At 73.4% G+C, this 56145-nt stretch carries 53 protein-coding genes and 1 pseudogene (1 of these 54 only partly in view); 29 read left to right on the top strand and 25 right to left on the bottom strand.

Annotated features, from left to right (window positions below):
• Positions 1–299, bottom strand: the beginning of a protein-coding gene (locus IEZ20_RS20285) for an MFS transporter (protein WP_189300700.1). The gene continues 1192 nt to the left of window position 1, outside the view; 299 of the gene's 1491 nt are visible here — the first part of the coding sequence; its start codon is at positions 297–299; its stop codon lies beyond the left edge, outside the window.
• A gap of 85 nt (positions 300–384) precedes the next feature.
• On the opposite strand from IEZ20_RS20285, the gene IEZ20_RS20280 reads away from it, so the two are divergent.
• Positions 385–786 carry a MarR family winged helix-turn-helix transcriptional regulator gene (locus IEZ20_RS20280; RefSeq protein WP_189300698.1) on the top strand — a complete coding sequence of 134 codons (402 nt, stop codon included), beginning with the start codon at positions 385–387 and terminating at the stop codon, positions 784–786.
• Between the two features lie 7 nt (positions 787–793).
• On the opposite strand, the gene IEZ20_RS20275 is transcribed toward IEZ20_RS20280, so the two are convergent.
• Complete coding sequence (locus IEZ20_RS20275; RefSeq protein WP_189300696.1) at positions 794–1534, bottom strand: maleylpyruvate isomerase family mycothiol-dependent enzyme; 741 nt, start codon at positions 1532–1534, stop codon at positions 794–796.
• Positions 1535–1670: 136 nt separating this feature from the next.
• Here IEZ20_RS20275 and IEZ20_RS20270 point away from each other — a divergent pair, with 136 nt between their 5' ends.
• Positions 1671–2537: an AraC family transcriptional regulator gene (locus tag IEZ20_RS20270; RefSeq protein WP_189300693.1), complete on the top strand. Its 867-nt coding sequence runs from the start codon at positions 1671–1673 to the stop codon at positions 2535–2537.
• Positions 2538–2612: 75 nt separating this feature from the next.
• On the opposite strand, the gene IEZ20_RS20265 is transcribed toward IEZ20_RS20270, so the two are convergent.
• From IEZ20_RS20265 to IEZ20_RS20240, 6 genes are all read right to left on the bottom strand, one after another.
• A complete protein-coding gene (locus IEZ20_RS20265) occupies positions 2613–3797 on the bottom strand; it encodes a S8 family peptidase (RefSeq protein ID WP_189300691.1) in 1185 nt (394 codons plus the stop codon).
• Between the two features lie 8 nt (positions 3798–3805).
• Positions 3806–4555, bottom strand: a complete 750-nt coding sequence (locus tag IEZ20_RS20260; protein ID WP_189300689.1) for a hypothetical protein — start codon at positions 4553–4555, stop codon at positions 3806–3808.
• 451 nt (positions 4556–5006) lie between these two features.
• Entirely contained in the window at positions 5007–6368 is a 1362-nt protein-coding gene (locus IEZ20_RS20255) for a C1 family peptidase (RefSeq protein WP_229896151.1), read from the bottom strand.
• A 106-nt stretch (positions 6369–6474) separates the two neighbouring features.
• Positions 6475–7647, bottom strand: a complete 1173-nt coding sequence (locus IEZ20_RS20250; RefSeq protein ID WP_189300687.1) for an MFS transporter — start codon at positions 7645–7647, stop codon at positions 6475–6477.
• 771 nt (positions 7648–8418) lie between these two features.
• Entirely contained in the window at positions 8419–8910 is a 492-nt protein-coding gene (locus IEZ20_RS20245) for an SLOG family protein (protein ID WP_189300685.1), read from the bottom strand.
• Between the two features lie 9 nt (positions 8911–8919).
• Positions 8920–10371: an NsdA family TPR-like regulatory protein gene (locus tag IEZ20_RS20240; RefSeq protein ID WP_189300683.1), complete on the bottom strand. Its 1452-nt coding sequence runs from the start codon at positions 10369–10371 to the stop codon at positions 8920–8922.
• A 201-nt stretch (positions 10372–10572) separates the two neighbouring features.
• On the opposite strand from IEZ20_RS20240, the gene IEZ20_RS20235 reads away from it, so the two are divergent.
• The 6 genes from IEZ20_RS20235 to IEZ20_RS20210 all read left to right on the top strand — a co-directional run bounded on the left by IEZ20_RS20235 (position 10573) and on the right by IEZ20_RS20210 (position 14951).
• On the top strand, positions 10573–10782 hold the full coding sequence (locus IEZ20_RS20235) for a hypothetical protein (protein ID WP_189300682.1): 210 nt from the start codon (positions 10573–10575) through the stop codon (positions 10780–10782).
• Between the two features lie 8 nt (positions 10783–10790).
• Positions 10791–11159, top strand: a complete 369-nt coding sequence (locus IEZ20_RS20230; RefSeq protein ID WP_189300680.1) for a DUF6415 family natural product biosynthesis protein — start codon at positions 10791–10793, stop codon at positions 11157–11159.
• Positions 11160–11708: 549 nt separating this feature from the next.
• The gene (locus IEZ20_RS20225) at positions 11709–12002 is read left to right on the top strand and encodes a hypothetical protein (RefSeq protein WP_189300678.1); all 294 of its coding nucleotides are present in this window, start codon (positions 11709–11711) and stop codon (positions 12000–12002) included.
• Between the two features lie 7 nt (positions 12003–12009).
• A complete protein-coding gene (tgmB, locus tag IEZ20_RS20220) occupies positions 12010–12975 on the top strand; it encodes an ATP-grasp ribosomal peptide maturase (protein WP_229896150.1) in 966 nt (321 codons plus the stop codon).
• Positions 12972–14147, top strand: coding sequence for a methyltransferase domain-containing protein (locus IEZ20_RS20215; protein ID WP_189300674.1), 1176 nt, complete (start codon positions 12972–12974; stop codon positions 14145–14147). Before tgmB ends, IEZ20_RS20215 begins: the two co-directional genes overlap by 4 nt.
• 408 nt (positions 14148–14555) lie before the next feature.
• Positions 14556–14951: a luciferase domain-containing protein gene (locus IEZ20_RS20210; protein WP_189300672.1), complete on the top strand. Its 396-nt coding sequence runs from the start codon at positions 14556–14558 to the stop codon at positions 14949–14951.
• Positions 14952–15039: 88 nt separating this feature from the next.
• Here IEZ20_RS20210 and IEZ20_RS20205 read toward each other — a convergent pair whose 3' ends face one another.
• Positions 15040–15819, bottom strand: a complete 780-nt coding sequence (locus tag IEZ20_RS20205) for a DeoR/GlpR family DNA-binding transcription regulator (protein ID WP_189300670.1) — start codon at positions 15817–15819, stop codon at positions 15040–15042.
• Between the two features lie 252 nt (positions 15820–16071).
• Here IEZ20_RS20205 and IEZ20_RS20200 point away from each other — a divergent pair, with 252 nt between their 5' ends.
• Together IEZ20_RS20200 and IEZ20_RS20195 are read left to right on the top strand one after the other, a co-directional pair.
• The gene (locus tag IEZ20_RS20200; RefSeq protein ID WP_189300667.1) at positions 16072–16953 is read left to right on the top strand and encodes an SIS domain-containing protein; all 882 of its coding nucleotides are present in this window, start codon (positions 16072–16074) and stop codon (positions 16951–16953) included.
• A 33-nt stretch (positions 16954–16986) separates the two neighbouring features.
• The gene (locus IEZ20_RS20195; protein WP_189300665.1) at positions 16987–17886 is read left to right on the top strand and encodes a class II fructose-bisphosphate aldolase; all 900 of its coding nucleotides are present in this window, start codon (positions 16987–16989) and stop codon (positions 17884–17886) included.
• A gap of 49 nt (positions 17887–17935) precedes the next feature.
• On the opposite strand, the gene IEZ20_RS20190 is transcribed toward IEZ20_RS20195, so the two are convergent.
• Positions 17936–19069 carry a methyltransferase gene (locus IEZ20_RS20190; protein ID WP_189300663.1) on the bottom strand — a complete coding sequence of 378 codons (1134 nt, stop codon included), beginning with the start codon at positions 19067–19069 and terminating at the stop codon, positions 17936–17938.
• A 67-nt stretch (positions 19070–19136) separates the two neighbouring features.
• On the opposite strand from IEZ20_RS20190, the gene IEZ20_RS20185 reads away from it, so the two are divergent.
• Both IEZ20_RS20185 and IEZ20_RS20180 read left to right on the top strand, forming a co-directional pair.
• The gene (locus IEZ20_RS20185) at positions 19137–19787 is read left to right on the top strand and encodes an alpha-ketoglutarate-dependent dioxygenase AlkB family protein (protein ID WP_189300661.1); all 651 of its coding nucleotides are present in this window, start codon (positions 19137–19139) and stop codon (positions 19785–19787) included.
• A 48-nt stretch (positions 19788–19835) separates the two neighbouring features.
• On the top strand, positions 19836–21083 hold the full coding sequence (locus IEZ20_RS20180) for an ROK family protein (protein WP_189300660.1): 1248 nt from the start codon (positions 19836–19838) through the stop codon (positions 21081–21083).
• Positions 21084–21573: 490 nt separating this feature from the next.
• Here IEZ20_RS20180 and IEZ20_RS20175 read toward each other — a convergent pair whose 3' ends face one another.
• From IEZ20_RS20175 to IEZ20_RS20160, 4 genes are read right to left on the bottom strand one after another with little or no spacing between them, the layout of a single operon-like run.
• Positions 21574–22482, bottom strand: coding sequence for a phosphotriesterase family protein (locus IEZ20_RS20175; protein ID WP_189300658.1), 909 nt, complete (start codon positions 22480–22482; stop codon positions 21574–21576).
• Complete coding sequence (locus IEZ20_RS20170) at positions 22479–23063, bottom strand: DUF4865 family protein (protein WP_189300656.1); 585 nt, start codon at positions 23061–23063, stop codon at positions 22479–22481. Before IEZ20_RS20170 ends, IEZ20_RS20175 begins: the two co-directional genes overlap by 4 nt.
• A gap of 15 nt (positions 23064–23078) precedes the next feature.
• Positions 23079–23468, bottom strand: coding sequence for a (R)-mandelonitrile lyase (locus IEZ20_RS20165; protein ID WP_189300654.1), 390 nt, complete (start codon positions 23466–23468; stop codon positions 23079–23081).
• 5 nt (positions 23469–23473) lie between these two features.
• The gene (locus IEZ20_RS20160) at positions 23474–24064 is read right to left on the bottom strand and encodes a TetR/AcrR family transcriptional regulator (protein WP_189300652.1); all 591 of its coding nucleotides are present in this window, start codon (positions 24062–24064) and stop codon (positions 23474–23476) included.
• 211 nt (positions 24065–24275) lie between these two features.
• On the opposite strand from IEZ20_RS20160, the gene IEZ20_RS20155 reads away from it, so the two are divergent.
• Positions 24276–24575 (top strand): SHOCT domain-containing protein, encoded by a 300-nt coding sequence (locus tag IEZ20_RS20155; RefSeq protein WP_189300650.1) that lies wholly within the window; start codon positions 24276–24278, stop codon positions 24573–24575.
• 496 nt (positions 24576–25071) lie between these two features.
• Here IEZ20_RS20155 and IEZ20_RS39765 read toward each other — a convergent pair.
• Positions 25072–25483, bottom strand: a pseudogene (locus IEZ20_RS39765) (ATP-binding protein); the annotation flags it as partial.
• Positions 25484–25959: 476 nt separating this feature from the next.
• Positions 25960–26283, bottom strand: a complete 324-nt coding sequence (locus IEZ20_RS20145) for a hypothetical protein (RefSeq protein WP_189300648.1) — start codon at positions 26281–26283, stop codon at positions 25960–25962.
• A gap of 304 nt (positions 26284–26587) precedes the next feature.
• On the opposite strand from IEZ20_RS20145, the gene cds1 reads away from it, so the two are divergent.
• The 8 genes from cds1 (at position 26588) to IEZ20_RS20105 (ending at position 34535) form a co-directional block, all read left to right on the top strand.
• The gene (gene cds1 / locus IEZ20_RS20140) at positions 26588–27712 is read left to right on the top strand and encodes an L-cysteine desulfhydrase Cds1 (protein ID WP_189300646.1); all 1125 of its coding nucleotides are present in this window, start codon (positions 26588–26590) and stop codon (positions 27710–27712) included.
• A 519-nt stretch (positions 27713–28231) separates the two neighbouring features.
• Positions 28232–29434, top strand: coding sequence for an ATP-binding protein (locus IEZ20_RS20135; protein WP_189300644.1), 1203 nt, complete (start codon positions 28232–28234; stop codon positions 29432–29434).
• Positions 29431–29832, top strand: coding sequence for a roadblock/LC7 domain-containing protein (locus IEZ20_RS20130; protein WP_189300641.1), 402 nt, complete (start codon positions 29431–29433; stop codon positions 29830–29832). Before IEZ20_RS20135 ends, IEZ20_RS20130 begins: the two co-directional genes overlap by 4 nt.
• Complete coding sequence (locus IEZ20_RS20125; protein WP_189300639.1) at positions 29829–30203, top strand: DUF742 domain-containing protein; 375 nt, start codon at positions 29829–29831, stop codon at positions 30201–30203. The genes IEZ20_RS20130 and IEZ20_RS20125 overlap by 4 nt, the downstream gene beginning before the upstream one ends.
• Positions 30178–30780: a GTP-binding protein gene (locus tag IEZ20_RS20120; protein WP_189300637.1), complete on the top strand. Its 603-nt coding sequence runs from the start codon at positions 30178–30180 to the stop codon at positions 30778–30780. Before IEZ20_RS20125 ends, IEZ20_RS20120 begins: the two co-directional genes overlap by 26 nt.
• 228 nt (positions 30781–31008) lie before the next feature.
• Complete coding sequence (locus IEZ20_RS20115; RefSeq protein ID WP_189301163.1) at positions 31009–32310, top strand: cytochrome P450 family protein; 1302 nt, start codon at positions 31009–31011, stop codon at positions 32308–32310.
• 105 nt (positions 32311–32415) lie between these two features.
• Complete coding sequence (locus IEZ20_RS20110) at positions 32416–33678, top strand: cytochrome P450 (RefSeq protein WP_189300635.1); 1263 nt, start codon at positions 32416–32418, stop codon at positions 33676–33678.
• A 65-nt stretch (positions 33679–33743) separates the two neighbouring features.
• Positions 33744–34535 (top strand): enoyl-CoA hydratase/isomerase family protein, encoded by a 792-nt coding sequence (locus tag IEZ20_RS20105; protein ID WP_189300633.1) that lies wholly within the window; start codon positions 33744–33746, stop codon positions 34533–34535.
• On the opposite strand, the gene IEZ20_RS20100 is transcribed toward IEZ20_RS20105, so the two are convergent.
• The gene (locus IEZ20_RS20100) at positions 34536–35009 is read right to left on the bottom strand and encodes an SRPBCC family protein (RefSeq protein WP_189300631.1); all 474 of its coding nucleotides are present in this window, start codon (positions 35007–35009) and stop codon (positions 34536–34538) included.
• A gap of 69 nt (positions 35010–35078) precedes the next feature.
• The gene (locus IEZ20_RS20095) at positions 35079–35912 is read right to left on the bottom strand and encodes a DeoR/GlpR family DNA-binding transcription regulator (RefSeq protein ID WP_189300629.1); all 834 of its coding nucleotides are present in this window, start codon (positions 35910–35912) and stop codon (positions 35079–35081) included.
• Between the two features lie 260 nt (positions 35913–36172).
• On the opposite strand from IEZ20_RS20095, the gene IEZ20_RS20090 reads away from it, so the two are divergent.
• Entirely contained in the window at positions 36173–38620 is a 2448-nt protein-coding gene (locus IEZ20_RS20090; RefSeq protein WP_189300627.1) for a hypothetical protein, read from the top strand.
• A gap of 14 nt (positions 38621–38634) precedes the next feature.
• Here IEZ20_RS20090 and IEZ20_RS20085 read toward each other — a convergent pair whose 3' ends face one another.
• The 4 genes from IEZ20_RS20085 to IEZ20_RS20070 all read right to left on the bottom strand — a co-directional run bounded on the left by IEZ20_RS20085 (position 38635) and on the right by IEZ20_RS20070 (position 43360).
• Positions 38635–41070: a right-handed parallel beta-helix repeat-containing protein gene (locus IEZ20_RS20085; protein WP_189300625.1), complete on the bottom strand. Its 2436-nt coding sequence runs from the start codon at positions 41068–41070 to the stop codon at positions 38635–38637.
• 229 nt (positions 41071–41299) lie between these two features.
• The gene (locus IEZ20_RS20080; protein WP_189300623.1) at positions 41300–41905 is read right to left on the bottom strand and encodes an Rv1733c family protein; all 606 of its coding nucleotides are present in this window, start codon (positions 41903–41905) and stop codon (positions 41300–41302) included.
• A 140-nt stretch (positions 41906–42045) separates the two neighbouring features.
• Entirely contained in the window at positions 42046–42870 is an 825-nt protein-coding gene (locus IEZ20_RS20075) for an MOSC domain-containing protein (protein ID WP_189300621.1), read from the bottom strand.
• 43 nt (positions 42871–42913) lie between these two features.
• On the bottom strand, positions 42914–43360 hold the full coding sequence (locus IEZ20_RS20070; RefSeq protein WP_189300619.1) for a DUF6643 family protein: 447 nt from the start codon (positions 43358–43360) through the stop codon (positions 42914–42916).
• Between the two features lie 323 nt (positions 43361–43683).
• On the opposite strand from IEZ20_RS20070, the gene IEZ20_RS20065 reads away from it, so the two are divergent.
• Positions 43684–45006: a TerD family protein gene (locus IEZ20_RS20065; RefSeq protein ID WP_189300617.1), complete on the top strand. Its 1323-nt coding sequence runs from the start codon at positions 43684–43686 to the stop codon at positions 45004–45006.
• Between the two features lie 7 nt (positions 45007–45013).
• Here the strand turns inward: IEZ20_RS20065 and IEZ20_RS20060 are convergent, their stop codons facing one another.
• Positions 45014–46207, bottom strand: a complete 1194-nt coding sequence (locus tag IEZ20_RS20060; RefSeq protein WP_373303951.1) for a glycosyltransferase — start codon at positions 46205–46207, stop codon at positions 45014–45016.
• A gap of 39 nt (positions 46208–46246) precedes the next feature.
• Here IEZ20_RS20060 and IEZ20_RS20055 point away from each other — a divergent pair, with 39 nt between their 5' ends.
• Together IEZ20_RS20055 and IEZ20_RS20050 are read left to right on the top strand one after the other, a co-directional pair.
• A complete protein-coding gene (locus IEZ20_RS20055; protein ID WP_373303950.1) occupies positions 46247–47041 on the top strand; it encodes a glutamate racemase in 795 nt (264 codons plus the stop codon).
• 116 nt (positions 47042–47157) lie between these two features.
• Entirely contained in the window at positions 47158–47703 is a 546-nt protein-coding gene (locus IEZ20_RS20050) for a hypothetical protein (protein ID WP_189300613.1), read from the top strand.
• A 227-nt stretch (positions 47704–47930) separates the two neighbouring features.
• Here the strand turns inward: IEZ20_RS20050 and IEZ20_RS20045 are convergent, their stop codons facing one another.
• Positions 47931–48893 carry an O-antigen ligase family protein gene (locus IEZ20_RS20045; RefSeq protein ID WP_189300611.1) on the bottom strand — a complete coding sequence of 321 codons (963 nt, stop codon included), beginning with the start codon at positions 48891–48893 and terminating at the stop codon, positions 47931–47933.
• A 403-nt stretch (positions 48894–49296) separates the two neighbouring features.
• On the opposite strand from IEZ20_RS20045, the gene lnt reads away from it, so the two are divergent.
• The 4 genes from lnt (at position 49297) to IEZ20_RS20025 (ending at position 54632) form a co-directional block, all read left to right on the top strand.
• Entirely contained in the window at positions 49297–50907 is a 1611-nt protein-coding gene (lnt, locus tag IEZ20_RS20040; protein WP_189300609.1) for an apolipoprotein N-acyltransferase, read from the top strand.
• A 67-nt stretch (positions 50908–50974) separates the two neighbouring features.
• Positions 50975–51454 (top strand): NUDIX hydrolase, encoded by a 480-nt coding sequence (locus IEZ20_RS20035; protein WP_189300607.1) that lies wholly within the window; start codon positions 50975–50977, stop codon positions 51452–51454.
• 54 nt (positions 51455–51508) lie between these two features.
• On the top strand, positions 51509–52330 hold the full coding sequence (locus IEZ20_RS20030; protein ID WP_189300605.1) for a 3-hydroxybutyrate dehydrogenase: 822 nt from the start codon (positions 51509–51511) through the stop codon (positions 52328–52330).
• Between the two features lie 382 nt (positions 52331–52712).
• The gene (locus IEZ20_RS20025) at positions 52713–54632 is read left to right on the top strand and encodes a helix-turn-helix domain-containing protein (RefSeq protein WP_189300602.1); all 1920 of its coding nucleotides are present in this window, start codon (positions 52713–52715) and stop codon (positions 54630–54632) included.
• Positions 54633–54755: 123 nt separating this feature from the next.
• Here the strand turns inward: IEZ20_RS20025 and IEZ20_RS20020 are convergent, their stop codons facing one another.
• Positions 54756–56132, bottom strand: coding sequence for an MFS transporter (locus IEZ20_RS20020; protein WP_189300600.1), 1377 nt, complete (start codon positions 56130–56132; stop codon positions 54756–54758).
• Between the last annotated feature and the right edge of the window lie 13 nt (positions 56133–56145).

Genomic DNA, 56145 nt, shown 5'->3' with positions numbered 1-56145 from the left:
AGCGCGAAGACGCCGAGCGCCACCAGGAACACCTGGCGGCGGCCGAGCAGGTCGGCGGTGCGGCCACCGAGGAGGAGCAGGCCGCCGTAGCCCAGGATGTAGCCGCTGACGACCCACTGCAGGGCCGACGTCGACATGCCGAGGTCGGCGCCGATGGACGGCAGAGCGACGCCGACCATCGACACGTCCAGCGCGTCCAGGAACATCGCGGCGCACAGCACCAGCAGGGTGCCCCACAGCCGGGCGGTCCAGCGGACCGCCGGGGACGGGGCCGTGGAAAGGGGGAGCGGAGAGGTCATGCCGAGGAGACTACATGCACATGCATGAGATGCAAGCGCATTTAATGACGGTGCAATGAAACGGCTTCTCTGCTACGGTGCGGTCATGGCGGCCAAGAAGCAGCCCGAACAGGCACTCGCGGAGCAGTGGCGGGACATCCTGGCCCTGCACGCCCGCACCCAGTGCGAACTCGACCGGGAACTGCACGGGCACGGCCTGTGCGCGAGCGACTTCGAGGTCCTCGACCTGCTGGCCGAGGGCGCGGCGGCGGACGGCGGCTGCGCCTACCGGGTGCAGGAGATCTCCGACCGCGTCCATCTCAGCCAGAGCGCGCTGTCCCGGCTCATCGGCCGGCTGGAGAAGGACGGTCTGGTCGAGCGGGCGATGTGCCCCGAGGACCGGCGCGGCGTGCGGGTGGCGCTCACCGCGAAGGGGCGCGCGCTGCACGGCGAGGTACGGCCGGTGCAGCGCGCGGTGCTGGCCCGGATGCTGTCCGAGACCGGCTGACCGGGCGTCAGATCCCGGCGCGCTCCCGCCACAGCTCCGCGAGGGCGGGGTCCCCGGTCACCCGTGGCGGCGCCGTCCGGTTCCACAGCGCCAGGTACAACAGATCGGCGGGACCGGACAGTTCGGCCTCGGCCGGTCCGTCCTCCGCCCGCACGGTCACCGGCGGCTCGGCCGTGAGCCGTACCGTCCACACCGCATCGGGCCCCGCGTCCACCGCGCGCACCCGCAGCACGCGCGGCTCCTCGCTGCGCAGCCGGCTCCGGGAGCGGGCGTGGAAGCCGCGCAGCAGTTCGTCGATGCCGTCCACCGCGAAGTCCCGCTCGATGGGGGACGGCGTACCGCCGCGCGCCGCCTCGGCGTCGAAGCGGTGCACGGTCGTCTCGTGCGCCTGCCGCCGGGTCCAGAACGCCAGCGGCGACGGGCTGGGCGCGGGGTGGAAGGTCCAGCAGTCGACGTCGGCGGGTGCGGCGGCCAGCGTGTCCACCAGCAGCCGGTGGCTGTCCCGGTACCAGTCCACCAGCTCGGCGCCGTCCAGCTCCGGCGGGTCGCCGAGGGGCCGGGGCGCGGCAAGCCCGTCGGCGACGAAGGCGGCGGCCCACCGGTGCACCGAACCGGTGTGCCGGACCAGGTCCCGCACCTGCCACTCCGGGCACGTCGGCACCTTGGCGTCCGTCCCCGCCGCACCGGCCGCGGCCGCCAGCAACCGGCCCTCGCGGTCCAGGATCTCAAGGAACTCGGCAGTCTCCATGGGGTGAGTGTGCCGGATGGAGTGCGCTCCAGTCGGCGCGGTCGACCGGACCCGACCTGATCGGGCACAGGATGTCGGGTCGGGCCGGGGGACCGCTGCCTAGCGTGGTGATCACGAAAGAGGAAGGAGACCGGGAGTGCTGGAGCGTCTCAACCAGACCCTGGAGCACATCGAGGGCCGCCTCGACCGGGAGATCGACGTCACCGAACTGGCCCGTATCGCGGCCACCTCGGAGTACCACCTGCGCCGTATGTTCTCCGCGCTCGCGGGGATGCCGCTGTCGGAGTACATACGGCGCCGTCGGCTCACGGTCGCGGGTGCCGAGGTGCTCACGGGGCGTGAGCCGCTCCTGGACATCGCGGTGCGCTACGGCTACGGCTCGGGCGAGGCGTTCGCCCGGGCGTTCCGCGCCGTGCACGGGGTCGGACCGGGCGAGGCCCGGCGCACCGGTGCCGCGCTCGTCTCCCAGGCCCGGCTGGCCTTCCGCCTCACCATCGAAGGGAGCAGCAGCATGCGCTATCGCGTCGTGGACAAGCCGGACTTCACCGTCGTCGGCCTCAAGACCCGGGTACCCCTGGTGCACACGGGCCCGAACCAGGCGATCATCGACTTCGTCAGCGGGATCGACCGGGAGATCCTGGGGAGCCTGGAGAAGCTGGCGGACCAGGAGCCCCAGGGCATCGTCTCGGTCTGCGACGACCTGGACCCGAGCCGTGCCGAGGGCACCGAACTCGACTACTACCAGGCGGTGATCACCTCCGCGCCCGCCCCCGAAGGCACCGCGGTCCTGCCGGTCCCGGCCGGCACCTGGGCGGTCTTCACCACGTCCGGGCCGGTCCCGCAGGCCATCCAGGAGCTGTGGCGGGACGTGTTCACGGAGTGGTTCCCGGCCAACCCCTACCGCAGCCGCCCCGGCCCCGAGATCCTGCGCACCCGCCTGTCGCAGGACAAGACCGAGGCCGAGGCCGAGCTGTGGCTCCCGGTGGAGCGGGAACAGGGCTGACCTCCGGACGCGGGAGTGCTCCGGCCGGCCGCTCCGGCCGGCCGGAACACCCGCACCAGGGCGGCGTCCCGGCACTCAGCCGCGGGGCTGCGCCATGCCCGGTGGCGGCACCGGCGTCCTGCGGCGGCCCGAGCGGGCGAGGAGCACGCCGCCGGCCAGGAGGACGACTCCGACGCCGGCGGAGACCAGGCCGGTCAGCCACAGGGACTGTTCCATCGGCGCGTTCCTGGTCTTCGGGGTGCCGTCCGGAGTTCCCAGGTACGTCTTGCCCCGGTAGGTCACCGCCCCCGTCGTGTCCTTGGGCGGTGAGGCGGCGGCCGTCACCGCGGCGTCCGCGTTGATCAGGCCGTAGCCGAGCAGGGCACTGCCGCCGCCGGCGGGACGGTGGGTGGTGGCGATCAGGACGTCGTTCGCCTGGTCCGGCGTCAGCTTCGGGTTCTTCGCGTACATGAGGGCCACGACCCCGGCGGCCAGCGCACAGGCCGGCGACGTGCCGTTGACCGGCTCGTAGCCGCCGGTGTTCTTCGCGCTGACGATGCCGACGCCGGGCGCGGCCACGTCGTTGTACGTGTGCACCGTGGAGAACCCGGCCCGCGTGCCGCCCTGTTGCGTGGCGGCCACCGCGATGACGCCCGGGTAGCCGGCGGGGTACTGGCTGTCGTTCAGCTCGTCGCCCGAGTTGCCGGCCGAGGCCAGCAGCGTCACGCCCGCGCGCAGGGCAGAGGCCACGGCCTCGGTCTCCTCCTTGTCGTAGCTGGCGAACCCGTCACCGCTGCCGAACGACATGGAGATCACGTCGGCGCCGTGGTCGACGGCGTAGCGGATGCCGTCGGCGACCGGGCTGTTGCCCGCCTGGCGGCGCTCCTCCAGCTCCTTCTCGGTGACTTCCTTGTCGTCCTTGTCGGAGGTGACGCGTATCGAGAGGATTCTGGCCTTCGGGGCCACCTTGAGGACGTCCGAGGCCATGGCGGTCCCGTGTCCTCCCCAGTCCGGGTCGCCGGGCTTCAGCCCGTCCTGGCGGTAGTCGGGGCCGGTGGTCACCCTGCCCTTCAGGGCCGGGTGGCTGACCACCACACCGCTGTCGAGAACGGCGACCGTCACTCCCTCGCCCTGGCTCTGCCGCTGCGCCGCGGACAGGCTGAGGGCGTTCCCCTCCCAGCCGACCGGTGTGGCCGCCTGGGCGGGCGCGGTGGCCAGGGTGCACAGCAGACCGGTGAGGGCGGCGGCGGTGCAGGTCGCGCGTAGGGTCCGGTACTTCACCGCGGGTCTCACCTTTCCAGGTTCTGGATGTGGGTGTGGAACGTGTCGCTGAGGGCCTTGGCCGCGTCCATCCAGGGCTGCCGGTCCTCCTCGTTCCCGCCGTAGTCGCCGAAGTCGCCCGGCAGGTTGGAGGTGCGGCGGCCGTCGACCGCGCCCGTGGTGACGGCGATCGCGTAGGGGAGGTCGCCGCCCAGGCCGGTACCGCCCATTCCGTTGCGCCGGTCCGACTGCCACTTCGCCGCGAGGGTCCCCGGGACCTGCAGCGGGACCACCGCGGCGTCGGGCACGTCCGCGGTCGACTGGCCGTCGAGGTACTCGCCCAGCTCCTGTGCCGGGGTTCCCTTGGGCAGCACGACGATCGCGACCGTGGCGACCATCTCGCCGGTGAGATCGACGTAAGTGGCGCGCAGTACGGCCTTGCAGCCGAGCTTCTGCGCGGTCTCCCTGGTCTTGCCGCTGAGACCCTTGTCGCACGAGGTGTCCTCGGAGATGCCCATCCGGCTCCACTGCGCGACCTTCCGGTCCGACGCCTGGAACCTGTAGTCGGGCGGCTCACCGATGGTCGCCGGGAAGAGCGACGCGGCGCCCTCGTTCTGCCAGAGCACCGGACCGTAGGCGTCGTTGGGCACCTGCTGCCGGCTGTTGGCGTACGCGTGTTGTGCCAGCGCTCCGCCGCCCAGCACGCCGAGCGCGCCGAACACGGCGAGGACGGTCCCGAAGACCTTCCGGGCGGTGCGTCCTCCGCCCGGGCCGGGCACGGGGGGTACCACCGCTCCGGGAACAGGGGGTGCGGCCGGTGGGTACGCACCGTACGGCGAGTGCCCCGGCTGGGGCGGGTACGGCTGCATGTGCGGCGGTTGCGGTTGCACTTGCTGGTGTACGTGCTGCTGCTGCGGTTGCCAGCCACCGGGCGGCGCCGGCTGTCCGTAGGGATTGCCGCCTCCCGGCGGGGTGGGGTAAGACAAGGGTTCCCTCTCACAGGTCAAGCTGCGAGGGAGCACGATGGGTGGTCCGGTCTCACCTGCACTGCCCGCATCTCGACTGACCCGCACCCAGGGTGCAGCGAGGCACAACTTTCGGCCACTCGCGCACCTTTCGGCGCCCCCGCGAATCTCCCGCAATCCTAGGGGCTTCGCAGACGCAAGGCGTGTGCTGTTCGTGGAGCTCGGATAACGATCTCGGTCGGACGCCCCGGCCGGGCGGGCGTCCTCAGTGCGCGAGGGCGCCCATCGGGTCCCAGGCGGGGAGGACGATCGGGGGTCCGTCGAGGGCGCTCGCCAGCTCCGGCGGCAGCGCGGAGCGCCGGACCGCGATCTCGAAGACGTGCTCGCCGAACCACGAGTCGTTCATCGTCCAGAAGCCCTTGTCGGCCTTGTCCTCGCCCCAGCTGTTCTCCACCCGCCAGCGGCGCGGGCTCCCGTCCACCACGTCGACGCCGGTGAACAGCATCGCGTGGGTCATCTGCGTGTCGTGGTGGAGCAGCCGGTCGGCCTTGTCCAGGGTGAACGGGGCGTCGTAGACGGCCGCGTAGTCGAAGAGCGCGGCGTCCCAGACGCCGGCGTCCGCGCGCATCATCTTGGCCACGTCACAGCCGAACCACACCGGCTCGCCGCCGACGATCGCCTCCATGGCCAGCCGCTTCAGCAGCTCCATCGGCGCGTTGAGATAGACCACCGGCGGCGCGTCCACGACGTTGCCCAGGTACTCGACCGTGAAGGTACGGCCCATGGGGCTGGACTCCCGGGGGTCGTGCACCAGGCAGACGTACTCCTCCAGCGGGAGCTGGACGTAGGAGGCGGCGAACTCCGCCGGGGTGAGCCACCCGTCGCGGTGGAACTCCCGGTTCTTGTCCTCCCACTGCCACAGGAACCGCCGTGGAGGGGTGCCGAGGTGGATGCCGAGCACCCGGTGGACGGCGGCCAGCACCTGCTGCTTGTGCCCCCGCTGCGCCTCGGCCCCCTCGGGGGCCAGCCGGCGCAGGTCGCGGGCGCCCTGGCGGAGCAGGGTCTTCAGGGCGCGGTTCATCGCCCGGGTCGCGGAGGAGCTGTCGGTCTCCGGCATGGCCGACTTCGGGACCAGGCCGTGCTTGGCGACCAGGGCCACGAACATGTTCCACTGCCCGCCGTCACCGATCGGATCCGCCAGCAGGTGCGCCACCGTGCGGTCGTCCACGTCCCGGTCCGAGGTCTCGACGATCGCCTCGAGGAAGTGGTTGGCCCGCTCGAACTTGTCCCACCACAGCAGGTAGTTCTGCGAGAACTCGAAGTCCTTCACACCCAGCTTCCGCGCCGCCCCGACCCGCAGCAGGTTGAGCCCGGCGAACATCCAGCAACGCCCGCTCTGGCGCTGGTTGGTGACCTTCCAGTCGTCCAGGTGGTGGGAGACCGAGTGGTCGATTCCGGTGAGCACCCGCCGGTCCAGCGCCACGTCGTCCACGGGCGTCTGGGTGACCGCGTTCTGCATCAGCCGGTTGGCCGGCCGGGCGGCGAACTCCTTCTCGAACCACTCGATCCGGTCGGGCGTCAGGCTTCGCTCCATCGCCTGGCGGGAGTCCTCGTCTCCGAAGGTCACAGCGGTCCGCCTCCCGTTCCCAGGGCTTCACGAAAGCAGCGCGCCCTCACCGTCGCACGGCCGTTCGCCGCAGTCAACGGAGCGTCGGGGGCGCAGAGTCGACGGCTCAGCGGCCCAGCGCCCGTCGCGTCGTCACCCCGATCACGGCGGCCACGGCGGCCAGCGCGGCCACGCTGGTGAGGGCGGCGGGCAGGGAGAACCAGTCGGCCATGAACCCGATCGCGGGCGGCCCCAGGAGCATGCCGCCGTAGCCGAGGGTGGAGGCGACGGCGACACCGGACGGACCGGCCAGCGCGCCCGCCCGCTCCACGGCGACCGGGAAGAGGTTGGCGAGTCCGAGCCCGGTGACCGCGAAGCCGGCCAGTGCCGCCCCCACGGAGGGCGCCAGCGAGCCGAGCAGCATGCCGGCCGCGGCGACGGTGCCGCCGGCGATCACGGTGCGGGCCCGGCCGAGGCGGCCCAGCAGCGCCGACCCGGTCAGCCGGCCCACGGTCATGGCGAGCGCGAAGCACGCGTAGCCGGCGGCTGCTGTGCCGGGGGAGGCCGCGAGGTCCTGCTGGAGGTGGAGCGCGCCCCAGTCGGCCATCGCGCCCTCGCCGTAGGCCGTGCACAGCGCGACGAGCCCGAGCACGACGACCAGTCCGCGCCCGCCCGGGCTTCCCGCCGCCCCGCCACCCTGCTCCGCCCCCGGCGCGGGTGTCCGCTCCGGGGGCACCGGCGGTTCGTGGCGCAGCAGGATCCGCCCGGCGACGGCGGTGACGAGCAGTCCGATCACGGACAGAGCCAGCAGATGGCGGGCCGGGGAGAGGACGCCGGCGACCAGCCCGCCGAGTCCCGCGCCGACCATGCCGCCCAGGCTGAACGCCGCGTGGAAACTCGGCATGATCGGCTTGCGCAGCGCCGCGACCAGGTCGACGGCGGCGCTGTTGAAGGCGACGTTGACGCCGCCGTAGGCCGCGCCGAACAACAGCAGCACGGCTCCCAGTACCGGAGCCGAGCGGGTCAGCGGAGGCAGCGCGACGCTGAGCGCGAGTACCACCATGCAGACCACGGTCACCGGGTGACTGCCGTAGCGCCGGCACAGCCGGCCGGTCAGCGTCATGGTGAGTACGGCCCCTGCGGAGACCCCGAGTAACGCGAGCCCGAGGGCTCCGGCGGAGGCGTGCGTCTGGTGCTTGATGTCGGGGATGCGCACGACCCACCCCGCGAAGAGGAAACCGTCGAGGGTGAAGAAGGCGGTGATCGCCGCCCGCAGGGTGACGAGGCTCCGACCCGGCACGGCGCTGTGCGAACGGGTTTTGTTTATTTGCGGCACAAATTCAGGGTAGGGGTGGGTGGGGAGGCCTGCAAGGGCTGGCGCGCTGCGGCCGGCCGGTCGGCCGGTCGGTTGGTCGGTTGGGCCGAGGTGGGTGGGGAGGGGGCGGTGGTCGCCGCTGTTGTGGCCGGCGCCGGAAGCGGCGGCGGAGGGAAGGACGGCGCGACCGGGGCCACCGGCGCGACCGTTACGGGTGCCCCCGGTGCTGTCGGCCCTACCGGTCCGCCCGGTCCGCCCGGTCCGCCAGGACCCGCCGGCCCGGCAGGGCAAGACGGGGCGGACGGCAGGGACGGCCGCGACGGACAGACCTGCCCTGCCGGGTACAGCCTTCAGCCGCCCCCGGACGACCCAGACGCCCTGATCTGCCGGAAGGACGCCGCACCGCAGCCCAGCGACAGCGACTCTCCCAGCGCGCCGCAGGCGCTCGGCCTCGACCCGCAACGCCGCCAGCACCTCTGAGCGATCTGATCCCACCGCCCGCCTGGGCGGTGGGGAATTTTCGCATGCCCTGAGCCTTGCGGGTTTCGGCCACAGTGGCGCATTGTTGTCGTCCCATCGCCTCACCGGAGTCGTCTAGATCCGGCCCTCCCGGGGGCGGTTGGGCGCCCCTCTTCTGTACTCCCCCGGTGGAAGAGGCGGCACCGGCCCCTGCTGGCTCAACAGCAGGGGCTTAATCGTCGCCCCCTGCGCAGCCGCGAGGTTGTGCAGGGGGCGCTTCGTCGTGCTTGTCCAAGCTCAGTTCGGGCGTGCGGCTCCGTCGGGCCACACGACGTCGACAGGGAGGCCGGCCTCGCGTGCTTCGAGGACGGTGTCGGCGGTGCCGCCGCCCTTGCCGGACGGCGGCTGGCCGTCCCAGACGGCCACGAGCCGGTCAGCGCGGCGGAGGAGCGTGCGGTTGGCGTCCTCGTACGCGGCGCGGTTGGCGGTCTCGTGTTCCAGGACCAGGACCTCGGCGGCGGCCGCCATGAGCCGGTCAAAGGTCTCCGCGTGATCCGGCTTGACCTTGGCCTGCCGGTAGTCCTGCGAAGGGATGACCACGACCAGGCGGCCGCCCAGCTCCAGCACCGCCTCAGCGAACAGCGAGTCTGAGCCCTTGGCGATGCATGAGATGCCGGTCAGGTTGCCCTGCCCGGCATACGGCGTGAGCGTCTCCTTCAGAGCGTCGCGTACGAGGGGCACGCTGGCGTCGGTCAGGTCCATGTGTCCGGTGACGGCGATCGTGGTCACGGTTCTTCCTCAACTCGACAGCAGGTCGCGGATCATTGTGCGGGCTTCCGCGACGCGCGGCGAAGCGCTCCGGCCGACGGTGTACGGGTACAGCTGGCTGAGCTGGGCCCGGACGCGTACGGATTGGGTGCGAGCGGCGGCTTCCACAGCGTGCCGTGTGTGGTCGACGGCGCCGGCTACGTCGCCCATGAGGAAGTGACACTCTGCCAGGCCGATTGTGTCGAGTGCGTGGCTGCGGCCTGCCTCGGGGCCGCGCCGCCTGATGGCCTGCCGGATGGAGTCCGCGGCTGCCTCGGCGTGCTCTTGTGAGTGTTGCCGGGCCATGTCGAGAAGGCGGCCGCCGGTGACGCCTGCCAGTTCGGCTTCGTTGAAGTAGGTGATCCAGTAGGGCTCTTCCTCGGATCCGGCGTCGGTGAGGGCCTCGGCTGCTTCGGCGGTGGCGCGCCTGAAGGCGGACGGGCGTCCCATCGCCGCGTACGCCCATGCTTCCCGGGTGTGGAGCATCGCGCGCAGCCGGGCACTGGCCTGCCGGCCCGCGCCCTTCTGTGCGAGGTGCACGAGTTCCAGCGCGTTCTGGGGTCGGTCTCGGTACAGCATCTGACGGGCCATGCCCGCGAGCACGTTGGCGCCGAATGCTGGGTCGCCGCCGGCGTGGGCTGCGCGGAGGGCGAGCAGGTAGTAGGACTGGGCTTGCTGCTGGAGTCCGGAGTCCCACGCGATCGTGGCGGCCGTGCCTCCGAGGAAGGCCATCACCCGGAACAAGGCTCGCTCGACCTCCGGCGCCTGGTGTTCTTCGAGGTGACTCGCGACCTCGTTGAGTTGGCCGACGACGGCCTTGCGGCGCAGGCCTCCGCCGAAGCGGTGGTCCCAGGCGCGGAAGGCGCGCGCCGTACCTTCTAGCTCCTGTACCTCTCGTATACCGATGCGGCCCCGGCGGTGGCCGTTGTCGGAGGCTGGTGCGGGCTGGAGCCAACCCTCAAGGGAGTCGAGGAGGGCGGCGCCGGACAGGGCGACGCCGGTGAGGGCGCGTGTGGCTGCGCGGCGGTCCATCACGAGATCGCTCCTGGTGAGGTCTACGGCCAGGTGCACGGTCGCGTTGGGACGCCAGGGCGTGTCATCTGATAACCGTGCGGCCGGGGGCTGTCGAGGCTGTGGGTCGGGCGCCTCGGCCTGTCTCTCCCAGGGGCGTTCGGCAAGTCCAACCATCTGTCCCGGGATGCGCAGCCCGTCGGCAATGCGGCAGATCACGTCGAAGCTGGTGACCTGCTGCTGACCGCTGATGATCGTGGAGACCTTGCCGGGTGTGAGCTGGCAGGCGGAGGCGATGCGGTTCTGCGACAGGCCGCCCCACTTCTTGATGAGGGAGAAGGCCGCAGCGAAGTCGTGCTCTGCCAAGGCTCGCTTCAGGTCGTCTCTGTCGAGGACTTCGGGGGCGAGCGGGCCGGGGGTGGTGGCATCCATGGGGCCAACTTCCGGAGTGATCGTATGCGCATCGTCGCGCCGTACCGCACCAGCAACGAGTGTATTACCGCCTCGGTAACCCCCGCTGGTCATCCCGCGGACTGCACGCCCGGACGACGATCGAGACACGAACCCCGGCGACCGCGCGAACGGCCCCGGGGCGTGGCCAACGCTCGTAACTGCGAGGGAGCGTCGACAATGATGAACCGTACAGTCCAGCCCCAGCCGAGTGCACGGGGCGGCGGCATGACGTTGCGCGTCTACACCGTGGACCCCAGGGGCAAGATCATCCACGACCGTGGCACGGTCACGGTGCCGTTCACCGACGAGCCGTTGCCCCTGACCCTGGACACCGGCTACCCGCCGTGCGCCTGCCCCCGCGACCGTGCCGGCCAGGCGGTGCGTCCGTGAACGCCGTGATGAGGCACAGCAGTGACACGGCGCTGGTGGACATCCCCACGATGCGCGAGACCGTCACCAAGCTGCTCGGCCCGGCCGACGGGCCCGGAGCACTGACTCCGGCCGCCGAAGGGTTGGACCTGCTCACGGCGCTTCTGCGCGGCCACCTGGAGCTGCTGATCCCCGAGGTGGCGGAGAAGGCCGGGCAGCTGCCGAAGGACAGCATTCCGCGGTACTGCGCGGAGGTCTGCATCGGCGAGGCGCAGGGAAAACTGCGCGCCACCCCGGGGCCTGGCCCGAGCGGAGCGGTCGCGTACGCCCGGCGCCTGGCCCGAGCCCTCAAGACCCTGTGCGACCACTACGAAGAGCTGGGCAGCGAACACCGGTGACTGCCACTGCGCATGTCTGCCGAGCATGCGCCAAGCCGATCCTCGACACAGAGGACGCGGTTCTGATCGCCTTCCAGGAAGGCAGCTCAGGATCGGGCTGGAACATCTGGGCACACCGCGCACACCGCTACCAGGCCACCGAGCCGGGTCGCGCGTCTCTCCGCGTCGCCGCTCTGGTTTTCGTCGGCGGGAAGTGACGGTCATGAGATCGATCCCCGCACTGCTCATGTACGTGGTGGTCGTCTCGGCCCCGGTCCTCGCCTTGGTGCTCGCGAGGACGCCGCACTGACGCACCCCCATGGCGGCCGCTCCGGGTCAGGGCCGCACCCTACAAGCCCCCGTCGTGTCACGGAACGGAAGCCGCGGCACGGCGGGTGACGCCCGCCCCGCCGCGGGGTCCGGAAGCCCTCGGCGGGGACGGGCACCCAAGGAGAGCGCGCGTCGTGTGACCGTCCCCCGCGGCCGGCCCTTCTTCCCAACAGACCCCGTCCTGCCCGCAGTGACGCGGGAGGACGGTGACAGCATCAACAACCGAGCCAAGGACAGAACATGACCGTTGCAGACGTGCGGGAAGCGTTCCCGCTCGCGCCCGAGAACGGGCGCATCCCGCACTCCACGGAGCCGCCCACGGGCGCCGAGACCCGCCCGTGGATTCTCCGCTTCGCCCGCGTCCCCGACTCCAGCCAGGCGACCGTCCTGCCGCCCGCCGTCTACGACGAGCAGTTGCAGATGTCCGTCGGCCTGTACGACGGCCCCCTGCCGTACATGCAGACGCACACCCCGACCATCCCGGACGGCAACGTGAAGAACCCGCCGCCGCTGGACGAGGGCGCGAAGGACTGATCCCGTGATGACCGCCGTTCTTGTGATCGCGGCCCGTGACGACTGGCCGACCGACCGGGTCGTCAAGGCGCTCACCGACGGCGGCGCGGAGGTGTTCCGCATGGACACCGCCGAGTTCCCGCAGGACCTCACCCTCGCCGGGCGGATCGACGCTCGGCGAGGCTGGTCCGGCGGCCTCGCCAGTCCACTCCGAGCCGTCGACCTCGCCAGCGTCACCGCTGTGTACTACCGGGCCCCGAACGCTTTCGCTTTCCCGCCCACCATGTCGGAGCCCGAGCGGCGCTTCGCCGCAGCTCAGGCCCGCTCCGGTCTGGGCGGCATCATCACCGCGCTGGACTGCCGGTGGGTCTCCCACCCCGCGGCTATGTCGCGCGCCGAGTACAAGCCGCTCCAGCTCGCCACCGCCCGCGCCTGCGGCCTGACGATCCCGGCCACCCTCATCACCAACAGCCCGGATGCCGTCCGCGCGTTCGCCGGTGAGATGCGTGGCGCGATCATCTGCAAGCCGGTGGCGTCTCCCGTCCTGATCGAGGACGACCAGCTGAAGACCGTCTACACCCGCCGCATCCAGGCCGCCGACATGGGGGACCTGCGCGGCATCGACACCACAGCGCACCTGTTCCAGGCCTGGGTCGACAAGGCTCACGAGGTCCGGCTGACCGTTGTGGGGGACCGGCTGCTGGCAGCAGAGGTCCACGCGGGCAGCGACACCGCCCACACCGACTGGCGGGCCGACTACGCGTCGCTCACCTATCAGGTCACTGAAGTCCCCAAGGACGTCGCCCAGGGCGTGCGACGCTACATGGACAGTCTCGAACTCCGCTTCGCCGCGATGGACTTCATCGTTGGACCGGACGGCCCCTGGACGTTCCTGGAGGCAAACCCCTGCGGGCAGTGGGACTGGATCGAGCACGCGACCGGCCTGCCGATTACCCAAGCCATCGCCGACGAACTCCGAGGAGTCTCCTCATGAGCGTCACAGCCCTCGACGCAGCCCGCCCCTACCTGGCCTCACTCGCCCAAGATCTCACCGACCTCGGAGCCATCCGCAGCAAGCCGTGGGCGCAGGCCTTCGCTAATGTGCCGCGTCATCTGTTCGTCCCCTCGTGGTTCGAGCAGGAGACCGACGACCGCGGAATCACCGTGTGGCGCGAGCGTCACGCCGACGACGAGGAAGACCTGGAGGCCGCCTACCGGGACGTCACCCTCGTCACGGCCCTGGACCCCGAGACGGCTGAGCGGGTCGCACCGGACGCATGGACCGGAATCCCCACCTCATCCAGCACGCAGCCGAGCCTCATGGCCGGGATGCTGGAGGACCTCGGCGTCAGCGACGGCCATCGCGTCCTGGAGATCGGCACCGGAACCGGCTACAACGCTGCCCTGCTGTGTGCCCGGCTGGGCAGCACCGCCGTCCACTCCATGGACATCGACCATGACCTCGTCTTCGCGGCGCGGGACCGGCTGTTCGACGCCGGCTACAACCCGCGCCTGGTGACGGGGGACGGAACGCAGGGATACCCGGACGCCTGCACGTTCGACCGGATCATCGCCACCTGCTCCGTGCCGTCCATTCCCGACGCCTGGGTCCGCCAGCTGCGGCCCGGGGGCGTCATCGTCGCCGACCTGGCACTCGGGATCGAAGGCGGCCTGGTACGGCTCTCCTGCGGCGCCGACGGCCTGACCCGCGGCTTCTTCACCACCAACGGCGGCCGGTTCATGCCCGCGCGCAGCGATGCCCGCGCGTACCCTGCCCAGGTTCGACCGGAACGAGCGCCGGCCACGGGAAGCCGACCGACCCAGCTCACGGCGGCGGAGATCCGCACCCACTACGCGCTGCGCCTGGTCCTCGCCTTCCACCTGCCTGATGCCGAACTCGTCTACTACAGCGACGAGGAAGGGCTCGCGCTGCAACTCCAGCGTCCGGACGGCTCATGGGCCCGTGTCCCGCTCGCAGGCGACAACGAGGGCATGGTGACGTTCGGCGGCGACGAAGGCCTGTGGCAGCGGGCCGAGGAAGCCTGGCGGTGGTGGACCGACGTCGGCCGCCCCGCACACGACAGGTTCGGCTACGCCCGGGAGTTCGACGGCAGTGCGTACGCCTGGCACCTGCCCGGCGGCGCACGCTGGCAGCTGCCTACCTGACCACCGAGACCGGCCCCGCTCGTCTGCCTCCCCCGTGGCGGATGAGCGGGGTCTTCTCGTCTGCGGTCACTGGATCAGGTTGTTTATTTGCGGCACAAACTCAGGGTAGGGGTGGGCGGGGAGGGGGAGGGAGGCCGGTGGGCCCGGGTGGGCGTGGAGGGAGAGGGGGGAGGGCGGGTCGGGATGCAGTCGAGGGAGCGGGGACGGGTGGGCCGGGACGGAGTCGAGGGAAGGGGGACGGGTGGGCCGGGGTGGGTGCCGAGGGTGGGGAGGTGGGTGGGTCGGATGGGGGCGGGGTTGTTCGATGGGTGGATCTGTGTGCGGATTTCTGAACGCCTGCTGGATACAGGTCGGTTAATGCTCGCTCACGACCTGGTTGCGGGCGGGTGAGCGCGCCATGATGGGCCCATGACGTTGGCCTCGCGCGCGCTCGCGCAACTGGCGACCTGGCCGGACCTGAGACAGGCCCTCCCGAGCTGCGGCCTCGGACGGGCGGTGAGTTCGGCCCAGGGGGAGATCGTCCACTTCCACTCCGAGCGCGATGTCGATCTCCGGCTCACCAACCGGGCCATCCGGCGGTTCGCCAAGGACCTCAGGGACTCGGGTGCGATCAGGATCGTGCCCGGCTCGCAGTGGGTGACCCTGCGTCTGGACGCCGCGAGCGACGTCGACCTGCTGCTGACGCTGGTGAGCGTGGCGCTCCAGGCGCCGCAGACATGGCCGGACCCGGACGACCGGCCGGTGACGGGCTGCAACGACCAGCGGGGCGCGGGGTTCGTGAAGGCCGACCTCGGCGGCATCTGAACCGGACGGCGGCGCGAACACCGTCCGCTCGTGCCGTCGGCAGCCGCATCCGCGTCGGTGAGCAGGGCCGCGGTGGATCGCCGTCCGCTCACACAGCCAGCACCCGTACCCCCGCCTCCTCGAACCGCCGTACCGTCTCGTCGGCCACCGCCGTGTCCGTCACCAGCGTGTCCACCAGCTCCGGCCCGCAGATCCGGGCGAACGCGCGCCGGCCCAGCTTGCTGGAGTCGGCGGCCACCACGACCCGCTCGGCGCGCTCGCACAGCAGCCGGTTGATCGCGGCCTCCGCCTCGTCGTGCGCCGCCGCCCCGTGCGTGACGTCGAAGCCGACGACGCCCAGCACGGCCACGTCGAGCGTGATCTGGCTCAGTACACCGTCCGCGAGCGGGCCGATGAGCTCGTACGACTGCGCACGCGCCACCCCGCCCGTCACGACGATCTTGAACTGGGGGCGTACGGCGAGCTCGTTGGCGATGTTGAGGGCGTTGGTGACGACGGTCAGGGCCGGTGCGCCGGTGGTGAGGTCGCCGCGGACCGCGAGGGCGCGGGCCACCTCGGTGGTGGTCGTGCCGCCGGTCAGCCCCACCGCCTCGCCCGGCGCGACGAGTTCGGCCACCGCCTTGGCGATGCGCTGCTTCTCCGACGCGCGCCGGGCCGTCTTGTAGCGCAGCGGGAGTTCGTACGACACCCCGTGCACCACCGCGCCGCCCCGGGTGCGGACCAGCATCTGCTGCTCGGCGAGCTGATCGAAGTCACGGCGGATCGTGGCCGCCGACACCGCCAGCTCGGTCGCCGCCTCCTCGACCTCCAGCCGGCCCCGCTCGACGAGCAGTTCCAGCAGCGCCTTCCAGCGGGCGTCCCGGGACATCCGCCGCCTCCGTTCCCCGATCGTTCCGCGGTCCTTCCCGCGGTCCTTCCGCGATCCTTCCACGGTCGTTCCGCGAGCGTGCCGGTCGTCCGTGCGCGGCGTGCTCGTCCGTGCTCGCCGTGCTCGTTTCTCCGGCCGTCCGCGCTCTCTCCGGCGACCCTAGCGCACCCACCGCTGCGCTCTGCATGCTTGATTGTGCTCGAAAAGGCGCTGTACCTTGCAGGAACAATCAGCTAGGGGAGGGTGTGGGCCATGACCCATGTCGAGAACGAGCTGAACAGCCAGCCCGAGTGCTGGATACGGGCGGCCGAGCAGGCCGAGCGGCACCGCGGCGCGCTGCCGGAGCCGGGGGAGCGGGTAGCCGTCGTGGGGTGCGGGACCTCGTACTTCATGGCCCAGGCGGCGGCCGCGCTGCGCGAGGGCGCCGGGCAGGGCGAGACCGACGCGTTCGCCGCCTCGGAGTTCCCGCACGGGCGGTCGTACGACCGGGTCCTCGCCCTCACCCGCTCCGGCACCACCACCGAAGTGCTGGAACTGCTGGGCGCGTTGGCCGGGCGCACGCGCACCACCGCCGTCACCGCCGACCCGGACACCCCGGTCGTGTCCGCCGCCGACGACCTCGTCGTGCTCGACTTCGCCGACGAACGCTCCGTCGTCCAGACCCGGTTCGCGACCACCGCGCTCACCCTCCTGCGCGCGCACCTCGGTCTGCACACCGACGCCGTCGTCACCGACGCGCGCACCGCCCTCGCCACCCCCTTGCCCGAAGGACTCGTGCACTGCACGCAGTTCACCTTCCTGGGGCGCGGCTGGACCGTCGGTCTCGCGAGCGAGGCCGGACTGAAGATGCGCGAGGCCTCCCTCTCCTGGACCGAGGCCTACCCGGCGATGGAGTACCGGCACGGCCCGATCAGCGTCACCACCGAGGGCACCGCCACCTGGATGCTCGGCACGGCGCCCGACGGACTGGCCGACCAGGTCCGCTCCACCGGCGGCATGTGGATCGAGGGCGGGCTGGACCCGCTCGCCGAACTCGTCCGGGTCCAGCGGCTCGCGGTCGCCGTCGCCGCCGCCCGGGGACTCGACCCCGACCGGCCGCGGCACCTCACCCGCTCGGTGATCCTCGCCCCCTGAACCCACCGGACCCGTCCCGGAAGGACACCTCACGTGCCCCTCGCGTCCACCGGCGACCTGGTCACCCGGGCCGCCGCCGCCCGCTCCGCCGTCGCCGCGTTCAACGTCATCACCCTGGAACACATCGAGGCCGTCATCGCCGGCGCGGAGACCGCCGGTTCCCCCGTCGTCCTCCAGGTCAGCGAGAACGCCGTCAGGTTCCGCTACGGGCGGCTGCTCCCGCTGGCCCGCGCCGCCGTCGCCGCCGCCGAACGGGCCGCCGTACCCGTCGCGTTGCACCTGGACCACGTGCAGAGCGACGACCTGCTGCGTCAGGCGCCCGGCGCCGGGTTCAGCTCGGTGATGTACGACGCGGCCCGCCTGCCGTACGCCGACAACCTCGCCTCGACCCGGGCCGCGGCCGACTGGGCGCACGCCCAAGGGCTCTGGATCGAAGCCGAGTTGGGGCAGATCGGCGGCAAGGACGGGCAGGGCGGGTGGGGCGGCACCGTCCGGCCCCCGCTGGACGCGCACGCGCCCGGTGCCCGCACCGACCCCGGCCGGGCGCGGGACTTCGTGGCCGGCACCGGCGTCGACGCCCTGGCCGTCGCCATCGGCAGCGTGCACGCCATGACCACGCGCACCGCCGTCCTCGACCTCGCCCTGCTGAAGCGGCTGTCCGCCGCCCTGACCGTGCCGCTCGTCCTGCACGGTTCCTCCGGCGTGCCGGACGACGGACTCGTCGCGGCCGTCGGCGGCGGCATCGCCAAGGTCAACGTCGGGACCGCCCTGAACAGCGCCATGACCGGGGCGATCCGCGCGTACCTCGCGGCCCGTCCGGAGGCCGTCGACTCCCGGAAGTACCTGAGCGTGGGCCGGGAGGCGATGGCGCGGGAGGTGCGCCGGATCATCGGGGTCCTGTCCCGCACGCCCCCTGACCGCACGCCCGCCTGACCGCACGCCCACCTGGCCGCCCGGCCGCCCGACCGGCGTCGCCCGGTGCTCAGCCCTTCTTGACCGCCTTCAGCACCACGAACTTCGGGTCCGAAGCCACCAGTTCACTGTTGCCGAACAACCGCCTCAGCTTCACGTGGTACCCCAGGTGCCGGTTGCCGATCACCCACAGCTCACCCCCCGGCCGGAGCGCGCGCAGCGCCCCCGTGAACATCCGCCACGCCGTCGCGTCCGTGGTGGCCTGGTGGGAGTGGAACGGCGGGTTGTTCAGCACCAGGTCCACACTGCCCGGCGCCACCCCGGCCAGCCCGTCCCCGACCCGGAACTCGGCGTGCCCCGGCACCCCGTTCGCCTTGTACGTCGCCTCCGCCGAGGCCACCGCCTGGAAGGACTCGTCCACGAACAGCACCTCGGCCGCCGGATCGGCCAGCGCCACCGCCGTACCGACCACGCCGTTGCCGCAGCCGAGGTCCACCACGCGCCCGGCGCCCGGTCCGGGCAGGTGCCGAAGGAAGAAGCGGGTGCCGATGTCCAGCCGGTCGGCGCAGAACACGCCCGCGTGGTTGACCACCGTGCGCCCCGAGACCGCGCCGACGCCGTCCGGCAGGGCGTAGCTGTACGGCCACGGGTTCGCCGGCCGCTCCAGCGCCGGGTCCGGGGTGCAGAAGATCAGCCGGGCCTTCTGCCGCGCCAGCGAGGTCCGGGTGGGCCCGAGGACCCGCTCGAACAGCTGGAGCGTCGAGGTGTGGATCTCCTTCACCATCCCGGTGCCCACCACGATCGTGTCTGCGTGCACCGCGGGCGCCAGCCGCAGCAGCTGGTCCTCCAGCAGCGCCAGGCTCTTCGGCACCCGCACCAGCAGCACGTCCACCCGCTCCGGCGGCGGGTCCTGCGTGGTGAGCAGCCGTACCGCACCCGGCTCCACGCCGGCCCGCGCCAGGTTCGCCCGGGTCGCCTCCCGGCCGAGGAAGGAGTCGGTGATCTGTGTCGGACGGTGCTCCGCCAGCGCGGTCACCAGCGCGCCCCAGCGGTCCCCGAGCACCACGACCGTGCCCGTGAGCGGGACCTTCTCCTCGGCGAGGTGGCGCAGCAGGTACGAGTCGGAGGCGTCCCAGGCGCGCAGCCGGTCGCGGGGGTCCTCGGGGAAACGGGTCAGCTCGACCTCGCCCCACGCTGTCGTCATACGGTCGCTCATCGTGCGTCCAGGCTAGCGGAACCGCAGATCAGAGGCGGTGGGGCAGGATGGGGGCATGGAGGACGAGCTGTTCCCCCGGGAGCGTGCGGAGGTCGCGCCGGGCGCCGTGCACGTCGTGGACTGGCTGGACGCCGAGGAGCAGCGCGCCCTGCTCGCCGCCTGCCGGGACTGGGCACGTCCGCCCGCCGGGCTGCGCACGGTCCGCACCCCGGGCGGCGGCACCATGACCGCCCGCCAGGTCTGCCTGGGCTGGCACTGGTACCCGTACGCCTACGCCCGCACCGCCGTCGACGGCGACGGCAGCCCGGTCAAGCCCTTCCCGGACTGGCTCGGCGCGCTGGGCCGCCGCGCGGTGGCCGACGCGCTCGGCCCCGACGCCGTACCGGCCGCGCCGTACGACATCGCGCTGATCAACTTCTACGACGGTGACGCCCGCATGGGCATGCACCGCGACGCCGACGAGAAGGCGGACGCGCCCGTGGTCTCGCTGAGCCTCGGCGACACCTGCGTGTTCCGCTTCGGCAACACCGGGACGCGCACGAAGCCGTACACCGACGTAGAGCTGCGCAGCGGGGACCTGTTCGTCTTCGGCGGCCCGTCCCGGCTCGCCTACCACGGCGTGCCCCGCGTCCGCCCGGGCACGGCCCCGGCCGGGCTGGGACTCGCCGGACGGCTGAACATCACCCTCCGGGTGAGCGGCCTGTGACCGGCGGCCGAGGCCACCCCGGGTACGGATCATGGGAGACTCGCCCTCATGAGCGGCAAGGCGGATCCCCGGACAGCGGGGGAGAGGACCACCTCACGGGCGCGGCTGGACCGGGGGCGCGGGGCACTGGGGCCCGCGCTGGAACTGGTGCACACCGGGCGGGCGCCGACCCGCGCCGTGCTCACCGCCGAACTCGGCGTCACCCGGGCCACGGCCGGCGCGGTGGCCGCCGAGCTGGAGGCGCTGGGCCTGATCCGGGTGGACGCCCGGCCCGGCTCGGCGGCCGGTTCCCAGGGGCGGCCGTCCCACCGGCTGGAGGTCGCCGAGGACGGCCCCGTCGTCCTCGCCGCGCAGATCCACGCCGACGGCTTCAGGGCCGCGCTGGTCGGCCTCGGCGGACGGATCGTGGCGACGGCGCCCGGCTGCGAGACCGTCGACGCCGACCCGGCGAAGGTGCTCGGCTCCGTGGTCGAGGCGGGCGCGGAACTGCTGCGCGGCACCGGCCGGCGCTGCGTCGGCGCCGGACTCGCCGTGCCGTCCGCCGTCGCCGAACCCGCCGGCCTCGCCCTCAACCCGCTGCACCTGGCCTGGCCCGTCGGCGCCCCCGTCCGGGAGATCTTCGCCGAGCGCGTGCACGCGGCGGGCATCACCGGCCCGGCCTTCGCCGGCAACGACGTCAACCTCGCCGCGCTCGCCGAACACCGGCACGGGGCCGGCCGGGGCGCGCGCGACCTGCTGTGCGTGGCCACCGGGCACCGGGGCGTCGGCGGCGCGCTCGTCCTGGACGGCCGTCTGCACACCGGCAGTTCGGGTCTCGCGCTGGAGGTCGGCCACCTCACCGTCAACCCGGAGGGCCGCCCCTGCCACTGCGGCAGCCGGGGCTGCCTCGACGTCGAGGCGGACCCGCTGGCGCTGCTGGTGGAGTCGGGCCGCGAGCCCGGCCCGGAGATGTCGCTGCTCCAGCAGGCCAACGACCTGCTGCGCACCCAGTACGACGACCCGGCCGTCCGCACCGCCGCCGAGGCCCTCATCGACCGCCTCGGCCTGGGCCTCGCCGGCCTGGTCAACATCCTCAACCCCGACCGCATCATCCTCGGCGGACTGCACCGCACCCTGCTGGACGCCGACCCGGGCCGGCTGCGCGCGGTGGTCGCCGACCGCAGTCTGTGGGGTCAGAGCGGCGGCGTCCCCATCCTGCCGTGCACCCTGGACCACAACAGCCTGGTCGGCGCGGCCGAACTGGCCTGGCAGCCGGTCCTGGACGATCCGCTGGGCGCGCTGGCCGGAGCCGCCTAGCGCGACGGCCCGACTGCTTTCAGCAGACCCCGACGGCCCGACTGCTTCCGGCGGACCGCGTCGGCTCGGCTGCTTCCGACAGGCTGCGTCGGCTCGGCTGCTTTCGGCGGACCGCGTCGGCCCGACTGCTTCCGACAGGCTGCGTCGGCTCGGCTGCTTTCGGCGGACCGCGTCGGCTCGGCTGCTTTCGGCGGACCGCGTCGGCCCGGCTGCTTCCGACAGGCCGGCCGCGGCGTGCCGGCCTGTCAGGCGCACTCCGGTGGCGTCCAGCCCGACGGAAACCGGGTCGCCGAGCGCCCGCGGCGGGCCGGGCCGTCCGGCGGCAGCGCGGTGGTCTCACGGGTTCGCGGCGGACGCGCATCTCCAGGGCCATGCTCTCTCGTCCCCCCGGGCGGCGGTCGATGGTCGTCGCCCGCCATCCTGCGGACCCCGGCCGACGGCTGGAACCCTCCGCGGGGACAGAGATCCACAGGGTCGGGCCACGGCCCGCTCAGCTCTTCCAGTCGGCCGCGAACGCCCGCCCCGGGTGATCCGTGAGGATGCGCTCCACCAGTTCGGCGCCGATCTCCTCCGCCAGCCGCTGCCGCACCCGGCGCAGCAGGTACGGCATCCCGGGCCCGCCGTCGACCGACCGGGCCCCGGGGGTCACCGTGTCCCCGCCGAGCAGCAGCCGGTCGGCGAACCCGGCGTCCACCAGGGCCCGTACCGCCTCCGGCATCCGCCAGTCGGTGGCGTGGTGGGCACGGGAGGGTCCGTCGAAGGCCAGCCAGCACCCGGTCTCGGCGGCCCGCCGGTGCACCACCGGGTCGGGGAAGCGGTTGAGATGGCCCAGGACCACCTGCTCGCCCGGCACGCCCAGCTCACCGCACAGCAGGTCGAGCACGTCCAGTGCGCCGGTGCCCTGCTCCAGGTGGACGGCCACGGGCGCGCCGGTGGCGTGGTGGGCCTCGGCCGCCGCCGTCATGGTCCAGCGGGCGTGCGCGTCGAGCCCGTGGAAACCGCCGGCCACCTTGATCAGGCCGGCCCGCACCCCGGTCGCGGCGATGCCTTCGGTGAGTTCTGCGACGAACAGCCCGGCGAGCCGCCCGCCGCGCAGCCGGGCGAGCACCTCGGGGTCGTAGTGCGTCGCCTGGTGCAGTCCGGTGGCGCAGACGATCCGTACGCCGGTCGTCCGGGACAGCACCTCCAGGTCCGCGGCGCGCCGGCCCATGCCGTACGGCGTCCACTGGACGACGGCCGCGCCGCCCGCCGCGCGGAAGGCCGCCAGCTCCGCCCGCGCGGCGGAGACGTCGTCCATCGCCGGCAGGTGCGGGGTGTGCAGGAAGAGATGGTCGTGGGCGTCGCACACGCCCAGCTCGCCGGGCCGGATGTCGCCGAGGACCGTACGGACGTGCGTCACCACTGCCGTCCCCGCGGGAGCCGGTCACGGCCGGGTGCGGACAGGTGCAGCACCTCGTAGAGGTCGCCGTCGGCCTTCGGTGTGCTGTGCTCCCAGAGCGAGAAGTGCACCAGCTCCCAGGCGCGGGTGTCCACGGCCGCCGCCGCGAGCACCGCGCCGTCCTCGGCCGCGAGCCGTTCCGTCTCCGCCACCGCGTCCGCCGTGAACGACGCCAGCTCCACGCCCTCCGGCACCGGTTGGCGCCGGCGGACGGCGAACGCCGGCGCGGAGGCGGTCGCGGTGCCCTCCTGGAACGCCAGACCGGTCCACTGCCGGACCACCGGCCGCCCGAAGTCGTCGACGGGCCCCTGGAAGGCTCCGCCCCACAGGAAGCGGTTCATGCCCTCCAGGGTGTTCCAGAGGTAGAACGGCCCGTACTGGTTCACCGGGGAGCCGTTCACCCCGCGCTCGCGCAGCACGTACGTCTTGATGCCGAGGCCGTCCCAGCCGTCCAGCAGATGCCCGACCCGGGCGACGCGGGAGCGGATGACACCCATGTCGTAGTCGGCGGGCAGGGTGAACTCGTACTGCATGGCGTGCATCTCGCGGTTCCCTTCTCAGGCGGGGTAGTCGCACACGTGCGCGTGCCACTCGACCGTCGTGCCGTCCTCGGCGGCCTCCACGGCGGCGAGGTGGGTCATGAAGGTGCGGGGCCCGGCACCGTGCCAGTGCCATTCGTCCGGCTCGATCCACACCGTGTCGCCCGCCCGGATCTCCTGGACCTCACCGCCCCGGCGCTGCACCAGTCCCTCGCCCTTCAGGACGTGCAGCACCTGCCCGTGCGGGTGCCGGTGCCAGGCGGTGTGCGCGCCCGGGGCGAAGTGGACGTTGAACATCCGCAGCCGGGAGGGGGCGGGCGGCGCGGCCAGCTCGTCCAGCCAGACCGTGCCGGTGAAGTTCTCCGCCGGGCCCTGCCGGGTGTCGGGGCGGCGTGTGGTGATGTGCACGTGACTCAGTTCTCCTGTCCGGGGGTCCGGGGTGCGAGCAGGGAGAGCAGACCCCGGACACCGGCGTCGAAGGCGGCGGGCGATCCGGACGCGCGGGCGAGGACGTAGCCGCCCTGCACGGTCGCGAGGACGGCGGCGGCGATCTCCTGTCCGTCCAGCCCGGGCGCGAACTGCCCCCGCCGTTTGCCCTCTTCGACGAGGGCGGCGATCCGCTCGCGGATGGCGGCGATCGTCTCGTCGACCGGCGCGCGCAGTTCCTCGCTCGCGATCACGTCCGGATCCATGGTCAGCCGGCCGACCGGGCAGCCGCGCAGTACGTCACGTTCGCGCAGCAGGTACGCCTCGATGCGCTCGTACGGCGTGCCCGGCCCGGCGAGCACGGCCTCGGCGGTGGCCCGCAGTTCCTCGGCGGTGCGCCGGATCGCGGCCAGGGCGAGATCGGGCTTGCCCTTGAAGTGGTGGTACATGCTGCCCTGGCCGGCCCCCGCCCGCTCCAGGATCGCCTTGGGGCTGGTGCCGACGTACCCGCGCTCCCACAGCAGCTCGCGGGTGGACTCGATCAGTCGTTCCGAGGTGCTCATGCGGCCACTGTACATACTAGTAGTTACAGTCCGCCAGTCCCTCCGGGAGCCGAGTCCTCTTCCGGGACCCGGAAGCCCGGTCCACTCCGGGAGCAGTGCGGCGGTACGGCCGTACTCCCCCGGAGGTATCCGAACCGCCCCCGCCCGCACGACGACCGGAACCCCCTGTCGGAGGGAGCCTCGGAACGTCACTCGAAGACCCGAACCGACAAGGGAGAGACCCGAGATGCAGACCCTGGCGCACTGGGGCGGTGGCTCCGGCCCCGGCCCCTGGATCCTCTTCGTCCCGCTGATCTGGGCGGCCGTCGTGATCGGCGCCGTCACCGTCCTGCGCCGCACCGCCCGGCGCGGGCGCGGTGTTCCCTGGCGGCCGGTGGGCGTGGAACGCCCGGCCGGCGACTCGCCGCTCGCCGTCCTCGGCCGCCGCTTCGCCTCCGGCGAGATCGACGAGGACGAGTACTGGCGCCGGCTGTCCGTCCTGGAGGAACAGTTCGGCCGTACCGGCAGGGGCGGCGGTACGGCATGACGACGCCCCTGGCAGGGGCAGGGGCAGGGGCAGGGGCCATGTGTTGCGTGCCGCCCTGGCGGTCCCGAACCGTCGCGGTCGTCACGACGGAGGGAGTGCGGGCTCGGGGCTCGCCGCGGCGGCGGCGCCACCCGAGGGGCGGCGCCGCCCGGTCATCGGCGCACGGCCGGCCGTGCGTGGGAGGGCGTGGTGGTGACGGAGGCCGTGTTCCCCCCGCCCCCGGCGACAGTGCCGCCGGGCGCCGGAGCCGCGGCCCCGACCGCACCGCTCGCGACCACGGGGACCGCCGTGGCCACACCGGCACCCACGGGTACGGCGGCCCCGGCCTCCGCCGCCGCGCCCATCCCCGCCCCGACGGGCGCGGCAACCGGTGCCGGCGCACGTGCCGGAGCCGGAGCCGGAGCCGGGGCGGGCGTACGTGCCCGTGTCGGAGCCGGGGCGGGCGCAGTCCGGGTCAGCTCCCGAGGCGCTGCTTCCGGACAGCCGCGGAGCGGGGTGGTGGCCGGCAGGGTGAACCAGACGACCTTCCCGTTCTCGCCGTCCGGCCGGGCGCCCCAGCTCTCGCTCACCGCGGCCACCATCGCCAGGCCCCGCCCGCAGGTGGCGAGCGGACCGGTGTCCGTGTCGTCCGGGGCGTCGGCCGGTACCGGGAGGCGTGGGTCGTGGTCGTGGACCGAGACCGTGAGCCGGTCCGGCAGCAACTCCAGTTCGACGGTGCACGACTTGTCGGGCCTGGCGTGCCGGTGGACGTTGCTGAGCAGCTCCGTCACACCGAGCGCGGCCCGGTCTATCAACGGGTCCAGATGCCAGTAGCGCAACTGCGCAGATACGATTCTGCGGACCTGGCCGATCCGCGACGGCAGGGCTTGGAGCTCCACCGTGCAGTGCCTGCTTGGGTGACTGATCACGGCTGCGACTCCCCGATGTGAGGTCCGGAGGAACCGGAAGAACACGGAGAACAACGGATCCAGCAGGGTGGCTTGCGTCCAAACGTCCGCCTGCTGTCGTGGCCGGCGGGCTGGTTCGCAGCGTTATCGCCGGTAAACCCAGAGTGACGTGAGACCAGCGTGACGCAGCGGATGCGCTCCCGCAACTCGCCGCGACCGCCCGTCGCGCGCCGTGAGCGGCGCCCCGGTGTGCAACGCCCGGTACGCGGCGTACCGTACGCGGCCCTCGCCGTTCGGCCCGCGCCGTCCGACCGGCGCGGGCCGACCCGCGCGGTGCAGGGACCGCCGTACGCGGGCACACCGTACGCGGTCCGCCTGCGCGGTGCGGACCGTACGCGGTGCGCACCGTACGCGGTTCGCCGTACGCGGTGCGCACCGTACGCGGTTCGCCGTACGCGGCGCGCCGCACGGGTGTGCCGCGCACGGCGGTACGGTTCTCAGCCGCCGCGCCCCGCCGCCCGGCGCACCGCCTCGACGAACCGCCGTGCCGCCGGCGGCCCCGGCTGCCCCGGAGCGGGGTCGTGGTCGCCCAGCGTCAGCAGGTACCGCGTGCCGTTGACGTCGGCCAGCGCCCGGTCGTCCGGCACGAACCATGGCTTGGACGCGCGCACCGCCTGCACCGGCGCGCTGTCGATCTCGCTGCCGTAGCTGGTCAGCAGCTGCAGCCGGCCGTCGCTGATCCGGACCTCCCCGGCCCGGGTGAGCGAACGCAGACGTTTGCCGATGCGCACGCCTGTGGCGCTGAACTCGGGCTCCGCCATGTGTCGCCGCCCCCTTACGGTCTTCCCGTGGTTCCGTGTGCGCCCCCGTCCGGGACGGTGGTCCCGTCGCGTGCAGTCTGCCGCGCTCCGGCGAGGAGCACCAGTACGCACGGGGCGCCTGCGACAGCCGCCCGGGGCACTTCCGCCCATGCGCCCCCGGGTGGCTCGCACGCGTGTGCCCCAGGGTGCCTTTGAGGCGCCCAAAGATGCGTTTATGCAGGTGGGAAGCGGTGTGAAAGCTGCCTATGCTCGACTGGCCGGCCCGCGTGAGGCGCCGTCGGCCACGAGCGTAAGGAGCCCTGCCGTGAGCACTACTCCCCAGACCAGGACCGGCGCCACCCTCGACGTCGACCGCAGCGACGCCGCCTACCGTGCATGGCTCAAAGACGCCGTCCGCAAGGTCCAGGCGGACGCCAACCGCTCCGCGGACACGCACCTGCTGCGTTTCCCGCTGCCCGAGCGGTGGGGCATCGACCTCTACCTGAAGGACGAGTCCACCCACCCCACCGGCAGCCTCAAGCACCGGCTCGCCCGCTCCCTGTTCCTCTACGGCCTCTGCAATGGCTGGATCCGTCCGGACCGTCCGGTGATCGAGGCGTCCAGCGGATCGACGGCGGTGTCCGAGGCGTACTTCGCGAAGCTGATCGGCGTGCCCTTCATCGCGGTCATGCCGCGCACGACGAGCGCCGAGAAGATCCGGCTCATCCAGTTCCACGGCGGACAGTGCCACTTCGTGGACGACTCCCGGAAGATGTACGAGGAGTCCGCCCGTCTCGCGGTGGAGACCGGCGGCCACTACATGGACCAGTTCACGTACGCCGAACGGGCCACGGACTGGCGCGGCAACAACAACATCGCCGAATCGATCTTCCGCCAGCTGCGCCTGGAGCGGTTCCCGGAGCCGGCCTGGATCGTCGCCACGGCGGGCACCGGCGGCACCTCCGCGACCCTCGCGCGCTATGTCCACTACATGCAGTACGACACCCGGATCTGTGTCGCCGACCCGGACAACTCCTGTTTCTTCGAGGGCTGGACGACCGGCGACCCGCACGTCATCTGTGACTGCGGTTCCCGGATCGAGGGCATCGGCCGGCCGCGCATGGAACCGAGCTTCGTGCCCGGTGCGATCGACCGGATGATGAAGGTCCCGGACGCGGCCAGCGTCGCCGCCGTACGGGCCCTGGAGGGTGCCATCGGCCGCAAGGCGGGCGGCTCGACGGGCACCGGGCTGTGGAGCGCGCTGAAGATCGTCGCCGAGATGGTGGCCGAGGGACGCACCGGCAGCGTCGTCACCCTGCTGTGCGACCCGGGCGACCGCTACCTCGACAAGTACTACTCGGACGCGTGGCTCGCGGAGCAGGGCCTGGACATCACGCCGTACGCGACGGTGCTCGACTCGTTCCTGGCCACGGGCGTGTGGCCGGACTGACCACCCCGCCCCACCACGACCGACCCGCCCCGCTACGACCCACCACCCGCCCCCGGCCGACCCGCCTCGCCCCGGCCGCCCGACCCGCTCCGGCCGCCCCGCCCCACCACGACCGACCCACCCGGCTACGACCCACCACCGCCCTCCGGCCGACCCGTCCCGCCTCGCCCCGGCCGACCCGTCCCGTCCCGGCCGACACATCCCGCCACGGCCGCCCCGACCCGCCCCGCCACGGCCGACCCCCTCCACCAAGACCGGCCCACCCCGCCACGACCGACCCGCCCCTCTGCGGCGCCCGCCCTCCGCGGCCGCCGTACGACGGGCGGGTTTCGGGCATGTGAGGGTTTGGTGACGGCTCAATTGGGGCTCTGGGCAAGTCGGTTGTGCCTGTGTGACTGATAAGATCATCGCACTTTTGAGTGGGCTGACGGCGTGTCATCAACGCGTCTGGGGGACAGTCGCAAAGGCACCATCGCGCTGGTCGTGCTCGCCCGCGGGATGCGACTTGAAGAGAGTCTCATGACGTCATTGATCCGGGATCCACTGCTGTGGATCTTGATTGTGGTGCTCGCCGCTGCGGTCGTCGCAGTGATGCGGGCCCGGAGAACCAACATGGCTCTCCGAAGAACGAGGAAGGAACTGGAGGCAGGGCTGGGGGAGGCCCGCGGTGACGTCGGTCAGCTCCACGCGCACGTCGCCGCGCTGACCGCACAGCACCAGCGCGACCTGGCGGACGTACGCGCGGACGCGGAGGCGTCGACCAAGGCGGTGCTGAAGTCCGCGATGGGCACGCTCCAGTCGCTCGCCGAGGAACAGCAGGTCCTCCTGGACAGCCTGCTGAAGAAGTACGGCGACACCACGGACGTCCTGGCCGACCTGATGACGGTCGACCACACCGGCAGCCAGTTCAGCCGCCGCGCCAAGGGCATCTCCGTGCTGTGCGGCGGCTGGCTGGGCCGGCGCGAGCGCGCCGCCACGGTCTACGACGTCGCGCGCAGCGCCCAGGGCAGGATCAAGGACTTCGACCGGGTCAGCGTCCACTCGCAGGTCAACGTCTCCCTCGTCGGCAAGGCCGTCGAGCCGGTGGCCGTCGTCCTCGCCGAGCTGCTGGACAACGCGACGAACTACAGCGCGCCCGGTACCCCGGTCGAGGTCAACATCCAGACAGTGCCGGCCGGCCTGTGCTTCATCGTGGACGACGCCGGGCTGGGCATGGACCAGGAGACCAAGGACCGGGCGGCGGCCCTGCTGTCGGTCGACGGTCCCGTCGACATCACCGGTCTCGGCGATCCGCCGCGGTTCGGCTTCGCCGTGTGCGGCATGCTCGCCGCCCGCTACGGCTTCGCCGTCTCCGTCGGTTCCGTGTCCCCCTACGGCGGAGTGCGTGCAGTGATTCGTGTGCCCGAAAGTCTCCTCGCGGCCGACGCGCCCGCCCCCGTGGCCGACGCCCAGGACGCCGCGGGCCCGGAGGCGGCCCCCCAGCGACTGGCGCCGGTCCCGGTCGTGGGTCCCTCGCACGTGGTGGGCACGACCTCCGGAGGTCTGCCCAAGCGCCGGCGGCGGGGCGGCCCCGTCACGGTGGTCCCCGCCCTCGACGCCGGCGGCCAGGAGGAGACGCCCGAGCCGGCCAGTGAGGTGACGGCGTCGCGGCTCGGGGCGTTCGCGCGAGGAACACAGCTGGGGCGGACCACGAACACCACGGAAGGACCTGACCACAAGTGAACATCGACCTGTCCTGGGTGCTGAACGACGTACTCGAAGTGCGCGGGGCCCGGCACGCGATCCTCGTCTCGGGCGACGGCCTGCTGCTGCAGCGCTCGGACGACATCGGGCGGGACGACGCCGAGACGAACGCCGCCGCGATGAGTTCCATGCAGTCGCTGAGCCGGGCCGTCGCCGGGTTCGTGGGAGCGGGACACGGGATCTGGAAGCAGACGCTGCTGGAGTACGACGGCGGCTGGATCTTCCTCATCGCGGCCGGCCAGGGCTCCTACCTCGCCGTCTCGGCCGCGCCGGACGTCGACATGGAGGCCATGTCCTTCCGCATGCAGAAGACGGTGTCCGCGCTGAGCAAGGCGATGAGCGTGGCGCCGCGCTCGGACAACGGCGTGAACGCATGACGACCCCCGGCGAGGAAGCCTCCGTCACCAGCGACTTCGTCCGGTCCTACGTCATCACCGGCGGCCGGACCCTGCCGGCCGCGGACGACCTGGCGCTGCACACCCTGGTCACCCTGGCGCCCGACCGGACACCCCCGCTGGGAGCCGGCCCGGAGGTGAGGGCGATCTGGACGCTGTGCGCGGGCGGCTACCTGTCGGTCGCCGAGGTGGCCGGCCACCTGGGACTGCCGGTGGGAGTGGCCCGGCTGCTGCTGACCGACTTATTCGAGCAGGGCCACCTGCTGCGCCGCGCCGAGCCGCCCCGGGCTCAGAACGTTGACAGAGCGACCCTGGAAAAGGTTCTGAATGGACTCCAATCCCTCATCGGCTGAGACGGCCCCCGGAAACATATACGTCTCCAGCGCGGTGACCAACGCTGCGAAGATCCTGGTCGTCGGGCACTTCGCCGTGGGCAAGACGACCTTCATCGGCTCGCTGTCGGAGATCACCCCGCTGCGCACCGAGGAGAAGATGACGCAGGCGTCGCTCCACGTGGACGACCTCAGGGGCGTGGCGGACAAGACCACCACCACCGTGGCCCTGGACTTCGGCCGGCTCACCCTCAGCGACGACCTCGTGCTGTACCTGTTCGGCACCCCCGGCCAGCAGCGGTTCATGCAGCTGTGGGAGGACATGGCGCGCGGCGCCCTGGGGGCGCTGCTCCTGGTCGACCCCGCCCGGCTGGAGGAGACGTTCCCCGTCATCGACCTCGTCGAGCGGTACGGCCTGGAGTACGCCATCGCCGTCAACAGCTTCCAGCGGGGCACGGTGTACGAGGAGGCGGAGGTGCGTGAGGCCCTCGACCTGCTGCCGGACACCCCGGTCGTCTACTGCGACGCCCGCGACCGGCAGTCCTCGGCGCACGCGCTGATCGCACTCGTGCGCCACCTGCTCACCCGGGCCGCCTGACGCCCCGGCCACCCCCTGACGCACCAGCCCCCTGGCCGCCTGACACCCCCGGCCAAAGCCCCCATCCCCCGTCTCCGGACCGCCGGCCCGGCCCCGCCCGCCTCCGGCCCGGAACCATCCCCCTACGGCCCCGGCCCGGACCATCCCCCCGGACCCCCGGCCGGAGCCAGCAGAAGGAACCTCATGGACCGCCAGTCAGCCCCCGCTTCCGCCGGCGCCAGATGCCCCATGCACGACACCGCGTTCGCCGCCGACCCCCACCAGGTCTACGACCGGCTGCGCGCCCACGGTCCGGCCGGGCCGGTCGAACTCGCACCCGGTGTCGACGCCACCCTGGTCGTCGGCCACGAGATGGCCCTGCGCGTGCTGCAGAACTCCACGCTGTTCGCCCGCGACGCCCGCCGCTGGAAGGCCCTGAACGAAGGGCGGATCGGACTGGACCACCCGGTGCTGCCGATGATGGCGTACCGGCCGAACTGCCTGTTCACCGACGGTGCCGTGCACCTGCGGCTGCGCAAGGCCGTCACGGACAGCCTGGCCCGGCTCAACATCACCCGGATCCGCCGCGACGTCGAGCCCCTCGCCGACTACCTGATCGACCAGTTCAGCGAGCGCGGCCGGGCGGACCTCCTCAACGACTACGCCAAGCTGCTGCCGCTGCTGCTGTTCAACAAGCTCTTCGGCTGCCCCGCGGACATCGGCGACACCCTCACCAGCGCCATGTCGGCGATCTTCGACGGCAAGGACGCCCTGCGCGCCAACGAGGAGCTGACCGCCTGCCTCATGGAGCTGATCGCCCTCAAGCGCCGCCGGCCCGGCGACGACGTCACCTCCTGGCTGATCCAGCACCCCGCGGGCCTCACCGACGAGGAACTCAAGGACCAGCTCGTCATGCTGATGGGCGCCGGCGTGGAACCCGAGCGCAACCTCATCGGCAACGCCCTGCTCCTGCTGCTGTCGCCCGACACCAGCGGGCGCGACTCCGGCATGCTGATCGAGGAGGCGATCGATCACGTGCTGTGGAACCAGACGCCGATCGCCAACTACGCCACCCACTACCCGGTCCAGGACGTGGACCTCGGGGGAGTGGTGGCGCAGGCGAACACCCCGGTCGTCATCAGCTTCGCCGCGGCCAACAGCGACCCCGCGCTGGCCGAGGCCCGCCGGATGCACAGCAAGGGCGCCCACCTGGCCTGGGGTGCCGGCCCGCACGCCTGCCCGGCCAAGGACCCGGCGCAGGTCATCGCCGTCACCGCGATCGAGAAGATCCTCAACGCCCTGCCCGACCTGGCGCTGGCCGTCCACGAGAAGGAGCTGGAATGGCGGCCGGGCCCGTTCCACCGGGCCCTGGTGGCCCTGCCCGTGGCCTTCAGCCCGACCCCGGCCACCCGCATGGCCTCCGCGCTGCAGAACCGTACCGCCGCCACGGCGGAGCAGCCGCTGCCCACGGCACCGGTCACCGCCGCACGTCAGGAACCGGCCAGGAAGAAGGGCTTCTGGAGCAGCTTCCTGGACATCTTCCGGGTCTGATGTGCTCTGTGTGACAGGAGCAACACTGTCAGGCGCATGACGAAGGAGAGGGGAAGGGTAGGTTCCGGCGGTAAAGGTAGCGCCCAGCCATCAAAGGAGCCTCGCGTGACCGCCGTTGGCGTCATACGCGGTACCACCCCCGACCGACGAGCCGTCATCCCCCTCCTTCGTCGCCTGCGGTCGGACGAGGGACGGGCCGACCCCCTGCCCGTCTGGGACGAGCTGCGCGCACTGGGCGACGTGGTGCCCGCTCCCTGGGGCGGGTACTTCGTGACCGGATTCGACGCGTGCAACCAGGTCCTGCGCGGCAGGAACTGGCTCGTGCCCGACTTCGACTGGCAGGAGCGCCGGCCCGACCCCGCACGCTGGCGGGAGCCGGCGACCCGGGAGATGACACGGACCCTCTCCCGCCTCAACCCGCCCGTGCACACCGCCCAGCGCCGCGCCCTGGGCAACCTCTTCGACCGCGGCACCCTGGAGGTGCTGCGCCCCCAGATCGCCGGGCACGTCACCGGCCTCCTGGACCGCCTCGACCTCAGGCTGCGCACCCACGGCACGGCCGAGTTCGTCACCACGGTCGCCGAGCAGCTCCCGATCCACACCGTCGGCCGGTGGCTGGCCATCCCGGACGAGCACCACGCCCACATCCTGGACTTCACCCACCGCCAGGTCCACGCCCAGGAACTGCTCCCCACCAAGAGCGAACTGGCCGTCTCCGCCCAGGCCACCCTGGAGATGCGGGCCTTCTTCACCGGCCTCCTCGCCCACCGGCGCGCCCACCCTGGCAACGATGTCCTCTCCGGCTGGATCCGCTACTGGGACGCCCAGTACCCCGACGACCGCGCGGCGGCCGACCAGACGCTGTACGACCTGACGATGTTCATCACCATCGCCTCCCTGGAGACCACCGCGACGCTGCTCACCAACGCGGTGTGGTTCCTGACCCGGGACCCCGCCGTGGCCGACTGGCTGCGCCGGCACCCCGAGCACATCGACGACGCGATCGACGAGGTGCTGCGCTACGACCCGCCCATCCACCTCAACTCCCGCTTCGCCGCGGACGACACGGTGCTCGCCGGCGTCCCCGTCGCCAAGGACACCGTCGTCCACGTCCTGTACGGCGCCGCCAACCACGACCCGCGCCGCAACGAGAACCCGCACGTCTTCGACATCCGCCGCAAGGGCGGCCACCTCACCTTCGGCGGCGGCGCCCACTACTGCCTCGGCGCCGCCCTGGCCCGCCTGGAGGCCCGTCAGCTGCTCACCCAGCTGCTCGAACGCTTCCCCACGCTGCGGCCGGCCACGGCCCCGACCTACGCGGACCGGATGGTCTTCCGGCGGGTGACCTCCCTGCGTGTGACCACGTGAGCGTGTGACCACCTGAGCGTGCCACCCCCTCGCACGTGACGACATGACCCCCTGAAAGTGACGACATGACCGCGCTTCCCCTCACGGCTCTCCCGGCCGCCCCGCGACAGCAGACCCTGCGGACCCACCGGGAGGGCCCCGTCCTGACCATCGAGCTGAACACCCCCGAGCACGGCAACACGGTCACGGACGCCCTGCTGGACGACCTCCTGGCGGTCCTCCAGGACCAGGACCCGGCGGTGCGGGTGCTGGTGCTGGCCGGGCGCGGGGACGACTTCTGTCTCGGCGGGGACCGCGGCGAGTTCACCCGGCACCTCGCCCACGACCCCACGGGCGGCGGCATCCGCCTGTCGGGGACCAAGGCCCGGCGCGTCTGCGACGCCCTCACCGGCAACCCGGCCGTCACCATCGCCCGTGTCCACGGCAAGGTCATCGGGGCGGGCATGGCCCTGGCGCTCGCCTGCGACCTGCGGGTGGGCTCCGAGGACGCGGTCTTCCGGCTGCCCGAACTGGCCCTCGGGCTGCCCACCGCGTGGGGCGGCCTGCTGCCCCGGCTCATCAACGAGGTCGGCGCCGCCCGGGTTCGCGAACTGGTCCTCACCGGCCGGGCCTTCGGCGCGGAGGAGGCCCGGTCCCTGTCCGTCCTGCAGAGGGTCGTCCCCGCCCACGAGCTGGACGCGGCCGTCGCCGACTGGGCCAGACCCATCGTCCGCCGCCCCCCGGCGGCCCTGCGCGTCACCAAGACCCTGCTCAACTCGCTGTCCGCCGCCTCCCGCCTGGCCGACGTCTCCGCGCTGGACGCGGAGCTGATGGCGGCGGTCGTCAGCGAGGCGCACCAGGCCCGCGGCGACGGCTGATCACCGCCCGGACAGGCGCCGGTCCAAGGAGGTCACCGCGTCGCGGAAGGCGCGCTTGAGACCGGGCCGGGCCAGCATGAGGGCGAACCGGAACGGCGCCGTCCCGTCGGCGGCGAACGTCCACCGCACGCGTGTGCCCGTGCCGTGAGGAGCCAGGCGCCACTCCTCGGCCAGGGCACGGGCGCCCGGTGCGTTCGTGGTGTCGACGCGGTAGGCGTACACGTCGGGCGCCTTCGCCACCAGCACCGTCTCCGTGAACCGCGTCCCGCCCCGCAGCCCGATCTCCCGCCCGGCGCCACCGTCGGTGGCCCGGGCGGACGTCACCGCGGAGAACCACTGCGTCCAGTCGGGCACGTCCTCGGCGAGCGCGCGGAAGACCTGCTCGGGAGGCGCGGCGATGTTCCGCGCGAAGACCAGGCGCACCGGCGCGGCCCCGACGAAGTCGATCTCCACCGGACGCAGACGACGAGCCATGGACGACATCCCCTCGTGACGGTTGCGCCGTACGATTGACCGGGCACCGTCACGATAGCTGACGGCCCCTCAGCTGTCTGCGCCGTCCTCGTCCTCGGGCTCGCCCGCCACCACCACCCGCAGGTGCTCGGAGATCTCCGCGCGCGCCTCGGCCGGCAGCCCCGCATCGGTCACCAGCGTGTCCACCTGCTCCAGCGCGGCGAACGAACTCAGGCCCACCACACCCCACTTGGTGTGGTCGGCGACCACCACCACCCGGCGCGCGGAGTGCACCAGCCGCCGGTTGGTCTCGGCCTCCGCGAGGTTCGGCGTGGACAGACCGGCCTCCACCGATATGCCGTGCACCCCCAGGAAGAGCAGATCGAAGTGGAGTGCGGCGATCGCCTGGTCGGCCACCGGCCCCACCAGCGAGTCCGACGGGGTGCGCACCCCGCCGGTCAGCACCACCGTGGCCGAGCCCTGCCGCTGCCCGGAGGTGCGCTGCGCCGCGTGGAAGACGTCCGCGACCCGCACCGAGTTCGTCACCACGGTCAGATCGGGCACCTCCAGCAGGTGCTGGGCGAGCGCGTACGTCGTCGTACCCCCGGACAGGGCGATCGCCGCCCCCGGGGCGACCAGGCGGGCCGCGGCGCGCGCGATGTCCTCCTTGGCGGTCAGCTCCAGTCCCGACTTCGCCTCGAACCCCGGCTCGTGCGTGCTCGCCTCGACCACCGGCACGGCACCGCCGTGCACCTTCTCCAGCACCCCCTGGCGGGCGAGCGCGTCGAGGTCGCGGCGCACGGTCATGTCCGAGACACCGAGCTTGCGGGTCAGCTCGTTGACCCGCACCCCGCCCCGGCGCCGGACCTCGTCCAGGATCAGGGCGCGCCGCTGCTCCGCGAGGAGGTTCTGATTCTCACTCACGTACGCTCCGGTCCTTTCGCCGCCAACCGTCCGACACGCCCGGCGCACCGGCTCCGACCAGCAGGTTCCATCCGTCCGGCAGCGCGCGGGCGTCCCATCCTTTCATGGCTCGGCCCCGGTTGCGCCACCACCTGCCGGGCCGTCCGCCGTGACACGGTTCGGGGAGATTCGGTGACAGTGGGTGCACGCGACCGCCGGAGAGGACATCCTGAACCGCGCACGACACAGACGTCAGGCGTCACGGGGGAAGTGCGAGAACAGTGGAACGTGCACAGGACCGCCCCGCGGGGCAGCACACGGAGCGTACGGCCGGGCCGGAAAAATACGAAGAGCACACGGCCGGGCCGGGGACGTGCCCGGGCCGGCCCGCTGAGCCGGAGGCCGAGCTGGAACTGCTGGTGCACGGGGTCGGCGGCACCACACCGGAGAAGATGCTCGGCGACCCGCGCACGGTCCGGGTCACCGGCGACGACACCGCCGCCGTCTTCCGGCGCACCGAGGACACCGAGGCCGCCCCGGCCGGCCGGGAGCCGCGCGGCGGACCGGTCCGCGAGGCCTACGTCTGGTGCAACCTCACCTCCGGCGACGGCAGCCGCGCCCTGTGGCTGTTACTGCTGCCGTTCATGGTGGTCAACCTCGCCCACTGGATGCGCCCCGCCGCACCCGCCCGGCCGCGCACCGCCCGGCTCTACGGGCTCCTCGTGCGCCTGGCCGCCCTCACCCTGACCGTGCTGCTGGTGGCCGCCGCCTGCGAGGTGGCCCTCGACCTGGTCGCCTGGCAGTGCGCCGGCGTCCAGGCCTGCGTCCGCCGCCACTCCTGGCTGGACTTCCTGTCGCCCGCCGCCGGCGGCTGGTGGAGCGCCCCCGGCCGCCGCCTCGCCCTCGCCGCGGTGCCGCCCGCCGCGCTGACCGGCCTCCTGTGGTACCTCTCGCACCGCACCTGGCGCGCCTACGAGTCCCACCTGCCGCTGTCCCCCGACGCCGACGCCCACCCCGATACCGGGCCGAAGCCCGGTGGCCCCGACCCCGCGCCCGCCCCGGAGTCCGGCGCCCCCGGGCCCGACGACCACGGCAGCGCGCTGGTGCGGCCCGGCTTCTGGTACGGCCGCCGTCTGGTCGCCCGGCTGCGCGCGGCCCACACCGCGGCCGGCCTGCTCACCGTGGCCGCCGCCGTCACCACCCCGGCGGCCCGCTTCGACCACCGGCCCGGCGGCCCCCGGACCCTGGACCTGCTCGGCTGGCTGCTGACCGCGGCCCTGCTCGCCTGCGGGGCGGCGGTGGTGGGGGTGGTCTGCCGCCGGGGCCGCAGCGAGAACCGCCTCGACCAGCGGCTCGACCGGCACCTCGTACGCTCCCTGAAACTCGCCGCGCTCGCCCTGCTGCTGCTCGGCCTGGTCTACGCCGGCTGGTCCCGGCCCGGCTGGCGGTCCGCGGGCCGGCTGCCCGGCGACCCCGCCTTCGGCGCCCTCATGCTGGCCCAGGGCCTGCTCGTCGTCGCCCTCGCCGTCGTGGCCCGCTACCTGTACCGGCGCCGCCCCGACCCGCGCGCCGCGCTGCGCGGCCTCGGCGGTCCCGCCGTCGCGCTGCTCGCCTGCGCGCTGGGCGGAGTGATCTCCGGCGGGGTCGCACAGCGGGTCGCCGACTGGCTGGACGGCACCCGCGCCCTGCTCGCCGGGCCGCCCGTCCTGCTGACCTGGCAGGCCTCCGCCATCCCGCCGCTCCTCGCGGTCCTCCTCCTGCTGACCGCCGGGCTCGGGCTGCGCACCGCCCGGCTCGCCCGCGCCGAACGCGACCGCGTCCGCGGTGAGCACCCCGGCGAGCCCGAGGACGTGTCCCGCACCCGCGCCATCGCCCACGCCCGGGCCATGGCCGGCCTCACCGACCGGGCGCCCCTCGTCGTCGGCGTGCTCACGGCCACCACCCTCGTACTGGGCAGCGCGGCGCTGGCCGGGGCCCTGGTCACCCGGAAGACGCCCGACGGAGCGGCCCGGCGCGCCCACCACCTCGTCCAGGCCGTGGCCGAGACCTCACAGGCGGTGGGCTCCTGGCTGGTCGGGCTCGGCTTCCTGCTGTTCGTGACCTGGGGCAGGCGCGCCTACAAGGACGCCTCCGCACGGCGCACCATCGGCATCCTCTGGGACGTCGGCACCTTCTGGCCCCGCGCCGCCCACCCCTTCGCCCCGCCCTGCTACGCCGAGCGCGCGGTGCCGGACCTCACCTGGCGCATGGCCACCTGGACCCGGCGCACCGAGGGCAGGCTGGTGCTGTCCGGGCACTCCCAGGGCAGCGTCCTCGCCGCCGCGGCGGCCTGGCAGCTGCCGCCGTCCGTCCGCGGCCGGGTCGCCCTGCTCACCTACGGCTCCCCGCTGGAACGCCTCTACGGCCGCTGGTTCCCCGCCCACTTCGGCGCGCCCGCGCTCGCCGCCCTGCACCACGACATCGCCTGCTGGCGCAACCTCTACCGGCGCACCGACCCCATCGGGGGCCCCGTCCGCGTCCCCGACGACGCCACCCCCGACGTGGACCACGAGCCCCTGCGCGACCCGCTCGCCTACGGCCGCACCCTGGACCACCCGCTCCCGGCCCCGATCCTCGGCCACTCCGACTACCAGTCGGACCCCGCCTTCACCCGCGAACGCGCCCGCCTCCTGAACCGGCTGCGCCCGGAGGTACCGGCCCAGCGCCCGGAGCGGGGAACCTCGCGCTGAGCCCGCCGCGACGGTCAGGGCAGCTCCGGCAGATCCTCCGCGTACAGCAGGGTCAGGTCGTCGGTGGTCGGGTCGGGCAGCTGGGCGACGCGGCTCGCGTGCCGCTCCACCATCGCCTCGAAGGTCTGCCGGGCGGTACGGCCGTTGCCGAACGCCGGGCCCTTCGGGATCGCGGTGAAGTACTTCAGCAGCGCCTCGGACGCCCCCGGCGCCAGCCGGTACTCGTGCTCGTCGGCCTGCTGTTCCACGATCCGCAGCAGTTCCTCGGGGCCGTAGTCGCCGAAGGTGATGGTGCGTGAGAAGCGGGAGGCCACACCCGGGTTGACGGACAGGAAGCGTTCCATCTCCGCGGTGTACCCGGCGACGATCACCACCACCGCGTCGCGGTGGTCCTCCATCAGCTTCACCAGCGTGTCGATGGCCTCCTTGCCGAAGTCGCGCCCGGCGTCCTCCGGGGAGAGCGCGTAGGCCTCGTCGATGAACAGCACCCCGCCGCGCGCCCGTTCGAAGGCCTCCTGAGTGCGGATCGCCGTGGAACCGATGTGCTCGCCGACCAGGTCGACCCGGGACACCTCCACCAGGTGGCCCTTCTCCAGCACGTCCAGCGAGGCGAGGATCTCGCCGTAGAGCCGGGCGACCGTCGTCTTGCCGGTGCCGGGGGAGCCGGTGAAGACCAGGTGCCGTTTGACGGAGGCCGCCTTCAGCCCCGCCCGCTGCCGGCGCCGGCCCACCTCGATCATGTCGGTCAGCGCCCGCACCTCGCGCTTGACGCTCTCCAGGCCCACCAGCGCGTCGAGTTCGCCGAGCACGTCCTTCGAGGTGCGCTGCGACTGCTCCGGCTCCGCGGCGGCGACCGGCTGCGGCTCCGCCGCCCGCTGCCCGGGGAACGAGCCCAGCAGCCCGGCGGGCTGCGTCGCCGTCTGCACGACCGCCTCCCGGGCCGCGGGCGCCCGCAGGCCGCCGCTCTCGTCGCTGGTGCAGTCCTCCACGACTGGCCCGCTCCCCGAGCCCGCGTCCGGTCCGCCCTCGGCGAACTCGTACCCGCCGCGCGCACAGCGCTCCGTGCGGCACCTGCGCAGCGTCGTACGGCAGCCGTCGATCACATGGAAGCCGTAGCCGCCGCTGCCGGTGACCCGGCAGTTCAGGAAGCTGCCCCGGCCGCCCGCGGAGACGTAGAAACCGGCCTCGGAGGGAGCGTCCACCGTGCAGCGCTCGATGGTGGGGTCGGCGCCCTTGGTGACGATCACCCCGGTCTGGGTGCCGTCCAGGGTGCAGTTGCTGAGCGTGCCGCCGCTGCCGTGGTCGCGGAACCACGCACCGGTGGCCGCCTCCCTGATCCGGCAGTCGTCCAGCTGCGCGGTCGCACCGTCGCTCACCGACACGGCCGTGTTGCGCACCTGCGACAGATCGCTGTCCACGACGTCCGCGCGCGAGCCGCGGTCCAGCACGAACAGCGCGTCCGGCACGTCGTGCACCCGGCAGGAGTCGAGCACGGCGGTGGCCCCGTCGCTCACCCACACCGCGGGATAGTCGCCGGTGCTGTCGAAGATCTCGCACTGGTGGGCGTCCACCCGGGTCCCCGGGTCCCACACCGACAGGCCGTTGCGCCCGAACTGACGGACCGTCGTCCGGGTCAGCGTGAGCACCGAGCGGGAGCGCAGGTCGACCGCGTTCTCCGGGATGTCGTGGAGGCGGCAGTCGGCGAGCGTGAGCACCGCGTCGGTGTCCAGGGTGATGCCGTCGGCGGTGGTGCGGTGCACATCGCAGTCGGTGAGCTGCGCGGTGGCCCGCTGGGTGACCTGCACTCCGGAACCGCGCACCTCGTAGATCTCGCAGCCCACCGCCTCCAGCGAGGAGTTCTCACCGGTGACGGTCACTCCGGTGCCGGAGGCGTGGTGCACCCGGCACCTCTCCAGCCGCGGATGGGCCCCGCCGCGGACCGCCACGCCCGCCTGCCCGGCGGCGACGACCTCGCAGTCCTCGAACACCCCGCTGCCGCCGTCGAGTACGGCGATGCCGATACCGGCCGGGTTGTCCACGGTGCACCGGCGCACGGTGGGCCGGGCGCCGCCGCGCACCTCGATGCCGACGGCGGACCGGGTGACGATCCGCACGTCCATCAGCTCGGGCGTGCCCTCTTCCACCAGCAGCGCGGGCGCCGCCGCGTCCTGCCCCTCCACGTGCACGTCCTGCACGACGGCCGAGGCCCGCACGGTCAGCGGCACCCCGTCCACGGGGGCGATCCGCACCGAACCGGGCGAGCCCTCGGGCCCACGGAGTGTCACCGGCCGCTGGACGACGAGGTTCTCCCGGTAGGTGCCCGGGGCGATGGTGAGGACGTCGCCGTCGGCGGCGGCCTCCAGGGCGGCGGCGAGCGAAGCGTACTCACCCGTGCGGCGCCGCCACCGCGACGTACCGGTGTGCGTCACCTGGACCGTGCCCTGTGCCATGGCGTTGCTGTGCCCCCACCTCGTCGTACTGATGGCTCGCTGACCGTCGGGGCGCAGCCGCCGGTGTCCGGCCGTGACCGTGGCCGGCCTCGGCGGTGTGAGCGCGTTCGCGCCCCGGTGAATGCGTGCGCCCCGGGGTTCACGCACCCGCGGGTTGTCGCCGAAAGCGCTTCGGCCGGTCCACCGTAGCGTGTGCGTGCACGCCGGGTTGACCAGAGCCGCAAGGCCGTCAGCTGCCGGTGCCCGCCTTGCCCCAGTCCGGGCCCGCCCGGTCCCAGGCCTGGTCCCAGCGCGCGTACCGCCTGCGGACCAGGCGCCAGACGGTGAGGCGCCGGCCGGTCTCGAGCAGGGCCGCCGTCAGCAGGGCCGCGCCGAACCCGGCGAGCACGGCGTGCGTCGTCGCCGTGGCGGAGTCCAGCGGGCGGGTCGTTATTCGTCCGTGCGGGTCGGTCCAGAGGCTGAAGCGGTCCCCTGGGTGCGGGGTCCTGAGGTCGGCGAGGACCGGGCCGTGCCGCCGGGTGCCGTCCGGCGCGGTCCAGTCCGCGAGGACGCGGCTGCGGGCCTCGCGCGCGGAGCTGGTGTCCGGGTCGGTCTCCGGCACGGTCCCGCTCAGGCCCCGTACCACGGTGGCGGTGACCTGGTGGCGGGCGTGCTGCTGCTGCCGTGCCGACCGCTGGAGCGAGTCCTGGGCGGCGGAGCCGACCAGGCAGCCGGTCACGGGCGCGGCCACGACGATCAGCAGCAGGGCCACGAGGGCCACCCAGGCCTCGGCCAGATCCGTCGCACGGCGCAGCGGATTGTGCCGCCAGCGCCACAGTCCGGCGAGTGCTCGCATGTCCCCACCCCCTTCCGGTTCGTCAGAAACCCCGGGGCACACGGCCTCTCACGAATTTCTCACGCTCCCTCAACGAGCGGGACGTGTTCCCCGGTTCCCGGCCCGGCGGATCGTCGCCGGAGTGCTGCGCGGGCCGGTTCTCACCCCAGGACGCGTACCGCGTCGCCGACTGCGATGGTGCCGGGGGAGAGCGGGACGAGGTTCTGACCGAACAGCAGCCTTCCGCCCGTCCGGCGGTGGCGGGCCAGGGTGTGGAGCGGTTCCTTGCCGCGTACGGCCGTGGTCTGGTCGGTGGTGGTCACGACACACCGTCCGCTGGGCTTCGCGACCCGGAAGACCACCTCGCCGATGGAGATCCGCGTCCAGTGGTCCTCGGCCCAGGGCGCGGTGCCGGCGACGACGACGTTCGGCCGGAACCGGTTCATCGGCAGCGGGCCCTCGGCGGCGTGCGGGCCCTCGGCGATCAGGGAGTTCAGGGCGTCCAGCGAGCCGAGCGTGGTCACCAGCAGGGGGTAGCCGTCGGCGAAGCTCACCGTCTCGCCGGGCAGCGCGTAGTCGGGGTCGACCGGGCGGCGGGTGGCCGGATCGTCCATGTGCACCAGGCGGACCTCGGCCCCCAGGTAGGTGCCGCACCAGGCGTGCGCGGCCGCGGCGGCCGGGATCCCCTCCACCTCGGTGCCGAACACGTTCGCCGGCACGGTCTGCGCCGGCTCCGGTACCTCGACCGTCAGCGGGGCCATACCGGGCGCGGACAGACGAACGCCGCCGCCGGGCAGAGGCTCGGCGGCGGCCAGGGCGAGGCGCGGCTCCTCGCGCTGTGTGACGACCTTTCCCCCGTCGTCGACCAGCGTCCAGCGTCGGTCCCCGGTCAGGCCCCAGGGCTCCACGACGGCCTCCCGGGGCGAGACGCCCCGAAACGCCTTGACCGGATGGACGTGGATCGACTCCACTTCGGCGTTTCCCATGCCGTCCATCGTGCCAGGCGGCACCGACGGCACGGGGCGGCCGTCAGTAGCCGCGGTACTGCTGGTTGTTGTACGGGTCCTGGTAGGGAGCCGGCGCGGGGCGCGGCGCTGCCGGGCGCATGGCCTCGTAGCCGTTGCCTCCGGGCATCGGCCGCTGCGGCTGCGGGGCCTGCGGACCGGGGTAGCCGCGAGGGGCGCTCGCCTGCTGCGGGATGTACGCCGTCGGCGCCTGCTGCAGCGGTGCGGGCTGCGGCGTCTGCGGGTAGCCGTAGGCGGGGGCGGGGGCCGCCTGCTGGGCCGGGGCCGCCGGGAGGGCGGGGAGGGCCGACGGCAGGGCGGGCAGGCTGCTGCCCGTGTCGTAGGCGGCGGGGACCCGGATCGGGGCGATCTGCGGGGTGCCCCGCTCGGCCACGAGCGAGTCGTAGATCGGGGTGTCCGGGAAGGAGGCGGAGTAGTAGCCGCCGCCATAGGTGGAGCGGGGGGAGGTCATGGCACATAAGTTAAGCCCACGATGTGCTGGTTGGGGAGACCGATAAGAGGGTTGTTTTCCGTGTCGGCAGGTGCCTGGGATCCCCAATCCGAGCGAACTTGGCAAAAAGGGACGCCGATCAACGTTTGGATCGTGTAAAAGCCGAGTTCCTCTTGGGTTACCGGCGGTTGACCGGCGATCTTCCTGTGCCGTTCATGGGCGTGCGCCGTCCCCGGGAATAGGTTGTGCGCGTAGGGATGACACGGGCCGGGACGGCAGGGACCGGAAGGCGCCACCCGGAACCGGTACCCGGAAGCCGACACGCGATGGGGGCGGACATGTCAATGCCGAAGGGATCGAACACACCGGTGCCGACGACGGCGCTGCGCGTCGAACTGGGCTGGCGCTCCGGCCCCGGGGTACCGGACGCCGACGCCTCCGCGCTGCTGCTCGCCGCCGGAAAGGTGCGCTCGGACGGGGACTTCGTCTTCTACAACCAGCCCGCGCACGCCTCCGGCGCGGTACGCCACGAGGGCAAGCGGTCGGCCGGCGGACGCGTCACCGACACCCTGCTGGCCGACCTCGCGCGCGTGGAGGGCGCCGTCGACCGGATCGTGCTGGCCGCCTCCGCGGACGGCGGAACCTTCGGCCAGGTCCCGGACCTCTACATCGAGGTGACCGACGCGGCCTCGGGCCGGGTGGTCGCCCGCTTCGACGACCCCGGCGCGACCGTGGAGACGGCCTTCGTGCTCGGCGAGCTGTACCGCCGTGAGGCCGGCTGGAAGTTCCGCGCCGTCGGCCAGGGCTACAGCAGCGGACTCGAAGGCCTGGCGACGGACTTCGGCATCACCGTGGACGAACCGCAGCACGCCGCACCGCCCACCGCCCCGTCCCGGGCCACCCCGCCACCCCGCCCCGCCGCGGCCCCGCCGCCCCCGTCGGCCGCCACCCCGCCGCCCCCGCCGCCTGCCGTCCCGCCCGCGCCGTCCCCTTCCGCTGCCGTCCCGCCCGCGGCCCCGCCCGCCCCCGCCGCCCAGCCGGTGCGCCTGTCCAAGGTCACCCTCACCAAGGCGGCCCCGTCCGTCTCGCTGGCCAAGCAGGGCGGCACCTCCGGCGCGATGCGGGTGAACCTCAACTGGCAGATGCGCAGACCGTCCACGGGCTGGGCCCGGTGGAGCGGCGGCGGCGACAACGTCGACCTCGACCTGTGCGCGCTGTACGAACTCGCCGACGGCCGCAAGGGAGTCGTACAGGCCCTCGGCAACGCCTTCGGCTCACTGCACCGGCCGCCGTACATCCACCTCGACGGCGACGACCGCACCGGAGCCGTGACGACCGGCGAGAACCTCACCGTCAACCTCGACCACGCCCGGGACTTCCGGCGCATCCTCGTCTTCGTCACCATCTACGAGGGCGCCCGCTCCTTCGCCGACCTGCACGCCACCGTCACCCTCCAGCCGCAGTACGGCGCCCCCATCGAGTTCTCGCTGGACGAGTGCACCGTCGCCTCCCCGGTGTGCGCGCTCGCCCTGATCACCAACACCGGCGGCGACCTCCTCGTCCAGCGCGAGGCGCGGTACCTGGTGCCCGAGCACGGAACGAGCCCGCAGCGCGCCATGGACCGCGCCTACGGCTGGGGCATGAACTGGACGCCCGGCCGCAAGTGAACCGCACTCAGCCCTCGTCGGGCACGGCGTCCGGGCGGGCGTAGGTGCGGCCCTTCCACGCGGCCCCGCGACCCCGGTAGTGCTGCACGGCGGAGTCGACCGTCATCAGCAGGTACAGCGACGCGGTGAACGGCAGGAGCGGGGCGAGCCAGAGCGGCTGCCGGTAGTAGCGCAGCATCGGCAGGTACGTTCCCGCCATCACCGCCCACGCCGCCGCACCGGCGAGCGCGGTCGCCGCACCGCCGCCGGCCGCGCCCACGGCCACGGCGGCCGGCGGCACCAGATACACCAGCGCCAGCCCGGCGACCGTACCGAGCAGCAGCAGCGGGTTGTGCCGCAGCTGGGCGTAGGCGCTGCGCGAGACCATCCGCCACAGGTCGGCCAGCCGCGGATAGGGGCGGACGCTGTCCACCCGGTCGGCCAGTCCGAGCCAGACCCGGCCGCCCGCGCCCTTGACCGCGCGCGCGAGCGCCACGTCGTCGATGACGGCGTGCCGGATCGCCTCCGGGATGCGCGCCTTCTCGGCCGTCTCCGCGCGCAGCAGGACACAGCCGCCCGCCGCCGCGGCCGTGCGCGAACCCGGCCGTCCGATCCACCGGAAGGGATACAGCTGCGCGAAGAAGTACACGAACGCCGGGACCACCAGCCGCTCCCACGGGCTCGCCACCCGCAGCCGCGCCATCTGCGACACCACGTCGAAGCCCCCGGAGCGGGCCGCCGCCACCAGCTCCCGCAGACTGTCCGGCGCGTGCGCGATGTCCGCGTCGGTCAGCAGCAGGTACTCGGGGTCACGCGCGCGTGCCAGGCCGATGCCGTACCGCACCGCCCACAGCTTGCCCGTCCAGCCCGCCGGCGGCTCCCCCGGAGAGCCCACCGTGAGCGGCAGCCCGCCGTGCCGCCGGGACAGCTCCCGGGCCAGCTCCCCGGTGCCGTCCGTGCTCCCGTCGTCCACCAGGAAGACCTCCGCCCGCCCCGGATAGTCCTGCGCCAGCAGCGAGGGCAGGCTCGCGGGCAGCACGGCCGCCTCGTCCCGGGCCGGTACGACCACACAGACCGACGGCCACTCCTCCGGCTCCCGGCGCCCGGGCAGCCGGACGTCCGTACGCCAGAAGAAGCCCTGGCCGAGCAGCAGCCAGCACCAGGAGACCAGTGACACGACGGTGATCCACAGGAAGGCGCTCACGGCCGCAGTCTGCCCCACCCGGCCGGGCCACGAGACCGCATCGACTATCGTGGCCGGGTGAAGATCGCGCTCATGGACTCCGGAATCGGCCTGCTGGCGGCCACCGCCGCGGTACGGCGCCTGCGGCCCGACGCGGACCTCGTGCTCTCCCTGGACCCCGACGGCATGCCCTGGGGACCGCGCACCCCCGAGGACGTCACCCGGCGTGCGCTGGACGTCGCCGAGGCCGCCGCGGCCCACCGGCCCGACGCGTTGATCATCGGCTGCAACACCGCCACCGTGAACTCCCTGCCCGCGCTCCGCGCCCGCCTGGAGCCCGGTATCCCGGTCATCGGCACGGTCCCGGCGATCAAGCCGGCCGCGGCCGGCGGCGGACCCGTCGCCATCTGGGCCACACCCGCCACGACGGGCAGCGCCTACCAGCGCGGCCTGATCGAGGAGTTCGCCGACGGCGTGCGGGTGGCCGAGGTGCCGTGCTGGGGGCTCGCCGAGGCCGTCGAGCACGCGGACGAGGCGGCCATCGACGCGGCCGTCGCCGCGGCGGCCGAACTGACACCCGACGATGTGACGACCGTCGTCCTGGGCTGCACCCACTACGAGCTGGTGGCGGAACGTATCCGCACCGCCCTCCAGCGCCCCGGTGCCGCCCCGCTGGTGCTGCACGGATCCGCCGGAGCGGTGGCCGCCCAGGCCCTGCGCCGGCTCGGCGAGCTGCCCGCGCCCGAGGCCGCCGCCGAGGGCACGCTCACGGTCCTGCTGAGCGGCCGGCCCGGACCGCTGCCCGCGCCCGCGCTGCACTACGCCGAGGGACGGCTGCTGCCGGCCACCGGCCCGCTCGCCGACCGCAGCTGACCCCCGGCCGCGCGGGGTCCCGTCCGGCGCGGCCCGGACCGCCGTCTGGGCCGCCCGGAGGAGTCACCCTGCGCGAGCGGCTACCGGCGCAGCGAAACCTGAGTAACCTCATCATCATGAGGCACCACCCCGACGCCGACGACAATCCGCACCCGGACGTCTGGACGGGACGCGCCACCAACCGGGTCCAGTGGCTGCTGGCGCTGGCCGGCGCCGCCTGCATGGCGCTCGGGATCCAGCTGGCCGTCGACTCGGCCTGGAGCTCCGGCATCGCCCCGCTGGTGATGTCCGTCGTGGGCTGCATCGCGGCCGGCCTGCTGGTCCTCTTCGGCACGCTCGCCTTCGTGCACGTCGACCTCAAGCTCGACAAGGAGTGCGTCGAGGTGCGCTGCGGGCACATCGGGCTGCCGCGCCGCCGCATCCCGCTCTCCCACGTGGCCGGCGCCGACTTCACCGCCCTCGTCACCCCCCGCCACTGGGGCGGCTGGGGCTACCGCTGGCGCCCCGAGAAGGGCACCGCGGTCGTCGTACGCCGCGGCGAGGGCATCGTGCTGCGCCTGTGGGACGGTCACACGTTCACCATCACGGTGGACAACGCCGAGGCGGCGGTGCGGGCCATCCGGGACCGCCTGCGCACGATCCGCCCCGGCACGGCGGGCTGAACGGACAGGCCGGCTGATCACGGATCCGCGGTGACGCGATGTCGCGTGGTCCTGCGGCCCCTGACGCGTGCCGTTCATCGGCTCTGCGGTGACTCCTGCTGTTGTCGACTTTCCGGTGACTCCTGCTGTTCGTGGATCCGGGGCGACCGCCTGCTGTCGGCGGGCCCGCGGTGACGTCCGCTGTCACGGTTCCGCCCGCTGCCGCGGTTGTGCGATGACACCCCCTGTCACGGCTCCCAGGCCACGCCCGCCCACGGCCGGGCCGTGGCCCAGCCGGCCAGGAGAGCCGCGCCCGCGGTCACGGCCGTGAAGCTCAGGGCGTTGCTCACGGCGGCGAGGGCGGCCAGCGTGGTCAGGGTGGTGCCCGCGGTGAGGGCGATCGGCGTGGAGCGGGGGCTGCGCCACAGGGCGTACAGGACCCAGCAGAACACCGCGAGCAGCAGGAGCGCTCCGACCAGGCCCTGCTCGGCCGCCTGCTGGAGCGGGGCGGAGTGCGGTCTGCCCTCGGCCGGCAGGGGCGGGGGCGCGGGGCTCAGCTCGCCGAAGCGGCCGGGGCCGACCCCCAGGCCGCTGTTCCGGCCCGCCAGCGCAAGGGCGTCCCGCCACAGCCGTAGCCGGGGTCCGGTGAACCGGCCCTCGAGTGCCCGGGTGAGGCCGTCGGGCAGGGCATCGGCGGCGGTCGCCCAGACCGTCGCCGTCAGCAGGGCCGCCGCCGCGACCGGAGCCGCCAGCCACGCGGCCCGGCCGCGCACCGCGCCCGCGGCGAGTGAGCACAGCAGGACGACCAGGCCGGCCGCGCACCCGCCCACCGAGCCCAGCACGGCCCCGGCCGCCACGACGGCGCAGGCCAGCGCACGCAGCCCGAGCCGGAGGGCCGGTACGGCCGTCGCCCAGGCGGCACAGCACGCGGCCCCGGTGGCCAGCGCCAGCAGCGCGGCCGTGGCACCCGCGTGCCCGGGCGGGGCGGCGTACCAGGGGCCGGGGGAGAGGCCGGGCGGCGCCACGGCCAGGGCGAGGCCCGCCGCCGCGCCGGCGCAGGGCGCCGCCACCGGCAGCAGCGCGCCGGAGACCCGGCCCGCGGCATACCCGCCGGCCACGGCGAGCACCGCGAGCAGCATGCCCTCGGGCCGTCCGCCGTGGGCCGCCGCGGTGATCAGCGACCACCCGGCGCAGGCCCCCAACAGGATCATGCCCGTCCCGTCGGAAACGTTTCTTCGCGTGCTGTAGGCGTCCGCACCGTATGTACCGGTCGCGGACCCCGTCCCCGTCGACCCCACCCGTCGCCCCTCGTACCCCGGTCCCCCGACCTGCGGCAGCCCACGACCGCGTGCCGGGTCCGGCCGCGCCGCCGAAGCTGGGCACACCGTAACGGCTCATGAGCGGTTTGGGGACGAGGCGCGGAGGAACACCGCGATTCCGGCACATACCGGAGGCCTTTCCACCCAGGGGCGTCGTCCCCGTCCGAGGCGGGGGCCGCGGCGGGACGGGCGGCCGACGGCGCCCGGGAAGGGGCGCCCACCAGCGGCGACCGCCGCGGTTCCGGCGCCGGGCCGTGCTGTCGGGGGTGACGCGGGCCGCCGTACACTCACCCGGGTGACCGTCACCGCAACTTCCGTGGACCAGCCGGACCAGCTCCAGCCGCGCCCCGCCCCCGGCGCGCGCGCCGGCCGGCTGCTGCGCCTGGTCCCGGCCGCCGCCTCCGCGCTCTGCGGAGTGCTGCTCTACGTCAGCTTCCCGCCGCGCACCCTGTGGTGGCTGGCCCTGCCCGCCTTCGCCGGCTTCGCCTGGGTGCTGCGCGACCGGAGCTGGAAGGCCGCCCTCGGCCTCGGCTACCTCTTCGGGCTGGGCTTCCTGCTGCCGCTGCTGGTGTGGACCGGTGTGGAGGTCGGTCCCGGGCCCTGGCTGGCCCTGGTCGCCATCGAGGCCGTCTTCGTCGCGCTGGTCGGCGTGGGCGTCGCCGCCGTCTCCAGGCTGCCCGCCTGGCCGGTGTGGGCCGCCGCCGTGTGGGTCGCGGGCGAAGCGGTCCGCGCGCGCGTGCCCTTCGACGGCTTCCCCTGGGGCAAGGTCGCGTTCGGCCAGGCGGACGGTGTCTTCCTGCCGCTCGCCGCGGTCGGCGGCACCCCGGTGCTCGGCTTCGCGGTCGTCCTGTGCGGATTCGGCCTGTACGAGGCCGGGCGGCTGCTCGCGGAGCGGCGCCGGACCCGGACCGTGCGTCGGGCCGCCGCGGCCGCCGCGCTGCTGAGCGTCGCCGTACCCGTGGCCGGCGCGGTCGCGGCCCGCGCGCTGGTGAGCGACCGGGCGGAGAACGGCACCGCCACCGTGGCGGTCATCCAGGGCAACGTGCCGCGCTCCGGGCTGGAGTTCAACGCCCAGCGGCGGGCCGTGCTCGACTACCACGCGCGCGAGACGCACAAGCTCGCCGCCGACGTCAGGGCGGGCAGGGCCGCCAAGCCCGACTACGTCCTGTGGCCGGAGAACTCCTCCGACATCGACCCCTTCGCGTACCCGGACGCCGCCGCCGTCATCGAGGAGGCGGCCAAGGACATCGGTGTGCCCGTCTCCGTCGGCGGAGTCGTGGAGAAGGACGGCAAGCTGCTCAACGAGCAGATCCTGTGGGACCCGGTCAAGGGGCCGACGCAGACCTACGACAAGCGGCAGATCCAGCCCTTCGGCGAGTTCCTCCCGCTGCGCTCGCTGGTCGGAGCGATCAACAAGCAGTGGACCGAGATGGCCCACCGGGACTTCAGCCGGGGCACCAGGCCGGGTGTGTTCGACATCGACGGCGCCAAGGTCGGCCTGGCCACCTGCTACGAGGCCGCCTTCGACTGGGCCGTGCGGGACACCGTGACGCACGGGGCGGAGATGATCTCCGTGCCGAGCAACAACGCCACCTTCGACCGCAGCGAGATGACCTACCAGCAGCTCGCCATGTCCCGCGTCCGCGCCGTCGAGCACAGCCGCACCGTGACCGTGCCGGTGACCAGCGGCGTCAGCGCGGTCATCATGCCGGACGGGCGGATCACCCGGAAGACCGGCATGTTCGTGCCCGCCTACCTCGTCCAGAAGGTGCCGCTGCGCACGTCCACCACCCCCGCCACCGAACTGGGCGTCCTCCCCGAGATCGCCCTGGTGCTGGCCGCCGCGGGCGGGATCGGCTGGGCGGTCGGCTCCGGACTGCGCGCCCGGCGCGCCGGTGACGCGTAGCCGTACGACCGCTGTACGACCCCCGAACCCACCGGGGCGCGGGGCGCCGGCCCGTTAGGGTCGGCGCATGGCTACTCCCGAATTCATCCGCACGCTCAGGGCCTCCGCCGGCCGTCAGCTGCTGTGGCTCCCCGGAGTCACCGCGATCGTCTTCGACGACGAGGGCAGGGTGCTGCTCGGCAGACGGACCGACACGCGCAAGTGGGCGGTGATCGGCGGCATCCCGGAGCCGGGGGAGCAGCCCGCGGCGTGCGCCGTGCGGGAGGTCTTCGAGGAGACGGCGGTGCACTGCGTCGCCGAGCGGGTCGTCCTGGTCCAGGCACTGGAGCCGGTGACCTACCCCAACGGCGACACCTGCCAGTACATGGACATCACCATCCGCTGCCGGGCCGTGGGCGGCGAGGCCCGGGTCAACGACGACGAGTCGCTCGAAGTCGGCTGGTTCGCGGTGGACGCGCTGCCCGAGCTGCACGAGTTCGCGGTCTTCCGGATCAAGCAAGCCATGTCGGAGGCACCCACATGGTTTGACCCTATGATTGCTGGCTGAAGTATGGGTGGTCACCACATGTGGTGACCCTCGGGCCCGGCTTAGGGTCGGCACATGACCTCGCCCACCCCCCTGCCCGGTCCCGACGCCCCACCCCAGGCCCTCGCGCTCGACCTCAACGGCCGCACCGCGCTCGTCACCGGCGCCGCAAGCGGCATCGGCCGCGCCTGCGCGCTGCGGCTGGCCGCCGCCGGGGCCGAGGTGCGCGCCGTCGACCGGGACACGGCCGGCCTGGCCGAGCTGGCCCAGCAGGCGGAGCGGGCCGGCGGCCTCGCGGGCACCGTCGTACCGCTGGTCGTGGACCTCACCGACCTGGACGCCGCCGAACGCGCCGCCGTCGGCACCGATGTGCTGGTCAACAACGCCGGACTGCAACTCGTGCGGCCCATCGAGGAGTTCCCGCCCGAGGTGTTCCACACGGTGCTCACCGTGATGCTGGAGGCACCGTTCCGCCTCATCCGCGGCGCCCTCCCGCACATGTACGCGCAAGGCTGGGGCCGGATCGTGAACGTGTCCTCCGTCCATGGTCTGCGCGCCTCGGCCTTCAAGTCCGCCTATGTGGCCGCCAAACACGGTCTCGAAGGCCTGTCCAAGACGGCCGCACTCGAAGGCGCCGCCCACGGGGTGACCTCGAACTGTGTGAACCCGGCCTATGTGCGCACCCCACTGGTCGAGAAGCAGATCGCCGACCAGGCGCAGGCACACGGCATCCCCGAGGAACGTGTGCTGTCCGAGGTCCTGCTGAAGGACAGCGCCCTGCGGCGGCTCATCGAACCCGAGGAGGTCGCCGAGGCCGTGGCCTACCTGTGCAGCCCGCAGGCCTCCTTCGTCACCGGCACCTCCCTCGTCCTGGACGGCGGGTGGACGGCCCACTGACCGGCCCGGAAACGCCGGCCCGGCTTTTCGCCGCGGCTCCGGCCCCTGCTCCGGCCGCCCTCCCCGCCGCGGCTCCGCTGGCCGCCCCGGCCGCCCTCCCTGCCCCGCCTTCGCTTGCCGCCGCGGCTGTCCCGCCCGCCGCGGCTTCGCTCGCCGCCGTGGCCGTCTTCCCTGCCGGGGCTCCGCGCGCCACCCCGGCCGCCCTCCCCGCCAAGGCTGTCTTCCCCGCCGCGGCTCCGTTCGCCGCCCCTTCCGCCTTCCCCGCCGCGGCTTCGTTCCCCGCTCCGGCTGTCCTTCCGGCCTCGGCTGCCCTCCCCGCTCCGGCTCCGGGAGTTGTCCACAGGCCTGCCGGGGCGGGTGGCCGATACGGAATCCTGTGACCATGTCCCGCGATCATCTGCAGCCGGCACCCAGCGGCAGCGCCGAGGCCCCGTACCTCGACCTGTTGGCCCGCGACGCCTCCGTGGAGGCCTACGAGCAGCCCGTCCTGCTCGCCCAAGCCGCGGGCGAGCCCGCCGGCCGGATCGCCGCGCTGGAAGAGGCCAGACTGCGCGCCCTGCGCGTGCGCGCGGAGCTGGAGGGCCGCAGGCGGCGCGAGGCGGAGCTGTCGGCGCTCTTCGAGACCGCGCACGACCTCGCCGGACTCCGCGATCTCGACGCCGTCCTGCAGGCGATCGTGCAGCGCGCCCGCTCCCTGCTCGGCACCGACGTCGCCTACCTCAGCCTCAACGACCCCGTGCGCGGCGACACCTACATGCGGGTCACCGAGGGCTCCGTCTCCGCCCGCTTCCAGCAACTGCGTCTCGGCATGGGGGAGGGGCTCGGCGGCCTCGTCGCCCAGACCGCGCGGCCGTACGTCACCGACGACTACTTCCAGGACGGCCGCTTCCAGCACACCCGCGCCATCGACGCCGGCGTACACGACGAGGGCCTGGTCGCCATCCTCGGCGTCCCCCTGATGCTCGGCCCGAACGTGATCGGCGTGCTCTTCGCGGCAGACCGGCGCGCGCGGGTCTTCGAACGCGAGCAGATCGCGCTGCTCGGCTCCTTCGCCGCGCTCGCCGCGGCGGCCATCGACACCGCCAACCTGCTCACCGAGACCCGGGCCGCCCTGGCCGGCCTGGAGCGCGCCAACGAGATCATCCGGGACCGCAGCGCCGTCATCGAACGCGCCTCCGAGGTCCACGACCGGCTCGCCGAACTCGTCCTGCGCGGCGGCGGGGTGCACGACGTGGCCGCAGCCGTCTCCCAGGTCCTCGACGGAACCGTCGGCTTCACCGAGGCCGCCGCTGCACCGGCCGAGGCGCTGGAGGCGTCCCGCGCCGAGGGACACGCCGTACGGCACGGCAGCGACTGGATCGCCGCGGTGGCCGCCGGCGGGGAACTCCTCGGTGCGCTGGTCCTGCGCGGCCATCCCGGCCTCGACCCGGTCGACCAGCGCACCCTGGAGCGCGCGGCGATGGTCACCTCCCTGCTGCTGCTCGCCCGCCGCTCCGCCGCCGAGGCCGAACAACGCGTCCGCGGCGAGCTGCTGGACGACCTGCTCGACACCCGGGACCGCGACCCCCGCCTGCTGCGGGAACGTGCCGGCCGCCTCCGGGCGGACCTGGACGCCACCCATGTCGTGCTCGCCGCCCGCCTCGACGGCCCGGCGGCCGACGCCGAGGAGGAGGCCGCGGCCCGCCGCCGGCTGTGGTCCGCCGCGTCCCACCTCGCGGCCACCCGGCACGGTCTGGCCGCCGCGCGCGACGGCGGCACCGTCCTGCTGCTGCCGCTGGCCGCCCGCGACACCGCCACGGAGGTGGCCCGCCGCACCGCCCGCCAGCTGGGCACCGCCGTCCACCAGCCGGTCACGGTCGGCGCCTCGGCACCCGTCACCGACCTCGCCGTGCACCCCGAGGCGGTGGCCGCCGCCTATGCCGAGGGCCGCCGCTGCCTGGACGCGCTGCACCTGCTGGGCCGGGCCGGGGACGGCGCGGCGGCCGAGGACTTCGGCTTCCTCGGCCTGCTCCTCGCGGGCGAACGGGACATCGCGGGCTTCGTCGAGCGCACCATCGGCCCGGTGGTGTCGTACGACGAGCGGCGCGGCACGGAACTGGTACGCACCCTGGACGCCTACTTCGAGGGCGGGATGAGCCCGGCGCGCACCAAGGACGCGCTGCACGTCCATGTGAACACGGTGGCGCAGCGGCTGGAACGCGTGGGCCGCCTGCTCGGCGCGGACTGGCAGACGCCCGCGCGGGCCCTGGAGATCCAACTCGCCCTGCGGCTGCACCGGCTGGCCGCACCGGGACGGCACTGACCGCCCCCCGGGCGGGGGCGGTCAGCGCGGTGATGGTGCCGACGAGGGTGGTGCCGACAGGAGCGATGCCGACGGAGGTGGTGCCGACGGGAGTGGTGCCGACGGGGGGATGACGGCTTCGGGTCAGACCGTCCGGGCCTCGGCGGCCGGCGCCGCCCCGGAGGCCTCCTCGTCCTCCCCGTCGACCTGCGCGAGGTCCCGGTGCCGGGTCTCACGCGAGACGGCCACCGCGACCAGGGTCAGCACGGCGGCGGCGATCACGTACAGCGCGATCGGGGTGGAGCTGTCGTAGTCCGAGAGCAGCGCGGTGGCGATGAGCGGCGCGGGCGCACCGGCCGCCACCGAGGCGAACTGGGCGCCGATGGACGCGCCGGAGTACCGCATCCGGGTCGCGAACATCTCGGCGAAGAACGCGGCCTGGGGCGCGTACATCGCGCCGTGCAGCACGAGCCCGACGGTGACGGCCAGGATCAGGTACCCGAACGAACCGGTGTCGACCAGCGCGAAGAACGGGAACATCCACAGCCCGACCCCGGCCGCGCCCAGCAGGTACACGGGCCGTCGCCCGACCCGGTCGGACAGGGCGCCCCAGGCCGGGATGACGGCGAAGTGCACGGCGGAGCCGATGAGGACGGCGTTGAGCGCGGTCTGCTTGGAGACGCCGGCCGACGTGGTGGCGTAGACGAGGATGAAGGCGGTGATGACGTAGTAGCTGATGTTCTCCGCCATCCGGGCGCCCATCGCCACCAGCACGTCCCGCCAGTGGTACCGCAGCACCGAGACGAGCGGCAGCTTCTCCTCCGTGTCGGACTGCCGCGCCTCCGCCCGCTCCAGCGCCTCCTTGAAGACGGGCGACTCGTCGACGGACAGGCGGATCCACAGACCGACGAGGACGAGCACCCCGGAGAGCAGGAACGGGATCCGCCAGCCCCAGGTGCCGAAGGCGTCGTCGGACAGGACGGCGGTGAGCAGCGACAGCACACCGGTCGCGAGCAACTGCCCGGCCGGCGCGCCGGTCTGAGGCCAGGAGGCCCAGAAGCCGCGCCGTCGTGCGTCGCCGTGCTCCGACACCAGCAGGACGGCGCCGCCCCACTCGCCGCCGAGCGCGAAGCCCTGCACCAGTCGCAGCAGGGTGAGCAGCACCGGTGCGGCGGACCCGACCGTGGCGTGCGTGGGCAGCAGCCCGATGGCGAACGTGGCCCCGCCCATCAGCACCAGGCTCAGCACCAGCAGCTTCTTCCGACCCAGCCGGTCACCGTAGTGCCCGAACACGAGCGCCCCGAGCGGCCGTGCCGCGAACCCCACCGCGTACGTCAGGAACGACAGCAGCGTGCCGACGAGCGGGTCCGAGTCCGGGAAGAACAGCTTGTTGAACACCAGCGCGGCGGCCGAGCCGTAGAGGAAGAAGTCGTACCACTCGATGGTGGTCCCGATGAGGCTGGCGGCGACGATCCTGGGGAGGCTGGCGGGGGGTGGGGGAGCGGTGGTTCCGGAGGCCATGTGCGCCACTTCC

Source organism: Streptomyces cinerochromogenes, assembly GCF_014648635.1.
GTDB lineage: Bacteria > Actinomycetota > Actinomycetes > Streptomycetales > Streptomycetaceae > Streptomyces > Streptomyces cinerochromogenes.
This window is presented reverse-complemented; position numbering and strand designations above follow the sequence as displayed.

Excerpts from the sequence above, each read along its gene's own strand:
- IEZ20_RS20280 (WP_189300698.1), top strand. The coding sequence starts at position 385 with ATGGCGGCCAAGAAGCAGCCCGAACAGGCACTCGCGGAGCAGTGGCGG.
- IEZ20_RS20275 (WP_189300696.1), bottom strand. The coding sequence starts at position 1,534 with ATGGAGACTGCCGAGTTCCTTGAGATCCTGGACCGCGAGGGCCGGTTG.
- IEZ20_RS20240 (WP_189300683.1), bottom strand. The coding sequence starts at position 10,371 with ATGGATGCCACCACCCCCGGCCCGCTCGCCCCCGAAGTCCTCGACAGA.
- IEZ20_RS20235 (WP_189300682.1), top strand. The coding sequence starts at position 10,573 with ATGAACCGTACAGTCCAGCCCCAGCCGAGTGCACGGGGCGGCGGCATG.
- IEZ20_RS20230 (WP_189300680.1), top strand. The coding sequence starts at position 10,791 with ATGAGGCACAGCAGTGACACGGCGCTGGTGGACATCCCCACGATGCGC.
- IEZ20_RS20225 (WP_189300678.1), top strand. The coding sequence starts at position 11,709 with ATGACCGTTGCAGACGTGCGGGAAGCGTTCCCGCTCGCGCCCGAGAAC.
- tgmB (WP_229896150.1), top strand. The coding sequence starts at position 12,010 with ATGACCGCCGTTCTTGTGATCGCGGCCCGTGACGACTGGCCGACCGAC.
- IEZ20_RS20215 (WP_189300674.1), top strand. The coding sequence starts at position 12,972 with ATGAGCGTCACAGCCCTCGACGCAGCCCGCCCCTACCTGGCCTCACTC.
- IEZ20_RS20210 (WP_189300672.1), top strand. The coding sequence starts at position 14,556 with ATGACGTTGGCCTCGCGCGCGCTCGCGCAACTGGCGACCTGGCCGGAC.
- IEZ20_RS20205 (WP_189300670.1), bottom strand. The coding sequence starts at position 15,819 with ATGTCCCGGGACGCCCGCTGGAAGGCGCTGCTGGAACTGCTCGTCGAG.
- IEZ20_RS20200 (WP_189300667.1), top strand. The coding sequence starts at position 16,072 with ATGACCCATGTCGAGAACGAGCTGAACAGCCAGCCCGAGTGCTGGATA.
- IEZ20_RS20190 (WP_189300663.1), bottom strand. The coding sequence starts at position 19,069 with ATGACGACAGCGTGGGGCGAGGTCGAGCTGACCCGTTTCCCCGAGGAC.
- IEZ20_RS20185 (WP_189300661.1), top strand. The coding sequence starts at position 19,137 with ATGGAGGACGAGCTGTTCCCCCGGGAGCGTGCGGAGGTCGCGCCGGGC.
- IEZ20_RS20180 (WP_189300660.1), top strand. The coding sequence starts at position 19,836 with ATGAGCGGCAAGGCGGATCCCCGGACAGCGGGGGAGAGGACCACCTCA.
- IEZ20_RS20170 (WP_189300656.1), bottom strand. The coding sequence starts at position 23,063 with ATGCACGCCATGCAGTACGAGTTCACCCTGCCCGCCGACTACGACATG.
- IEZ20_RS20160 (WP_189300652.1), bottom strand. The coding sequence starts at position 24,064 with ATGTACAGTGGCCGCATGAGCACCTCGGAACGACTGATCGAGTCCACC.
- IEZ20_RS20155 (WP_189300650.1), top strand. The coding sequence starts at position 24,276 with ATGCAGACCCTGGCGCACTGGGGCGGTGGCTCCGGCCCCGGCCCCTGG.
- IEZ20_RS20145 (WP_189300648.1), bottom strand. The coding sequence starts at position 26,283 with ATGGCGGAGCCCGAGTTCAGCGCCACAGGCGTGCGCATCGGCAAACGT.
- IEZ20_RS20135 (WP_189300644.1), top strand. The coding sequence starts at position 28,232 with ATGACGTCATTGATCCGGGATCCACTGCTGTGGATCTTGATTGTGGTG.
- IEZ20_RS20125 (WP_189300639.1), top strand. The coding sequence starts at position 29,829 with ATGACGACCCCCGGCGAGGAAGCCTCCGTCACCAGCGACTTCGTCCGG.
- IEZ20_RS20120 (WP_189300637.1), top strand. The coding sequence starts at position 30,178 with ATGGACTCCAATCCCTCATCGGCTGAGACGGCCCCCGGAAACATATAC.
- IEZ20_RS20115 (WP_189301163.1), top strand. The coding sequence starts at position 31,009 with ATGCACGACACCGCGTTCGCCGCCGACCCCCACCAGGTCTACGACCGG.
- IEZ20_RS20105 (WP_189300633.1), top strand. The coding sequence starts at position 33,744 with ATGACCGCGCTTCCCCTCACGGCTCTCCCGGCCGCCCCGCGACAGCAG.
- IEZ20_RS20100 (WP_189300631.1), bottom strand. The coding sequence starts at position 35,009 with ATGGCTCGTCGTCTGCGTCCGGTGGAGATCGACTTCGTCGGGGCCGCG.
- IEZ20_RS20085 (WP_189300625.1), bottom strand. The coding sequence starts at position 41,070 with ATGGCACAGGGCACGGTCCAGGTGACGCACACCGGTACGTCGCGGTGG.
- IEZ20_RS20080 (WP_189300623.1), bottom strand. The coding sequence starts at position 41,905 with ATGCGAGCACTCGCCGGACTGTGGCGCTGGCGGCACAATCCGCTGCGC.
- IEZ20_RS20075 (WP_189300621.1), bottom strand. The coding sequence starts at position 42,870 with ATGGGAAACGCCGAAGTGGAGTCGATCCACGTCCATCCGGTCAAGGCG.
- IEZ20_RS20070 (WP_189300619.1), bottom strand. The coding sequence starts at position 43,360 with ATGACCTCCCCCCGCTCCACCTATGGCGGCGGCTACTACTCCGCCTCC.
- IEZ20_RS20065 (WP_189300617.1), top strand. The coding sequence starts at position 43,684 with ATGCCGAAGGGATCGAACACACCGGTGCCGACGACGGCGCTGCGCGTC.
- IEZ20_RS20050 (WP_189300613.1), top strand. The coding sequence starts at position 47,158 with ATGAGGCACCACCCCGACGCCGACGACAATCCGCACCCGGACGTCTGG.
- IEZ20_RS20045 (WP_189300611.1), bottom strand. The coding sequence starts at position 48,893 with ATGATCCTGTTGGGGGCCTGCGCCGGGTGGTCGCTGATCACCGCGGCG.
- IEZ20_RS20035 (WP_189300607.1), top strand. The coding sequence starts at position 50,975 with ATGGCTACTCCCGAATTCATCCGCACGCTCAGGGCCTCCGCCGGCCGT.
- IEZ20_RS20030 (WP_189300605.1), top strand. The coding sequence starts at position 51,509 with ATGACCTCGCCCACCCCCCTGCCCGGTCCCGACGCCCCACCCCAGGCC.
- IEZ20_RS20025 (WP_189300602.1), top strand. The coding sequence starts at position 52,713 with ATGTCCCGCGATCATCTGCAGCCGGCACCCAGCGGCAGCGCCGAGGCC.
- IEZ20_RS20020 (WP_189300600.1), bottom strand. The coding sequence starts at position 56,132 with ATGGCCTCCGGAACCACCGCTCCCCCACCCCCCGCCAGCCTCCCCAGG.